A 55316-nucleotide genomic window follows, 5' to 3' on the forward strand; every position below is an offset into this window, starting at 1 on the left:
AATGCTGTCACCAAATGCTGTCACCAGCATATCCTTGACGTTCGAACCTCTGCACATCTTCACCAGGAGGCTAATCCTGATGAAAGTCTCTGTCTGTATGTGCTTCAGTACCAAAGGCACCGAAGAACCGTACAAACAGTGAAGCTGACACTGCATCATCGGACCAAAGCCCTAGCAGCGCGATATGCATCGGCTGATCCATCGAAATGAACCAAACCGCCCGCATATCTCTTCAGTATTCCATCAATGTCAAAGAGCATCATCCGGAGGCCAAAACCAGACCGTTGCGCCAATCCCTCAGCGCGCCCGCCTGCAAAATCTCCAAAATGACCCAGTCTCTCCTGAGCGTCCAACCGTCTCTCCGGTCCGTCTCCCGTCCGTTTCCGCGTCGCCGCCGYCCCGTCCGGTGTGTCTCAGCTGCGCCTCAGCGCCGCCGGTGAGGGGCTTTTACGGATACCCCAGAACACCCGCAACCCAAAAAACGCAAAAAACCAAACTTTCCGCAAAGAAAAATCACAAACCAAACAATATCAACAGCTTAACCTGCAATAAAGTCAGCAGAACTGACCCGGTTCCAGCAACCGAAAACACCGCAAACCCAAACCAGAACCCTCAAATCAGCAATCCGCCCCACTTACCCACAAACCAGGCAAACATATCCACAGACTCAACAACCGGAATCGCTAAACCCACCCAAACCAGAACCCTCAAATCAGCAATCCGCCCCACTTACCCACAAACCAGGCAAACATATCCACAGACTCAACAACCGGAATCGCTAAACCCAGCCCCGGCCCGGAATCAAAATGACCGCCAATAAGCACACCCCCCTGGGCACCAGGAACAGATCCTACGGACTAAGTCCGGCTGGGCGTTCCGGGTGATGTCGGGTTTTTGGACCGCTTAAGCACTGGCAAGCGCAGGGCCAGAAAAAGAAGGGTCAGCCCGAGGTAAATAAGCGGCTCGATCTGAAACCCCTTGGACAGCATCACGAAGTGAACGCTCCCCAGCAGTGCAGCTGCATAGGTCAGCCGGTGCAGCCGCGTCCAGGTCCGGCCCAGCGCCCGCACCGACAGGTTATTCGAACTGAGCGCCAGCGGCAGCATCAAGACGAAAGCCCCCATGCCGATGGTGATGTAGGGCCGTTTGGCAATGTCCGCGATGATCTGTCCCAAGAGCTGCACGTCCAGCACCAGCCAGACCAGCAGGTGGCAAGTCACATAGAAGAAGCACAAGAGCCCGATGGCCCTGCGGAACTTCATCAGGTTCAGCCCAAGCAGGCGGCGCAGCGGCGAGACTGCCAGTGTGAGGATCATCAGTTGCAGCGCCAGTTCCCCGTATTCATGCTCCAGCGCCTTGATCGGCTCCACCCCCAGCCCGCCGGTCAGCCCCTGGTAAAAAAGCCAGGGCGCTGGCAGCGCCCCAAGCAGGTAGACCGCCCAGACAGGCAGTCGGCGCAGAAGCTGGTTCAGTGACCCCATCCGTCGACGCCCCCCTTTTAGAAGTATTCAGCCAGGTCCATGCCTGCGTACAGAGACGCGACCTCTTCCTCGTACCCGTTATACATCAGCGTCGGCTGGCGCTTGGCAAACAGCCCGCCGCCGAGGCGGCGCTCGCTGGCCTGGCTCCAGCGCGGGTGCGATACATCGGGGTTCACATTACTGTAGAAGCCGTATTCGCGCGGGTTGGCCATGTTCCAGCTGGTGGGAGGCTCCTCATCAGTCAAAGTGATCCGCACCACCGACTTGATCGACTTGAAGCCGTATTTCCAAGGCACCACCAGCCGCAGCGGCGCGCCGTTCTGGTTGGGCAGCGGCTTACCGAAGATGCCAGTCGCCATGATCGACAGCGGGTGCATCGCCTCATCCAGGCGCAGGCCTTCACGGTAGGGCCAGTCGAGCACCTTATAGGCGGTACCGGGCATCTCCGACGGGCGGTAGAGGGTTTCGAAGGCCACATATTTGGCCCCCTCCTGCACACCCGCCATATTCAAAAGGTCGGCCAGCTCAAATCCCAGCCAGGGCACCACCATCGACCAGGCCTCAACGCAGCGGAAACGGTAGATGCGCTCCTCCAGCGTCATTTCCCCTAGGATCTGCTCAAGGGAATAGTCCCCCGGCTTGTCCACCAAGCCGTCGATCCTGACGCTCCAGGGCTGTGTTGTCATCCGGCCGGCATAGGCTGAGGGGTCGCCCTTGCCGGTGCCGAATTCATAGAAGTTGCAGTAGCTGGTCACCTCTTCCCAGCTGTTGGGCTCAAGCCCCTCGTCTGCCCGCGCCCGGCTGCCCAGCGCCGCAGCCAGCCCGGATCCCGCCAGGCCTGCCATGATTTGGCGCCGGTTCCAGAACGCCGCCTCCGGGGTGCTGTCAGCAAGGGTCAGATCATTGGTCCAGCGGCGCGCCATCTGCGTCTCCTGATAATAGATGTCACCTTTCAGGTAACGGCCCCGGGCGCAAAACCCAAAACATATCCTGTAACGACTGCGCGAGAGGTCTGTAACGTATCTCTCCTGCAGCCAACCGGCCGCAATTTCCCCGCTTCACCCCGGCGGCGAAACCCTTATGCTGGCCGGAAACGGAAACCAAACCGGGCAGATCACCATGAAATCCCTTTTAGCACCGCTGATGATGCTGGCCGCCGCGGCTCTGGCAGGCTGTGCCAGCGCGCCCTCTGCCACTAGGAACAATGTTGAAGAGCTGGCGCTGGCGCTGCAGTCCATGGATCCGCAGGTGGACCCTGCAGAGGCCCGCCGCGCGGCGGAGATCGCCTACAGCTACTCCACCCAGCTGGCCGAGCAGTATGATGTGACCACGTCGCCGATCATCCACAACACACTGGTGAACAGCGGCGTCAAGGAACGCGGTGTCTGCGTGCACTATGCAGAGGATATGCAGGCACGCCTCAATCAGGAGAACTTTCGCACGCTTTCCATGCTGCGTGCCATTGCCGAGCCGAAAAGTGATTTCCGCATCGATCACTCCACCGCGGTAATCGCCGCCAAGGGCGACGGTATTTACGAGGGCATTGTGCTCGACCCCTGGCGCTATGGCGGTAAGCTTTACTGGTCGGCCACCACCGAGGACCCCCGGTATGACTGGGAGCCGCGGCTTAAAGTTCTGCGACGGAAGTATGAACGCAAGATGGCCAAGGAGGCCGCGGCTGGTTAAACAGCCCTCAGCGCGGCTTGGGCCTGCCCCTAAAGACCTGCCGCTAAGGCTGCTGCCCGGAACTGACCAGGCGTCAGCCCGTATTCCTTCTTGAAGGCGCTGATGAAATTGGATGTGCTTTCGTACCCCGCAGTCAGACCAATACTGGTAATCGCATCGTTAGTGCTTTCCAGCATCTTCTTTGCCTGATCCAACCGGCGTTGCTTGCGCCATTTTGCGGGGGACGCGCCGAAGATCCGCCGGAACTCCCGGTTGAAAGTCGGAACCGAGCGCCCGGACAGCGCCGCCAGATCCGCAGTGCGTAAATCATGATCCAGGTAAGCCCGGGCGACATGAGCAACCGAGCGATGGTGCTGTGTGCCCAAACTGCCTGCAAGCGTATTGGCCAGCTTGCTGCGGTCATACAGCAATGCAAGCAGCATGATCAGCTCAACCAGTTTCAGGCGCGCCAGGTCCGCATCCACCTGCAAGTTGTCATAGACCTCCACGATGCCGCTCATGAAGGCTGCCAGGCTTTGACTCGCTGGAACGGTTGCCAGACCTGCCTGTTCAGCTCCTTGCCCGCCACCCAATCGCGGCAGCACATCGCTGACCAGCGCCGGGGACAGAAAGATCATCATAGCCTCCAACGGGCCATCCTGGCTGCGGAAATCGGACTGCAACCGGACATTCGGCGGAATGATGACAAGTTCGCCCGCCTGGATTTCAATGCAGGTTCCGCCAGTGTCAAAAAAGCGCTCACGCCCTTTCAGCAAGTAGCAAATACAGATTTCGCTGCAGACAAACTCCAAGTCCCGCAGATCTGCGTGCAAAACCTTATGCAACAGCCGGCCATGCCTGCTCGACAGGATTTCCCTGGTAAAGGAAAAGGCCGCCAAAGCCTCAGGAATAACGATCAGCTTGTTCTGTGTGCGGGTCACGCGGCTGTTCCACAGGTTGTTCTAAGCAGGCCGCGGTAAGCAGCTTTTTTCCACATACCGCAAACTAATGAGGGTTTCTGATCCGATTGCAATATCCCTGATCGGATCGCGTTAGCGGCGGCTGGGGACCACAGGCAAAGAACGGGCCATCCAATGAGAAAAGGAGACCCCGATGAGCATTTGGGTAACGCTTGAGATGGAAGTGGCAAAGGGAAAGTTTGGTGAGCTGGAACCCTTCCTGGCAGAACGTTTACCGGCAGTGCGAGGCTTCGATGGCGCCTTGTCGGTCACTGTCTATTATGACGAGGAAACACGCAGCCTGCTGATTGCCGAAGAGTGGCTCTCCAAAGCGCATCATGCCAGCTACATCCAGGCAATTTCCGAAAACGGCGTCATGGCCCAGCTTGTCTCCTTCATGACTGCACCTCCAAAGGTGCAGTACTTCAAGAGGCTGGTAATCTGATGAAAGGAACCTGCGCCGGCATTTCGCGCCGTGATCTCATGGCCAGCACCATTGCTGCGGCTGCGACCGCGGCAGTTGGCACGCTTCCATCATTTGCTGCAGCGGCAGCCCCGGCAGAAGTGCGTTTCCGTTTCGTGAAGCTCCACAAGTCCAGCACCGCAGGGTATCTGCAGGAACTGCGCCGGAACCGGTCGTCCTTCAGTCAGCTGGTACTGGAAAGTGAGGGCTATTGCCTGGTTCTCGCCGGCGAGCGTTCCCACACCGGCGCGCGCCGCCTGGAGCTGTAACGCACCTCTTCGCAAATCAAAGGCCCGCCATCTCTGGCGGGCCTTTCTCAATCTCTACCTCTCAATGCACCACGGCATCATCGGGCTTGGGCCGGTCCGACGTCCCCAGCCGGTCGCCGATGATCAGCCCGTCGCTGCCGGCCGAGACCGGGACGGTGTCGCCGTCCTTGATCTCTCCCGCCAGCAGGGCCTCTGCCAGCGGGTTCTGCAGCGCGCGTTGGATCACCCGCTTCAACGGCCGGGCGCCGAACACCGGGTCATAGCCTTCGTCCGCCAGCCAGGTCTTGGCGGCCTCGTCCAGCTCCAGCGCGATCTTGCGACCTGCCAGGCGTTTCAGCAGACGCGCCAGCTGAATCTCGACAATGCCGTCCATGTCACCCCGTGCCAGACGGTCGAAGATGATCGTCTCGTCCAGACGGTTCAGGAACTCAGGCCGGAAGTGCGCCCGCACCGCATCCATCACGTCACGCCGCGCGTCAGACGCATCGGCGCCCTCCGGCAGCTGGCTCAGCGCCTGCGCGCCAAGGTTGGAGGTCAGCACGATCAGCGTCTGCTTGAAGTCCACGGTGCGGCCCTGACCGTCGGTCAGCACGCCGTCATCCAGCACCTGCAACAGCACGTTGAACACATCCGGATGCGCCTTTTCGACCTCATCGAACAGCACCACCTGATAGGGGCGGCGGCGCACGGCCTCGGTCAGCACCCCGCCCTCGTCATAGCCGACATAGCCCGGAGGCGCGCCGATCAGCCGGGCGACGGAATGCTTCTCCATGAATTCCGACATGTCGATGCGCACCATTGCGTGCTCGTCGTCGAACAGGAAGCCTGCAACCGCCTTGGTCAGTTCTGTCTTGCCGACGCCGGTGGGCCCAAGGAACAGGAAGGAGCCCAGCGGCCGGTTCTCGTCATTCAGACCCGCCCGCGCCCGGCGCACCGCATTGGCCACCGCAGTTACAGCCGCGTTCTGGCCGATCACCCGGCGGTGCAGCTCATCTTCCATGCGCAACAGCTTCTCGCGCTCGCCCTCCAGCATCTTAGAGGTCGGGATACCGGTCCAGCGCTCGACAACGGCGGCGATCTGCTCGGGCCGCACGGCCTCCTCGACCATCAGCCCTTGCTCTTCCTGTCTTTCGGCATCCGCCAGCTGCTTCTCCAGCCCGGGAATGACGCCATAGGACAGCTCCCCCGCCTTGGCGAGGTTGCCCTCCCGCTTGGCAATGTCCAGTTCGGCACGGGCGCGGTCCAGCTGTTCCTTCAGGTCGCGGGCGGAGGCCAGCTTGTCCCGCTCCGACTGCCACTGGGCGGTCATCTCGGCGGACTGCTCCTTCAGCTCAGCCAGTTCCTTCTGAAGCTTCTCCAACCGGTCCCTGGAGGCCGCATCGTCTTCCAGCTTCAGCGCTTCTTCCTCGATCTGCATCTGCAGGATCTGCCGGTCGAGCGCATCCAACTCCTCCGGCTTGCTGTCCACCTGCATCCGCAGGCGGGAAGCGGCCTCATCCATCAGATCGATTGCCTTGTCCGGCAGGAAGCGATCGGTGATATAGCGGTTCGACAACGTTGCCGCCGCCACCAGCGCCGCATCGGCAATGCGCACACCGTGGTGCAGCTCATACTTTTCCTTGATGCCACGCAGGATCGACACGGTGTCCTCCACCGTCGGCTCCGTCACCATCACCGGCTGGAACCGGCGGGCCAGCGCCGCGTCCTTCTCCACGTATTTGCGGTATTCATCCAGCGTGGTCGCACCGACGCAGTGCAGCTCCCCGCGCGCCAAAGCCGGCTTGATCAGGTTGGCCGCATCCATCGCACCGTCGGATTTGCCGGCACCGACCAGCGTGTGCATCTCGTCGATGAACAGGATGATCTCGCCCGCCGCCTCGGTGACTTCGGTCAGCACCGCCTTCAGGCGCTCCTCGAATTCACCGCGGTATTTCGCACCGGCAATCAGCGCGCCCATGTCCAGCGATAGCAGTTTCTTGTCGCGCAAGCTCTCCGGCACATCGCCGTTGATGATGCGCAGCGCCATGCCCTCGGCAATTGCGGTCTTACCCACGCCCGGCTCACCGATCAGGACCGGATTGTTCTTGGTCCGGCGCGACAGCACCTGCATCGAACGGCGGATTTCCTCATCCCGCCCGATAATCGGATCGATCTTTCCCTCGCGCGCCGCCTCGGTCAGGTCGCGGGCGTATTTCTTCAGCGCGTCATAGCCTTCCTCAGCCGTTGCCGAGTCGGCAGTACGCCCCTTGCGGATATCATTGATCGCTTCATTCAGCTTCTGCGCGGAAACTGCGCCAGCTTCCAAAGCATCCTTGGCCTTGGACTTCACCATGCACAGCGCCATCAGCAGACGCTCAACCGGGACAAAGCTGTCGCCCGCCTTCTCGGCAATCTTTGCAGCCTCATCCAGCACCTTGGCGGTCTGCCCGTCCAGATAGATCTGCGCCGCATCGCCGCTCACTTTGGGCTGCTTGGCGACAGCCGCTTCAACGGCCTCCACGACACGCGCAGGTACCCCGCCCGCGCGGGAAATCAGGTTGCTTGCCAGCCCCTGGTCGTCATCCATCAACGCTTTCAGAATATGCTCCGGCACCAGCCGCTGGTGCCCCTCGCGCATCGCAATGGTCTGCGCTGCCTGCACGAAACCCCGCGCACGCTCCGTGAACTTGTTCAAGTCCATCTTGCTCTCCTTTATCAAGCGCCCTGTCTTTGGCAGCGCCCGCTAGGCGGCACGCCCCGGTCCGGGCCTCAAGGTTCAATTTGGGAAGCGATCCCGCCGCTTCAACCCATGTTCGCTCAGAAAGGTGAGCAAATCCCTGACCTGCGTCAACTTTCACCGGCAGGTCTACCAACAGGCGAAACCGCGCCGCGCGCCAGCGCGGCGCCATGCCCAAAACTGTAATCTGCCCCGCAGGGGCAGCTTCAGTTGCGGGAGCGCCCCGCTGCGCCTTGCCGAACCGGCGCCCCTTGCGTATGAAACGCCAGTTTCACGCCGAACCCGCCATCAGAGGACCCCGCCATGACCCATGCCCCGCGCGCCGACGACCGCCTGATTGTTGCCATGGATGTCCCCAATGCGCTGGCCGGGCTGAAGCTGGCCGAGCAGCTGGGCGATGCGGTCTCCTTCTACAAGATCGGCCTCGGCATGCTTACCGGCGGCGGCCTCGCATTGGCCAATGAGCTGAAGCAGGAGCACGGCAAGCGCATCTTCCTCGACATGAAACTCTTCGACATCGGCGCCACGGTGGAAAACGCGGTGCGCGGCCTGGCGCAGTTCGACCTCGACTTCCTCACCGTGCACGGCGACCCCTACGTCGTGCGCGCCGCCAAGGAAGGCGCGGCCGGCAAGGACCTCAAGATTCTCGCCGTCACCATCCTGACATCGCTCGACCGCCAGGATCTGGACGGCGCGCTGATCAAGGACGGCGCGGTGCAGGACCTGGTACTGGAACGCGCCGGCAATGCCTTTGCCGCAGGCGCCGACGGCGTCATCGCGAGTCCGCAAGAGGCGGCGCTGATCCGCGCCCTGCCCGAGGCTGAGGGCAAGCTGATCGTCACCCCGGGCGTGCGCCCTACCGGTGCTGACCTGGGCGACCAGAAACGTGTCGCCACCCCGGCCAGTGCCATTGCAGATGGCGCCGATCACATCGTCGTGGGCCGTCCGATCTGGAAGGCTGACAGCCCCCGCGCCGCAGCCGAAGCCATTCTGGCAGAGCTGGCAGGCGCAAAAGCGTAGAAACGCCAAGCCGTTTCCGGCATCGGCGGTGACGGCTATATTGCCTTGCCGCAAGTTCTCCCCTTATCAAACTGCCCAATTTTTGGGCAGAAAGAAAAATGTGCGGCAGGTGCACCATTTTCTGACCAGTTCCCCCGCCGGCTGGCAATGACGTAACGTCAAGCCGCTCTTTTCGCTGACGAAACCCGCCAGCGGGGCAATTTCTGCGCCAAATCGTCCTGTGCCTCAAAAAGCACACCTGAAGAACCCGCAGCCAACGCACGGCCCCGCAAACTTTGCGAAACTGATCCATGTGGGAGATTCTCAACTTGAGACACTCCCCAGACGGGCTTTTCTTCCTGAGACCCGTCACCTTTCCCCCCGCATACCAGCGGGGGATCTTTCTTTTCAGCCCACTGTCACACAGGCCGCGCGGCAAGGTATTCGCGCAGCCGGTCCGCAAAGTGGGGCACTGCCAACGGGTGCGCGCAATAGGCCTCTGGCGCCATCAGCGCCCAGCCCTGCCCCTCGTTTCCGAACCGGACCGCGCTGACGGTTTCCGCAGGCAGATGCGCGGCAAAGAACCAGACCCGCCCGTGCGGCCGCTGGTACACACGGGACCAGATCAGCAGCTCCGGCCTCAGGACCAGCCCGACTTCTTCCCGCGTTTCCCGCAGCGCACAGGCCACCGGGCTTTCATCTGCCTCACGCCCGCCGCCCGGCAGGTCCCAATGGCCGGGATAGGGAATATCCGGCTTGTCATCGCGCTGGATGACCAGCAGGTCCTGCCCCAGAAACACTGCCAGCTTTGCGCCGGCAAAATCTTCGCCTGCTGTTGTCATGATCTGTCACTTGGTCCTCCGGCACGCTAAAGACAAGCCCTGCGCCGCAAGTTAGACTTGTCCATCCACGACCACAGCCCACCGTACCAATGCACGCCCTTTGCCGAGACTGCCTCAGCCAGATCGCCCCCGCCCGGCGCTGCCCCCATTGCGGCAGCCCGCGGATCAAGGCGCATGCGGAACTGTTCGCGCTCACCATTGCCCATATGGATTGCGACGCCTTCTATGCCAGCGTCGAGAAACGAGACAATCCTGAGCTGGCAACCAAGCCGGTGATCATCGGCGGCGGCAAGCGCGGCGTGGTTTCCACCGCCTGCTACGTCGCCCGCATCCGCGGGGTGCGGTCTGCCATGCCGATGTTCCAGGCGCTGAAGCTCTGCCCTGACGCTGTGGTGATCAAGCCGCGGATGAATGTCTACGTCGAGGTCAGCCGCGAAATCCGCAAGATGATGAATGAGCTTACCCCGGACGTGGAGCCGCTTTCGCTGGATGAGGCCTTCATGGATCTCACCGGCACCGAAAAGCTGCATGGCGCGCCGCCCGCAGTGATGCTGGCCCGGCTGGTCAAACGCATGAAAGATGAGCTGGGCGTGACCGGCTCCATCGGCCTTTCCCATAACAAGTTCCTGGCCAAGGTTGCCTCCGATCTCGACAAGCCGCGCGGATTTTCGGTAATCGGAAAGGCAGAGACGGATGATTTCCTGCACGAAAAGCCGGTGCGGCTGATCTGGGGCATCGGCCCGGCTGCGCAGGAAAGCCTGGACAAGGCCGGCATCCGAACCTTCTCTGACCTGTTGCGCTGGGACCGCGATGCGCTGCACAGCCGCTTCGGCTCCATGGGCGACCGGCTCTGGCATTTGGCCCGCGGCCAGGACCGGCGCCGGGTCTCCGCCCATGAGCCGATAAAGTCGATCTCCAACGAAACCACCTTCTTTGAGGACACCGCCAGTCTGGAGGTGCTCGACGGCCACCTGTGGCGGTTGGCAGAGAAAGTGTCGGACCGGGCCAAGGCGCGGGAACTGGCGGGCCGGGTGGTGACGCTGAAGCTGAAACGCGCCAATCACTCGGCGCTGACCCGGCGCGTCACCCTGCGCAGCCCGACCCAGATTGCAGACCGCATCTACCGCACCGCCCGCGGCCTGCTGGATCAGGTCGGCGACGAGGGCCCCTACCGGCTCCTGGGTTGCGGGATATCGGACCTGGTGCCCGAATCGCATGCCGATGACACCGGCGACCTGCTGGACCCGAATGCAGGCAAGCGGGCAGAGGCCGAACGTGCCACCGATGCCATCCGAAAGAAATTCGGCGACAGCGCCATCCTGAAAGGGCGCGCCCTGCGCTGAGCTTGCAGCTGCGGGCTATTCCGCCGCCAGCGGCAGCTCCTCCCGCCCGATGGCTGCGATTTCCGCCACCACTTGGCGCAGCAGAGTCTGCAGCGCATCAAAGTCCGCATTGGGCCGGATGTTGGCCTCATCCATGTACAGCGCCCGGTCGATCTCGATCTGCACTGCATGCTGGCGCCGCGACGGGCGGCCATAGGTCTGGGCAATATAGGCTCCGGCAAAAGGCGTGTTGCGTGCCACCCGCAGCCCGGCGGCGGCAAAAGCCGCCTCGATCCGGTCCACAACGCTGCCATCCGCAGCCGCCCCGAAGCGGTCGCCCAGCACGATCTCGGGTTTGCCCGCACCGCGCGGGACCATCGCGTCGACGGCTTCATGCGGCATCGAGTGGCAATCCACCAGAATCGCCTGCCCGAATTGCGCGTGCGCCTGATCCAGCAGCCCTTTCAGTGCCTGATGGTAGGGATGCCAGCATGTCCGGATCCGCCGCTCTGCCTCCGCCAATGGCAGCTTGCCGCTGTAGATCGCCCGGCCGTTTGCGACCACCCGCGGAATCACCCCCAGGCCGGAGGCCACCCGCGGGTTCTGGCCGCGCTTCTGCACCCCTTCAATCACCGCCGGGTCCAATTCATCCGGCGAACGGTTCAGGTCCAGATAGGCGCGCGGCTTCAGCGCCTTCAGCAGCGGCGCCCCGAACTCCGGCGCCGCCCGGAACAGCTGATCGACAAAGGCATCTTCCGAACTTCGGATCTCCCTCCGCCCCAGAATCGATTGTGCCAGAAAGGAATCGGAATACTCCGCGCCGCTGTGCGGAGAGGCAAAAACCACCGCCGAAGCCAGTTTCTGCGGGGAAATCACGGAAAACGCTGTATCAGGCATCCTTGCTCCGGTGCTTCTTGTGCAAGAAACAGCATATCGCGGAAATTTCTGCGGTCAAAAGCTCTTGCGCACCCCGGCGACTCTATTTATAGACCCCCTCACCGGCGCGGCACCCCGCGCCCCTTTCACTTCTAAGGGGCAGGAAAGCAGCGCAGGCCAGAGTGGGCGATTAGCTCAGCGGTAGAGCACTTCGTTGACATCGAAGGGGTCACAAGTTCGATCCTTGTATCGCCCACCATTCAATTCACTGCTTCGGCTCCGGCCCAAGCACCCGCTAACCCAGGCGCTGGTTCGCGCCGCAGACAAGGAGAGAGACCATGAAGGTCAAGAACTCGCTCCGTTCGCTGAAGAACCGGCACCGCGATTGCCGGGTTGTGCGCCGTAAAGGCCGCGTGTACGTGATCAACAAGACCCAGCGCAAGTTCAAAGCGCGCCAGGGCTAAGGTCCGCCACAGCGACATGCAGAAAACCGCATCATCCGATGCGGTTTTTTTGCGTTTGGGGGGGGCAGTCCGGACAAGCGCTGTAACGACAGAGCGCGTTCAGGGCCTGGCAAGGCAACAGCTGATTGCGACTTTCTGACTGTTTCAGTCGGAAATTCATTGCATCTCCCGTCAGATGCTTTAATCGACTCTTTCAGTCGGAAAACTGATCTAACCAAGAACGGGACATCCAATGCTGAAAGCCACAACCGTACTGGCCGGCGCGCTGAGCGCCGCCGTTGCCACCTCCGCTGCAGCCGAAGGCGAGCTGAACATCTACTCCTCGCGCCACTATGACACCGACGAGCAGCTGTATTCGGACTTCGAAGAGGCCACCGGCATCACCATCAACCGCATCGAGGGCAACGCCGACGAGCTGATCGCCCGGATGAATGCCGAGGGTGAAAACTCCCCAGCAGATATCCTGATCACCGTCGACACCTCGCGCCTGACCCGCGCCAAGGAGGCCGGTGTCCTGCAAAGCATCGACAGCGACGTGCTGGAGGCCCGGGTTCCGGCCTACCTGCAGGATGAGGACAACCAGTGGTTCGGCTTCAGCCAGCGTGCGCGCATCATCTTCTTCGACAAGGACGGTGTGGCCAACCCGCCGCAGACATATCTGGATCTGGCAGATCCCGCCTACAAGGGCCAGGTTTGCATCCGCTCGTCCAAGAACACCTACAATCAGACCCTGCTGGCCTCGATCGTGACCCACCACGGTGCTGAAAAGGCGCGTGAATGGGCTGAAGGCGTGGTTGCCAACATGGCCCGCGATCCGCAAGGCGGCGACACCGACCAGATTCGCGGCCTGGTCTCCGGCGAATGCGGTATCGCCGTTGCCAACAGCTATTACTTTGCCCGCTCGATCCGCAAGGAGGTCAAGGGCGTGTCGGAGAACCGCGATCAGATCGGCTGGCTGTTCCCCTCTCAGAACACCGAAGGCGCGCATATGAACCTGTCGGGCGGCGGCGTCGCCGTGCACGCTCCGAACAAGGAGAACGCGATCAAGTTCCTGGAGTACCTCTCCAGCGATTCCGCCCAGCAGTATTTCTCGGCCGGCAATGACGAATACCCGGCTGTGTCCGGCGTCGGCCTGGCCCCGTCGATCGCGGCACTTGGCCACTTCAAGCCGGATGACGTGAACCTGTCCGAGGTCGCCAAGAACCTGCCAGAGGCGCAGAAGATCTTCAACGACGTCGGCTGGAAGTAAGCCCCTTCAGGTCAAACCGATGAACAATGGCGCGGAACACTCCGCGCCATTTTTTGGCAGTAACGTGCCCCCAAAGCACCGCTGCTCCGGCGGTTCATCCGGCAATCAGCTTTCGCTAGACCTGGCGCCGCATCGCGCCTATAGCTTCCCGCGCATTGAAAAATGTCATTTTGGGAGGAATCATGCGGTTGAACGGACGTTTCGCCCTGAAGGGCCAGAGCGCATGAACAGGCTGCCGGTCACAATCATCAGCGGCTATCTGGGCGCGGGCAAAACGACGCTGATTAACCGCCTCCTGGCAGAGGATCACGGGCTGAAACTGGCGGTGATCGTCAACGACTTTGGCGCAGTCAACATTGATGACGCGCTGATCCAGGGCACGGACGGCGGCAAGATAGCCCTGACCAACGGCTGCGTCTGCTGCACGATGGGGGACGACCTTTCCCTGGCGCTGCGCGAAGTTATGGCTCGTCAGGACCGCCCGGATCATCTGGTGATCGAGGCCAGCGGCATCTCCGACCCGGTCGCCATCGCCAATTCCGTCCTGAATGAAAGCGGCCTCAGCTATGGCGGCATCGTCTCCCTGGTGGATGCGGAAAACGCCGCAACCCTATTGAACGACCCGCTGGTGGCTCCGCAGGCAGAGCAGCAGATCCGTGCCGCAGACCTGGTGATCGCGACCAAATGCGGCGAACTGAACGCAGACCTCTCAGCGCTTCTGGCCAAGGCAGGCGCCCGAACCCCTACAGTGCTGAACGGCTCGCCCGTGGCAGAACTTCTCTTTGACGTGGTGCCGCTGCCCAAGGGGCGCGCGGTTGCGGCGCACCCCGCCTACACCACCTGGCAGCACCGCAGCGGCGCCGTGCTGGACCGCCGCGCGCTGGGGGACAAGCTGGCAGAACGCCCCACGGGCCTCTACCGGATGAAAGGTTTTGTGCTGACCACTGGCGGCGCCTATGAGCTGCATGTGGTCGGCCGCCATGTGGAGGCCAAACGCTGCGAGGCAGAAGAAACACTGCTGGTCGGCCTCGGCCCCGCAGACCGGATTTCCCGCGAAGAGATCGAGGCCTGGTGGGCGGCATAAGCCGCCCCGTTGGCCCGAACCGCACCAGGAAAATTCGAATTTTCCTGGCAAGAATTTTCCAAAATTCTTGCGCCTACCGCCGCCGACCCACCTGGCGGCAGATCAGGATCACCGGCAGCAGCCCCACCGCCATGATCACCAGCGACGGCACAGCGGCGCCCTCCAGCCGCTCATCCGCCGCCAGCCTGTGCGCCTGCACCGCCAGCGTGTCGAAATTGAAGGGCCGCATGATCAGGGTTGCGGGCAGTTCCTTCATCACATCCACAAAAACAATCAGCAGCGCCGTCAGCAGGCTGGGTGTCAAGATCGGCAGATGCACCCGCCGCAGCATTCCCATCGGCCCCTGCCCCAGCGACCGGGCCGCTGCATCCATGTTGGAATGCATCGTCGCCTGACCACCCTCATAGGCGCCAAGAGCCGCCGCCATGAACCGCACGCCATAGGCGGCCACCAAAAGCCAAATCGAGCCGGTGACCAGCAGTCCGGTGCGGATCCCGAAACTCTCCCGCATCCAGGCATCCAGCGCATTGTCAAAGGCTGCGAAAGGCACGATCAGCCCCACCGCGATCACCCCACCCGGCACCGCATAGCCCAGCCGTGCAAAATAGGCCGCAGCAGCAGACACCCGGCCGGGCCGCAACCGCTGGTAAAAGCCCAGGCATACCGCCGCCGTTACGGTCAGCACTGCTGCCGCCGTGGCCAGGGTGATCGAATTGGTTGTGAAATCGATGTAACGGCGGCTGAACAGGTTCTGCTCGGAGTCAAAGCTCATCGTAAACAGCACCGCTACCGGCAGCAGAAACCCCAGCACCACCGGAACCGCACAAAAGAACACGGCCACCGCCGCCTTGATGCCGCCCAGTTCGGCCGGCGCCATTTGGTTGTGGTGCTTGCCCGCGTGGTGGTATTTCGCCCGCCCCCGCGTGGCCCGCTCCACCACCGCAAGCGTCAGTGCAAAGCCCAAAAGGCACAGCGCCAACTGCGCCGCGCCGCCGCGGTCGCCCAGCGAGAACCAGCTGGTGTAAATCCCGGTGGCAAAGGTCTGCACACCGAAATAACTGACCGTGCCAAAATCCGCGATGGTCTCCATCACTGCCAGAAGCACGCCCGAGGCAATGGCCGGCCGCGCCATCGGCAGGCTGATCAGCCAGAACGCCTGCCAGGAATTCTTGCCAAGCGCCCGCGCAGCCAGAAAGGCACCGGCGCTCTGCTGCATGAAGGCCGCCCGCGCCAGCAAATAGACATAGGGATACAGCACCAGCACCAGCATCGCCGCCGCCCCGCCAGTGGAACGGATCTCCGGGAACCAGTAATCCCGCGGGCCCCAGCCCGTGACCTCACGCAGGGTGGACTGCACGATGCCGGGATGGTCCAAGATATGGGTATAGGCATAGGCCAGCACATAGGCCGGAAAGGCCAGCGGCAGCACCAGCGCGACTTCCAGCAGCCGGGCACCGGGGAACCGGGTCATCGTCACCAGCCAGGCGGCGCCTGTGCCGATTGCAAAGGTGCCTAGCGCCACCAGCGCCACCAGCACCAGAGTGGTCAGCGAATAGCCCGGCAGCACGGTCCCGGCCAAGTGGCTGATCGTCTCCGTGCCGCCGAACGCCGCCGCCAATGCCACTGCCACCATTGGCAGCAGGCAGGACAGCGCCACGGCCCAAGCCAGCACGGCAAAGACACCTCCGCCGGTCCTGCCGCCGCGGCGGCGCCCGTGTGGCGCGTATTCTATGGGATCATTGGCAGCGGTCATTTGCGGCGGTCTTGGGTCCGGCGTAAGTCTCTCGGCACTCTATTTCGACTATTCCAGTCAGAAATTCCAGCCGGAAAGCGCGGCCCCGCTCTTTAGTCCCTCAAAACAGAAAACGGGCGCCCGCATCCGGCGCCCGTGCTTGCCTGCAATACAGACGGTTCAGTCGTAGGTCCGCTGATCCTCGATCACCAGCCCGTCCTTGGGCAGCGCATCCGGCGCCACCACTTCGACCTTGCCCTTGAGCTTCAGCACCTCGGCAACCGACCGGGCAAAAGCTGTCTCATCCCCGCCCTTGGCTTCGATCTGCACGGTCATCGCGTCCATCTCGCCATCGCGGCTGGCAATGACACGCGCCTTGACGATCTCGTCATGCTTTTCAACCAGCGCCGCAACCTGCTCCGGGCGCACAAACATTCCCTTGATCTTGGTCGTCTGATCGGCCCGGCCCATCCACCCCTTGATCCGCATGTTGGTGCGGCCACAGGGCGAGACCCCCGGCATCACTGCCGACAAATCGCCGGTGGCAAAGCGGATCAGCGGGTAATCGGGATTGAGCGTGGTCACAACAACCTCGCCCACCTCACCCGGTGCCACCGGATTGCCGGTGCCGGGGGTAACGATCTCGACGATCACATGCTCGTCGACAATCATCCCCTCCATCGCCGGGCTTTCATAGGCGATATTGCCCAGATCGGCGGTGGCATAGCACTGCAAGCAGGAAATCCCGCGGTCCAGGTACTCCTGGCGCAAGCTGGGAAACAGCGCGCCGCCCCCCACTGCGGCCTTGGAGAACATCAGCTCCACGCCCATCGCGTCCGCCTTGTCCAGGATCACCTTCAGGTAGTCCGGCGTCCCGGCATAGGCGGTAGCGCCCACGTCATGCGCCGCCGTCACCTGCAGCTCGGTCTGGCCGGTGCCGGCAGGCAGCACCGCGGCACCGACAGCCCGCGCCCCGTTTTCAAAGATCATGCCGGCAGGCGTCAGGTGATAGCCAAAGCAGTTCTGCACCACATCACCCTGGCCGATGCCTGCCGCATGCAGGAACCGCCCCATCCGCCACCAGTCGCCGTCCACCCCGCCCGGCTCGTAGATCGGGCCGGGGCTTTGGAAGATATGGGCAAAGCCGGTCGCAGGCTTGACGGTGAAGCCGCCAAAGGGCGGATTTGCCGCCTGGGCGCGGCTCAGTTCGGATTTGCGCAGCACCGGCAGCGCGGCCAGCACCTCCACCGAGGTCACGGCTGCGGGGTCCACCCCGTCCAGCATCCCGGCATATCCCGGCGCGGACTTTGCGCGGGCAATCTGCTCCGGCAGCGCCTGGGCAAGGCCGGCTGCGCGTTCGTCATCGCTGCGGGTCTCTAACGTGTCAAAAAAGCTCATCACATCATCTCCCCGCATCAGCTCAGCCACCTCTTGCGGCGGCGGTAGGACCGCACGTCGCGGAAGCTCTTGCGCCCTTCGTCCGACATGCCGAGGTAGAATTCCTTGACGTCCGGGTTCTCCCGCAGCTCTGCTGCAGGCCCGTCCATCACCACCCGGCCGGATTCCAGGATGTATCCGTAGTGCGCATAGCGCAGGGCGACATTGGTGTTCTGCTCCGCCAGCAGGAAGGTCACGCCTTCCTGTTCGTTGATCGACTTCACGATCTCGAAAATCTGCTCCACCAGCTGCGGCGCCAGCCCCATCGAGGGTTCGTCCAGCAGGATCGTCTCCGGCCGCGACATCAGCGCGCGGCCCATCGCCACCATCTGCTGCTCGCCGCCCGAGGTATAGCCTGCCTGCGATTTGCGGCGCTCCTTCAGGCGCGGGAAGTAGTGATAGACCATTTCCAGGTCTTTCTGGATGTCGGCACCGCTGTCGCGGCGGGTATAGGCGCCGGTCAGCAGGTTTTCCTCCACCGTCAGGTGCTCAAAGCAGTGGCGGCCTTCCATCACCTGGATGACGCCCTTCTTCACCAGCTCCGCCGGGTCCTGCTCATGCACATGCGCACCGCGGTATTTGATCGAGCCCTTGGTGACCTCGCCGCGTTCCGAATGCAGCAGGTTTGAGATTGCCTTCAGCGTCGTGGTCTTGCCGGCCCCGTTGCCGCCCAGCAGCGCGGTGATGCCGCCCTTGGGCACATTCAGGCTCACGCCTTTCAGAACGAGGATCACGTGATTGTAGATCACCTCGATATTGTTGACCTCCAGCAGGGTCTCGGCCTGCACATCGGCAGTGGCGGCGTCGGTGTTCGCTGCATCCAGCATCAAAGCGTGTCCTCATACCTGTCCCGGTTCTTGTCCGGGACCCTGTTTGCGCAGCGCGGCGGCTCCCCGCCGCGCGGGTTGTCCCCGGCCCCGCCAAGGCAGGGCCGGAAGGAGCCCTTATTTACAGCCGGGCTCGATGTTGTTTTCAGAGGCGTAGGCAGCCGAGTCTTCTTCGACCAGCTTGCCGATCACTTCGGTATCGGACGGTTTGAAGTCCGAAATCAGCGACCAGGTCTTGCTCTCCGCATCCCACTGGGTCACGCCCACCAGGCCGGGGCCACCGTGGTTTTCGCAGGAGACGTTGAAGCTCGGGCCGAAGTTCGGCATCCCCAGCGCAGCCATTTTCGCCTCGTCGATCACCAGCGCTTCCATTCCGTCGCGCATCATCGCCGGGGTGATGTCCGCGGTGCCGTGGATTTCCTGCGCGGTCTTGGCGGCTTCGGCGGCCAGCATCGCCGCGTACATGCCGCGGTTATAGAGCACGTTGCCAACCTGATCGCCGGCACCTGCGGCCTTGCCAGCATCCACGACATATTTCTGGATATCGTCAAACACCGGGAAATCGCGGCCCACGTTGTGGAAGGTCACCGCCTTGTAGCCGTCGGCCTTGTCGCCTGCCGGCATCACGTCATGCTCGGCACCGGACCACCACACACCGATGAAGTTTTCCATCGGGAAGCGGATGTTGGCAGCTTCCTGGATCGCCACCTGGTTCATCACGCCCCAGCCCCACATCACGACATAATCGGGACGGTCGCGGCGGATCTGCAGCCACTGAGATTTCTGCTCCTGGCCCGGGTGATCCACCGGCAGGGCCACCAGCTCAAAGCCGTGCTTCTTGGACAGCTCCTCCAGGGTGCGGATCGGCTCCTTGCCATAGGCAGAGTTGTGATAGACCAGCGCAATCTTCTTGCCGCTGATGTCGCCGCCATTGGATTCCAGCAGGTAGTTCACCACGCCCGAGGCGCCGTTCCAGTAGTTGGCCGGGTAATTGAACACATGGCTGAACACTTCGCCGTTGGCAGCCGAGGTGCGGCCGTAACCCATGGTGTGCAGCGGGATGTTGTCCGCGGTCACTTTGGGGATCAGCTGATAGGTGATGCCGGTGGACAGCGGCTGATAGATCAGCGCGCCCTGGCCCTTGGTGGACTCGTAGCATTCCACACCCTTCTCGGTGTTATAGCCGGTCTCGCATTCGATCACCTTGGCCTTGACGCCGCCGATGCCGCCGTCGCGCTCATTCAGCAGGGTGAAATAGTCATTGTAGCCGTCCGAGAACGGGATGCCGCCCGCCGCATAAGGCCCGGTCCGGTAGCTGAGGTCAGGGAACACCAGGTCCGCCATTGCCGGACCGGCCGCCATCGCGGCGCCCAGCGCCAGTGTGGTCAGTGTCTTTTTCATCGGCTTAAATCCTCCCTTTGGTCTTATCCGATGGTTTCCAAAAACGGGGGTGGTCTTGCTTTTCTCCCCGCCAGCTCTCAAGGCCGCCCCCATCAGTGCGGGAAGGGCCACAGTCTCAGTTTCTCCTTGGCGACGCGCCACAGCTGCGCCATGCCGTGCGGTTCCGCGATCAGGAAGACGATGATCAGCGCCCCCACGATCACCAGCTGGAAATGCGCCACGATGTCGGTGGGCCAGTTCAGCAGGTCAACGCCCACCACTTTCAGGATCACCGGCAGCAGCACCAGGAAGGCGGCTCCGGCAAAGGAGCCGAAGATCGACCCCAGCCCGCCCAGGATCACCATGAACAGCACCAGGAATGACTTCTGGATGCCAAAGGCTTCGCCGACCTCAACCGCTCCCAGGTACACCGCAAAGAACAGCGCGCCGGAGATGCCGATGAAGAAACCGGAGACCGCAAAGGCTGTCAGTTTCGCCTTCAGCGGGTTCACCCCAATGATCTCGGCAGCGATATCCATGTCGCGGATCGCCATCCAGGTCCGGCCCACGGTGCCGCGGGTCAGGTTGCGGGCAACCAGCGCGCAAACAGTCAGAAAGATCAGGCAGAACAGATAGGTGGCCCAGGCCGGCGCATTGGGGCCGGTGATGATGATGCCGAAGGTATCACGCTCCGGCGCGTTGATCTGGCCGGAGGCCGAGTAGTTGTAGAACCACGGCACCCGGTTGAACAGCCACACAAGGAAGAACTGCGCCGCCAGCGTTGCCACCGCCAGGTAGAAACCTTTGATGCGCAAGCTCGGCAGGCCGAACAGCACACAGACAAACGCGGTAATGCCGCCCGCCAGGATCACATGAATGAACATGCTGACCTCCGGGAAGGCGGTCATCAGCTTATAGCAGGCATAGGCCCCCACAGCCATGAACCCGCCGGTGCCAAGGCTGACCTGCCCGCAGTAACCGACCAGGATGTTCAGCCCGATGGCCGCGATCGAATAGATCAGGAACGGCAGCAGGATTGCATTGGCCCAGTAATCGTTGATCAGGAAGGGGATGAGGCCGAACGCAACCGCCAGCACCACGTAATAGCGGTAGCGGTCGAACTTGATCGGAAACGTCTGGCTGTCATCGGCATAGGAGACTTTGAAATCCCCGGCTTCACGGTAGAACATGTCTCAGATGCTCCCTTTCTGTTGCGCGTTGGCACTCTTGCCTGCGCGGATACTGTTGCTGGTTGCGGCGGCGCTCATTCGATCTGCCCCCACTGGGCCTGCGCCGCGTCGCGCTGTTCGCGCGTCATCCGGTTCGAAGGTTTGGCATAGCCGCTGCGTTCACTGCCGCGCACCAGCCGCAAATAGGCGATGATGCCGGTGATCAGCCCGGCCGAGGCCAAGAGCGCCGCAGTCACCACCTGGGTCTCGCTGTAGCTTTCCGCCGACAGCGCCAGGTAGCCAAAGGCCCAGAACCCGGCCCAGGCAATGACGTTGATGACGGCGATCAGCTTGGTCATGCCGCACCCCCGGCGTTAACCACTTTGTCAGATTTCCGGGCTTGGACACATTTTGCCCACTTCTTTGTGGAACCCTGTTGGCGGGTAGAGTGAGTGGAACCAATGACCGTGATTTTCGAGGAAATCCGGCGGCTGGAGGCCGCGCGGAAGAAGGGCGACATATCCGAGGCCGAATTTGCTAAGGCCAAGGGCCGGCTGCTGGAAACGGTGGAAGACGCAACTGTGCTGCCGCCCTTTGAGTTCGAAGCGCCGCGGCGGCAGGCTGCCAATACCGGGCCCGGCCCCTGGGGGACGGTGCTGATCGGGCTCTTAGTGGCCGCGCTGCTGACCTTTGTGGCCGGGCAGCTGATCGGCAACATCACCATTGCCTTCACCCTGGTCGCCACGGTCTGCGCCGCCATCGTTGTCGCCGCCTTCCGTCGGCTCGAGGGCTGAGCGTGCCGGGAGCAGATCATATGAGCCTCAGACCCGCTCAATGATCTTCTCCCCGAACAGGCCCTGCGGACGGAACACCAGGAACAGCAGCGCCAGCACATAGGCAAACCAGTTCTCCGTCGCACCGCCTACCAGCGGGCCGACCGCGAATTCGAACAGCTTTTCACCCACGCCGATGATCAGCCCGCCGACAATGGCGCCGGGGATCGAGGTGAAGCCGCCCAGCATCAGCACCGGCAGCGCCTTCAGCGCGATCAGCGACAGTGAGAACTGCACGCCGGACTTGGTGCCCCAGACAATGCCCGCGACCAGCGCCACGAAACCTGCGACCGACCACACCAGAACCCAGATGAAGTTCAGCGAGATACCGACAGACAGCGCCGCCTGGTGGTCATCCGCCACCGCGCGCATGGCCCGGCCCTGCTTGGTGTACTGGCTGAAGGCCACCAGACCCGCCACCAAGAGCGCCGCAATCACCGTCGCCACGATATCCAGATTGTCGATAAAGAAGCCGTAGCCGAAGATGTTGAAGGTGGTCTCGTCGATCCACAGGTTGATGCCCTGCGGCAGACCGACGTCCAGCGTCTTGATCTCGGAGCCCCACATCAGGTCGGCGACGCCTTCCAGGAAATAGGCCAAACCGATCGTGGCCATGAACAGGATGATCGGCTCCTGCCCCACCAAGTGTTTCATCACCAGCACCTGCACCAGCCACGCCAGCAGCACCATCACCGCAACCGTCAGGGCAATTGCCACGGCGCCCGGAACATTCCATCCGAAGTGGGTGATGTGGCCGCCAAAGACCGCGTTGATCAGATGCGAAAACGGCACCTGACCCTGCATGATCCCCACCAGCGTCATCGCCGCAAACAGCGCCAGAACGCCCTGGGCATAGTTGAAGATGCCGGAAGCCTTGTAGATCAGGACAAACCCCAGCGCGACCAGCGCATAGAGAACGCCCGCCATCAGGCCATTGAGCGTCACTTCCATCGCAAAGACGAGTTGTTCGGGCATTAGAGGCTCTCCTCGGAATTCTGCGCTGCGGCGGTGCACAGGGGGTGCACAGGGGGTGTACGGGTGTCACCCTGCCGGAGCTGGGTGTTGCTGCGGTGCAACTCAGTCATGGCTGACCCCCAGATAGGCGTCGATCACATCCTGGTTATTGCGCACCTCATCCGGGGTGCCGTCGCCGATTTTCTTGCCGTAATCCATCACCACGACCCGGTCGCTGAGGTCCATCACCACACCCATATCGTGCTCGATCAGGGCGATGGTGGTGCCGAACTCGTCGTTCACATCCAGGATGAAGCGGGACATGTCCTCCTTCTCCTCGACGTTCATGCCGGCCATCGGTTCGTCCAGCAGCAGCAGCTTCGGTTCCGCCGCCAGTGCACGCGCCAGCTCGACCCGTTTCTTCAGGCCATAGGGCAGCCGCGCCACTGGGGTTTTGCGGATGTGCTGGATCTCAAGGAAGTCGATAATCCGCTCCACAACCTCGCGGTTCTCGGTCTCTTCGGCTTCCGCCTTCCCTTTCCACAAGGCCTGCGAAAACAGGCCTGTTTTCATATAGTTAAGACGGCCCGTCATAACGTTGTCCAAAACGCTCATGCCCTCGAACAGCGCGATGTTCTGGAAGGTTCGGGCGATGCCCTGGCGCGCCACCTCATAGGGGCGCATCGGCGGGCGTTTCTTGCCGTGGAACAGAACTTCGCCTTCCTGCGGCACATAGAAGCCTGAGATCACGTTCAGCATCGAGGACTTGCCGGCACCGTTCGGGCCGATGATCGCGCGGATCTCGCCCTCGCGGATGTCAAAGGAGATGTCCTGGATCGCCACCACACCGCCGAAGCGCAGGGTGATGTTCTTCATCTCCATCACCACACCGCCGATGGTGCGGCCGTCGTCAGTCACATAGCTTAAGGAATTGTCAAGCATAACAACGGCCTCCATATTTCTGCCGCATAGAAATTTTAAGATTTCCATGCGATACTTGTTCAAAACGAGCAGCAAGGAGATCGACGTTATGTTCGGCGAACTTGAGCATTCCTGCCTTCTGAAGATGGCACTTGAATGCAAGCAGATGGGCCTCAGCCAATCCGAAAGCCTGGCCTCCATCATGGAGCAGACCCACGGGTTCAGCTCCCCCTTCAAGATCCAGCAGGTGGTCAACACGGCCTACAATCCCGGCCTCAACCCCGACCTGATCTGAGGGTGACCCGGCCTGCCCGGCACGGGGCGGGAATTTATCCGGTGAAACGTGCATCATTCCGCGGCCACCTTGTGAACCGCCCCGGGCTTCACGTCCGCATCGACAATGGTCAGCGTCGCCTTGATGGACCCCTTGCGGCCGTCCTCATAGGTTACTTCCGTCACTGTCGAGACCTTTTCAGAGCCGTCGTAGAGCGCGGTGATGATATCGTCGAACTTCTCTTCCACGATGCGGCGGCGCACCTTGCGGGTGCGGGTCATTTCACCGTCATCGGCATCCAGTTCTTTGTGCAGAACCACAAAGCGGTGCACCTGGCAGCCCGACAGCATCGGGTCCTCGGCCACTGACTTGTTCACAGCCGTCACATGCGAGCGGATGGTTTCCAGCACCTTCGGATGGCCTGCCAGCTCTTGATAGGAGGCATAGGCAATATTGTTGCGTTCCGCCCAGTTACCCACCGCCGTCAGGTCGATGTTGATAAAGGCTACACAGCGGTCGCGGCCATTGCCGAACAGCACCGCTTCCAGGATGTCCGGGTAGAATTTCAGCTTGTTTTCCACATACTTGGGCGCAAACATGCTGCCATCGGCCATCTTGCCCACGTCCTTGGCACGGTCGATGATCCGCAGATGGCCGGAGCCTTCTTCGAAGAAGCCCGCGTCGCCGGTTGCCACCCAGCCCTCGGCATCTTTGGTTGAGGCGGTGGATTCCGGGTTGTTGAAGTATTCGACAAAGGTGCCGGGCGAGCGGTAGTGGATCTCACCGCTGTCGTCGATCTTGATCTCGACCTCCGGCGCCGGCACCCCAACAGTATCGGCGCGGACCTCGCCATCCGGCTGCACAGTGATGAAAACCGTGGCCTCGGTCTGGCCGTACAACTGTTTCAGGTTGATGCCCAAGCTGCGGTAGAAATCGAAGATCTCCGGCCCGATCGCCTCCCCCGCGGTATACCCCACACGGATGCGGCCATAGCCCAGCGTGTCCTTGAGCGGGCCGTAAACCAGCACATTGCCCAGCGCGTATTTCAGCCGGTCCATCAGCCCCACAGGGCGGCCGTCCAGGATGTCGCCGCCAACCTTTTTGGCGTGCGCTAGGAAGTGGTGGAACATCTTGCGCTTCAGGGCACCTGCGTCCTCCATCCGGATCATTACGTTGGTCAGCTGGCCCTCGAACACCCGCGGCGGTGCAAAGAAATAGGTCGGCCCGATTTCACGCAGGTCGGTCATCATGGTGTCCTGGCTTTCCGGGCAGTTCACGCAGAAGCCGCACCAGTAGGCCTGGCCGATCGAGAAGATGAAGTCACCCACCCAGGCCATCGGCAGGTAGGACAGGATGTTTTCGCCTTGGGTCAGTTGATCGAACTCGGAAGAGTTCTTGGCACTTTGGATCACGTTGCGGTTCGACAGCACCACGCCCTTGGGCTTGCCGGTGGTGCCGGAGGTATAGAGCATCACGCAAGTGCTGTCGTAATCCAGCTTGGCCTGCCGCGACTGCAGCTCGCCGATCAGCTCGTCATGGGCGGCGCGGCCTTGATCCTGAATGTGGCTGAACTGGTGCAGCTGGGTGTGGTCGTATTTCCGCATGCCGCGCGGATCGAGGTAGATCATATGCTCGAACTGATGCAGCTGATCCTGGATCTCGATCACCTTGTCGGCCTGCTCCTGATCGCCGACGATCACAAAGCGCGCACCGCAGTGGCCCAGCACATAGGCCATCTCCTCGGCCACCGCGTCCTGATACAGCGGCACCGGCACGGCACCCACCGCCTGCGCAGCAACCATCGACCAGTAGAGGTAGGGGCGGTTGCGGCCGATGATGGCGACGAAATCGCCCTCTTTCACGCCAAGGTTGATGAGGCCCAGCGCCAGAGCCTCGATTTCCTTTGCCGTCTCGGCCCAGGTCCAGCACTGCCAGATGCCGAATTCCTTTTCCCGGTAGGCCGGCGCATTCCCGAATTGCGCCGCATTGCGTTGAAGCAGCGCCGGCAGGGATTGCATACCCTGGGCGCCCGTCTGCATCTGAGCCAACTTTCTCTCCTCCCTTTCCGGCGTTACTGCCGGACTGGCCGCTGCCCGCGGCTCTGGCCCCGATTAGGGACAGCGGCAGAGTAGCCCGTCAACTTTTTCCTGATGTTTTCCCAAATCTTACGAATTGTAACAGCCCAAATCTCCTTGTTTTAAAGACTGTTACACCGGCAGGTCACCCCCCTCTCTAGCTAAACCTTGCGCCGCAGACTAACCAACCGCACGCCTTTGCGCGGGATACGAACGAAAAGGTCTTGTTTCGAATCATCTACCAGAGAGCGTTTTCTGAAACGTTCAGGCCAGCGGGCTTGACGCCCATGAAGCTGCATTCACTCTCCGGCAACCAGAAGGAGACCACCCGCCTTGACGCAAAGGCATCTCAGCCCCCGCGGCCGAATGGCAATTTGCCCTAACACTGCCCCGGTGCTAGCCATGACCCCGGGGAGAGCCATGAACCGGACAAGCAAACAACACGCCGCAATGACCACCGCCGGGCTGAACCTGATCGCCCAGGCACTGTCGATCTATGACAACGACCTGCGGCTGTCGGTCAGCAACCGGCGCTTTCAGGAAATGTTCAACCTGCCGGATCATCTGGTGCAGCCCGGAGCCGCCTTTGCCGAGACTATCCGGTTTCTGGCTCAAGCCGGGGAATATGCTCCGGAAACGGATATCGAGGAGATCGTTCAAAGCCGGGTGGAGCAGGCGCTGGATTTCGTGCCGCATTACCTGGAGCGTGAGCGCCCCAACGGGCAGATGATCTCGATCGAAGGCTCGCCGCTGCCGCAGGGCGGCTGGGTTACGGTCTACACTGACATCACCCGCGCAAAGCGCGCCGAGCAGCTGCTGCGCGCCCGGTCCGAAGAACTTTCCGAGAAGCTGATTACCCATACTGAGGAACTGTCCGCCGCCAACAGGCAGCTGGAGGCCGCCAACACCGCACTCGAAGAGACCAAGCGCCAGCTGACGGAAATTGAGGGCCGCACCCGTTTGACAACGGAAATGATGCCCGCCCATATCGCCCATGTGGATGCCGATGGGTATTACACCTACACCAACCGCCGCCTTAGCGCCGTGTTTCCGGGCCGCCCCTCGGATATTCTGGGTACGCACATTTCGGATGCTTTGGGGGAGGCTGCGTTTGAGCGGATCGAGCCGCATCTGCTGGCGGCCTACAAGGGCGGCAGCCCGGTGTTCGAGTTTACCGAAAGCCACGGCAGCCGCCGCATCAGGGTCGCCTTCACCCCGGACCAGCAGGGCGGCGTCTATATCCTGTCGATGGATGTGACCGAGGAAACCCAGGCCCGAGTGGCGCTGCAGCAGGCACGGCGCCGCGAGATGGCCGCGCAGATGACCAGCGGCCTGGCACATGACTTCTCCAACCTTCTGACCATCATTCTGGGCATGCAGGGCAAGCTGGAGAAGATGGGGCTGGGCGGTGAAGCCAGCGATCTGGTGCAAGGCACCCTATCTGCAGCGCGGCGCGGCGGGCGGCTGTTGAACCGGATTGCCGAGATGACCAGCCAGCGCACCCTGCGCCCGCAGGCGACGGATATGCACGCGCTGCTCGATGAACTGAAAGTGCTGGCGTCGCCCTCGCTGCCGCAAGGGCTGGGGCTCAGTATTCTCGACAACCTGCCGGATCAGGCGCTGCTGCTGGACGCAGGCAAGCTGCAGGACGCGCTTTTGAACCTGATCCTGAATGCCCGCGACGCCTGCGGCACGTCCGGCCAGATCACCGTCAGCGCCCATGCGGTCGGCCAAACCTGGGTCGAAATCACCGTCACCGACACCGGGCCCGGCTTTTCACCGGAAGCCCTGGAAAAGGCGCTGAACCCGTTCTTCACAACCAAGGGCAGCGAAGGATCCGGCCTGGGCCTGCCGATGGTCTACGACATGGCAAAGCTGGCGGGCGGCGACATGCGGATCGGCAATGGCATCTCCGGCGCCGCGATCACGCTGCGCCTGCCATACCGCCCGGCGCCGGATGCGGGCGGCGGCATGGCGCTGCTGGTCGAGGACAGCGAGGAGTTGCGCGCCACCTTCCGCGACATGCTGATCGATCTTGGCTATTCGGTGATCGAAGCTGCCAGCGTGGACGAGGCCTGTGCGCTGACCGCTGACCTGCCGGACATTGCGCTGGTGCTGTCGGACATCATGCTGGAGGGTAGCGCAACTGGTGTTGACCTTGATTCGCGGTTGGACGGCTCCGGCCTGCCCTGTATCCTGATGACCTCTTTGCCTGTCAGCGATCCGCTGTTCCGCAAGGCATTGAAATGCGGCCCGGTTTTGCGCAAACCTTTCACCATCCACCAGCTGTCTGAGCTGATCCAACCGGAGCCCGCCGCATGACATCGCCAACGATGCCTCCCCTCGTCACAATCCTGGATGACGAGCCTGAAATCCGGCAGATCCTGACAGACACGCTGGAGGACGCAGGCTTCCGAACCCAGAGCTTTGCCCGCGCCCGCGAGTTCGAGGCGGCGCTGAACCGGGTCACACCGGACGTCTGCCTGGTGGACCTGTCGTTGCCTGATACCGACGGGCTGGCACTGGTGCACCGGCTTGCGCTCGAACAGGGTGCGGCGGTGATCATCATCTCCGGCCGCGCTCAGGTCCAGGACCGGGTGACCGGATTAGAGCTGGGCGCCGATGACTACATCACCAAGCCCTTTGACCCGGCAGAGGTCGTGGCCCGCGTCCGGGCCCGCCTGCGTGCCGGCCCGCGAACCGCAGCGCCTGCCAGCAACACCGCAAGGTTTGCCGGTTGGACCGCCCATTTCGACCGCTACGTGCTGGAGGATTCCGAGGGCACCGAGACCCCGTTCTCCCATGCCGAAGGTGAAGTTCTGCGGCTGTTCCTGGACAGCCCCAAACGGCTGATCTCCCGCGCACAGATGCAGGAGATGCTGGGCGGCGCCGCCGGTGACAGCTTTGACCGGGCGATGGACGTGCGCATTTCGCGCCTGCGCACCAAGCTGCGCGAAGACCCTAAGAACCCGCGGCTGATCAAGACGATTTACGGCGCAGGCTATATCTTTTTGGGCGATGTGGACTGGGCCTGACCCCGTTCCGGTAGAAATACACCCAGACCGCACTACGCTCCTTTTGATAGGCAAAGGAGCGAAAGATGACGCAGCTGCAGTATTTTACTGCCCTTTCGGGGCTCTGGGTGGCACTGGCTTGGCTGCCCTATATCCTGGACCGGATCATGGTCCGCGGGCTGATGGGGGCCATGGCCAATCCGGGCCCCAGCGATCTGCCGCAATCGCTGTGGGCGCAGCGCGCGCACCGGGCGCATATCGTGGGGGTGGAGCTGTTTGCCGCCTTTGCGCCGCTTTCTGTCCTGGCGATGCTGGTGCTGCCGCCAGAAAATCAGCCCGGCACCCTGGGCCTCACCTTTTTCCTCGGCATGGCTGCGCATTATGTCATCTACGCCATAGGTATCCCAGTCCTGCGCACGCTGGCCTTTGCAGTGGCCGCGCTGTCTTCCGCGCTTCTGGGCCTTGCCCTGCTGGGGGCCGCATAGAGATTCTTGCCCGGGCGAATCACTTGGCATAGAATCAGCCCATGGCCACCTGTCTGCTCTACCGCCAAGCCCCCTCGCGCCCGTCGCGGTTCTACCGCATTGAGCTGGCGATGAACCTGTTTTCCGAAGTCTCCGTGCTGCGGGAATGGGGTGTGGCGGGCGGCAACGGGCAAAGCGTGATCAATATCTACGCCAACCTGCGCGAGGCCTCGCTGGCCGCCGATAAGCACCGCAACCGGATGATCAAGCGCGGTTACGGCCGGGCCTGACCCGCGCCGCACCAGCGGCGCCCGGCCCGACTGTGACGGGCATTCTCCGAATGCCCGTCACAGTCGGGAGTTCACCCGGCCAAGGCCCGGGCTGCGCGGTCAAGCACCTGCAGCCCCAGCACCAGATCCGCCTCGTCTGTGTCTTCATCAAAGGCATGGCTGATGCCGCCAATCGAGGGAACAAACAGCATCCCTGCAGGCATCACTGTCGCCATGTTGGCGGCATCATGCAGCGCACCCGAGGGCATCTTCTTCCATTTTCCCGGTGCCAGCGCCTCCGCGGCGTCCGCCAGCTCCGCTTGAAACCGCGCATCCATCGCCGCCGGTTCGATACCCATCAGCGGGCCAAGCTCTGCCTTTACACCGTGACCGGCCGCAATCTCCTGCGCGGTTTCCTTAATAATATTCTCCATCCGCGCCAGCCGGTCTGCTTCCGCATCCCGCCACTGCATGGAAAACTCCACCCTCCCCGGCACCACGGAGGACGCATTGGGATGCAGCGCCACATGGCCGATGGTCCAGACCGTGGCGGGTGTCACCACATTTGCAAAACGGCTGTTTAGAGCCGCATTGAAGGCTGACAAAGCCTGAAACGCATCCCGGCGCAGGTGCATCGGCGTGGTGCCTGCGTGGTTCTGCCGCCCCTCAAAACTGATCCGCATGTCCCGGATGCCGACGATGTCCGTCACCACCCCGATCCGCAGGCCGGTTTCTTCCAGATAAGGGCCCTGCTCGATATGCATTTCAAGGAACCCGGTGAACCTGTCATGCGGCAGGAAATCCCCAACCAGATCCGCCATCCTGCCGCGCATGTCCGCAAGCGTGTTGCCCTGATCGTCGGCGAACCCTTCCGCCTCTTCCAGTGTCAGCTTGCCGCTCCAGACGTCCGAGCCGGTCAGCACCCCGAACCGCCCCTCCTCATCTTGGAAACTGACGCAGGAAATGGGCGGCCCGCCATCCTCCTTGGCGGCGCGGGCAACCTCCAGTCCGGCAATCACGCCCAGCGCGCCGTCCAGCCAGCCGCCTTCGGGCTGGCTGTCACTATGTGAACCCAGCAGCAGGCTGCGCTCTCCACCCAGACCGAATAAGTTGCCGAGAGGGTCGAAATGCGGCTCTAACCCGGCCTCTTTCATCCGTCCCGCCAGCCACTTGCGCGCAGCGATGTCGGCATCCGAGTAGGCCTGCCGCACAACCCCCTTGCCCGCGCCCGAGGCACCAAAGCTGCGCAGCTTATGCAGGTCATCAAGAAATTTCTGAGGGTCAAGGGGCATGGCAGGTCTCCAATCCGGCAGATGCACACTGCGCCATGTCATTTCCGCCTACAATGAATTTAACAAGGGCTGTTTCACGCCACCCTTTCCTCTGCCTGCAAGCTCCCCTAAGACTCGGCCCGAAACAACGGAGCCGCCCGCCCATGTCCCACATCACGCTGATCCGCCACGGCCAGGCCAACACCGAGGCCCGCGACGAGGCCAGCTATGACAGGCTCAGCGATCTGGGTCACCAGCAGGCGGTCTGGCTGGGTGATCACCTGCGGTCCAGCGGAAGCCATCATCCGCGTATCTATTGCGGCACGCTGACCCGGCATATCGAAACCGCCGCCTCGATGGGCTTTGCAGACCCTGTTCAGGACGCGCGGCTGAACGAGATGGAATATTTCACCCTCGCTGAAGCTATGCGCGATCAGCACGGGCTGCCCGTTCCCGAAGAGCGTGAGGGGTTTGTCGACCATCTGCCTAAGGTCTTTGCCGCCTGGGCCGCCGGCGACATTGCCGAACCTTACGAAAGCTGGGAACAGTTTGAGACCCGTACCCGGCAAGCTTTGGAGGAAATCGCGTCAGGCGACGGTCCGGCCCTCGTGGTGACCTCCGGGGGGCTGATCTCGATGGCATTGCGGCAAGCGATGGGGCTGAACACCGCAGGCATGGCACGGATTGCCCTGGCGGTGATGAACACCTCAATGCACCGGCTGTTCCCGATCGGCGGCCACTGGAGCCCGGTTTTGTTCAACGCGGTGCCGCATCTGGAAGCGCCGGACCGGCATTTTGCCCAGACACATCTCTGAGACACAAACGGGAGGGACGACATGCAGCTCTATTATGCCCCCAATACCATTTCGGTGGCCGTGGCCATCGCACTCGAAGAAGCCGGGGTTGAATACGAGGCGGTGAAAATCGACTTTGCCGCCAAGGAACAGACCAGCGCTGCCTATGCCCAGATCAATCCCAAGGGCCGGGTGCCCGCGTTGGCGGTCGAGGGCGGCATCCTGACCGAGACTGGCGCGCTGCTGGAATACATCGCCGACATGGCGCCGGAGGCGTCCTTGCGCCCGCAGGACCCTGTGCTGCTGGCCCGCATGCGCGAGGTGATGTTTTATCTCGCCTCCACCATGCATGTGAACCACGCGCACCGCTTGCGCGGAGCCCGCTGGGCCAAGGAGCGGACCAGCTGGAAGGACATGCAGAAGATGGTTCCGCAGACCATGGCGGCCTCCTGCGAATACATCAGCCAGTTTGGCCTGCGCGGGCCTTTTGTGCTGGGGGACGAGATCGGCCTCGCCGATTGCTACCTTTACGTGGTTTGCACATGGCTGGAAGGTGACGGGGTGAACGTGGCAGATTTCCCGAAAATCCAGAACTTCATGACGGCAATGGAACAGCGCGCATCTGTGCGCGCGGTCTATGCCAAGGGAATGCTTTGAAGGACATGACAATGACGCATCTGTGGGTACGGGCCGAACAGCGCCCCAACGAAGACCGGGTTGGCCTGACCCCCGAAGGCGCCAAGGCGCTGCTGAACGCGGGCATCAAGGTCACGGTCGAAGAAAGCTCCGTCCGGGCGATCCCGCTTCAGGGATACATTGATGCGGGCTGCGAAATCGCGCCGGAAAACTCCTGGCCCGGCGCGCCTGCGGACGCGATCATCTTCGGCCTCAAGGAACTGCCCGAGGATGGCACCCCGCTGCCGCACCGCCACATCATGTTCGGTCATGCCTTCAAGGGCCAGCATTCCGGCAAGGCGCTATTGGAGCGGTTCAAGGTCGGCGGCGGCACGCTTTATGATCTGGAATACCTGGTCGACGAGACCGGCCGCCGGGTTGCCGCCTTTGGCTATTGGGCGGGCTATGCCGGCGCCGCGGTGACGCTGAAAGCCTGGGCGGCACAGCAGCGCGGCGAGCTGTGCGGGCCGGTTGGTGTCTATCCCGGCAAGGACGCGTTGCTCTCCGATCTGGGTGCAGAGCTGGACGCGCTGAATATGGACCGCCCCACCGCCATCGTGATCGGCGCGCTTGGCCGGGTCGGCACCGGTGCGGCTGACCTCTGCGAGGCAATGGGAATCGCCGTCACCAAATGGGACATGGCCGAAACCGCAAACGGCGGCCCGTTCCCGGAGATCCTGGCCCATGACCTATTCCTGAACTGCATCTTCGCACGCCCGGGCACCCCGGTTTTTGTCCCACGTGAAGCATTGGCCGCGGACCGCAAGCTCACTGCCATTGGCGATGTCGCCTGCGACCCGGACAGCGACTACAACCCGGTGCCGGTTTACGACCGCGCCACCACCTGGGAAACCCCCGCCCTGCGCGTCGCCAAAAACCCGGTGCTCGACGTGATGGCGATCGACAATCTGCCGTCGATGCTGCCGGTGGAAAGCTCCGAGGATTACGCAGCTCAGCTGCTGTCCTCGCTGCTGACCCTCACCGATCTGGACAGCGGCGTTTGGGGGCGGGCCAAGGCCACCTTCCTGGAGCACCTGCCCGAATGACTGCAACCTACATCGGATTTCTGGCGGCCCTTCTCGGCACCATCTGCTGGCTGCCGCAGGCCTGGAAAGCCTGGGCAACCCGGGACACCGCCGGTCTGTCTCTGCCAGCCAACCTGATGTTTCTCGGAACCGTCAGCCTGTGGCTGATCTATGGGCTTCTGGTGGGTGATGCGCCCATCATCCTTGCCAATGCCTGCTCTATCGTCATCGTTCTTGCGATCATCGCGGCAATCCTGAAATACAAGAAAGGGACTGACACATGACTATTCACTGGTGCGGCACCGGCCTGTCGGCGATCCCCGGCCTGCGCCGCCTGCTGGAAGCGGGCCACGACGTGGCGGTCTGGAACCGGACCACCGACAAGGCCCGCGAGGCCGTCGGCGACCTGACCACCAACATACATGCTTTCAGTATCGCCAACCTGGGCCAGATGCTCAGCCCCAAGGATGTCATCGTCTCGATGCTGCCGGGTGACTGGCATGTGCCGCTGGCGGAACTGGCGATCGAACACGGCGCGCATTTCGTTTCGTCCTCCTACATCGCACCGGAAATGCGGGCACTGGACCAGAGGGCCAAAGATGCCGGCGTGTGCCTGATCAACGAGGTTGGCCTGGATCCGGGCATCGACCACCTGATGGCGCATGCGCTGGTGGCGGACTACAAGACCTCCGATGCCTTCGACCCGGCCAACGAGATCAGCTTCATCTCCTACTGCGGCGGTATCCCGAAGACGCCGAACCCTTTCCGTTACAAGTTCAGCTGGTCGCCCTTGGGCGTGCTGAAGGCGCTGCGTTCGCCGTCGAAATCCATCCGCGATTTCAAGGAACTGGATGTCGCCCGCCCGTGGGATGCGATTTCCTCCTACGAGGCGCCGCTGCCCGCGCCGGAGAGCTTCGAAGTCTACCCAAACCGCGACTCGATCCCATTCATCGCGCAGTATGAGTTCGGCGAGGACTGGAAGGTGAAGGAATTCGTCCGCGGCACCCTGCGCCTCAACGGCTGGGCCGATGCCTGGGCGGGTGTATTCAAGGAGGTCGAGACCCTCTCCGGCCCCGAAGGCGACGCCCGGCTCAAGGAGATGTCCGACCAGTTCTGGGCCGAGAACGCCTATGATGAGGGTGAACCGGACCGTGTGGTGCTGTGCGTGGGCCTGAAAGCCGAGAAAGACGGCGCAGAGGCCTGGCACAAGACCTATGTGATGGACGCCTGGGGCGACGAACGCGGCACTGCAATGGCGCGCCTGGTGTCCTATCCGGTGTCCTTTGCCATTGAGGCTGCCATGAACGGCAAGATCGCCGCCGGCGTCCACGCCGCGCCCAGCGACCCTGCCCTGGTCGAAAAGTGGATGGGGGAGATCGGCAAGCTGGCCCAGCATCTCGAGATCGTCGACAGCAAGGCCTGATCGCGGACCAAAAAACAACTGAGGGCGCCGGATTGCGGCGCCCTTTCGCATTGCGATCCTGACCTGCCGGTTCAGCGGCCGATCACGTCGTCCTCTACATCGTTCACATCGATCCCCAGCGCCTCCAGACCGGCCTCCAGATTGTCGGCCAGATGCGGCGTGCCCAGCAAGTAGTCCACGGTCGGCGTGGTCGCTTCTTGCCGGGCGGTATAGATCGCCTCTGCCAGCTCCTCCGGTTCGAAACTGCCGCGGCCGACCCACATGATGCCGACCAGTTCTGATTGCTGGTCCTCGCTCATCCGGTCGATGAAGGCACGCAGCTCACCCTCAGCCCGGCCCAGTTCCCGGGCCATCATCGCCACCTGTGCCACCTTGCGGACTGAGATCTCCAGCATTGCTCCATTCCTTCTGTTCGCAGCCTCAGCATATCAAACCGCAGGCAAAACGCCTAAGTCTTTGATCTGAGGCAAATGGAGCAGCGGTTACCCCGGCGCCTTGCCAAAGAGCGCGAGTCCTTTGCTGCGCCCGCGCAGAACCTCCGCCGGCAGCGCAATCCAGCCACCCCGCGCGGGCTCCGCCCCGGCTTGTTGCAGCAGATCAGCCGAGGCTATCAGCGCCATCCCCTGTGCCTTGGTCAGCTGCTCCAGCCGCGCCGCGGTGTTCACCGTATCACCAAAAACGGAGTATTCCAGCCGATCCGGTGTGCCGGTCACTCCTGAGAACACCTCGCCCCAATGCACCCCGATCCCAACTCCCAGGCCGGTGTCCCCGGCCTGCTCCCGGTTCTGGCGCCAGTTCTTCATTTGCTCCACCAGCCCTTCGGCGCAGTCCAGCGCCCGAGCCGCCGCACGGTCGCCTTCAAACAGTATCATTGCAGCGTCGCCGATATATTTGTCGATCAAACCACCGGTCCGGGCCGACACCTCTTCCACCCGCGTCCTGAATTCCGTGATCAGGCGGCTCACATCCTGCGGCTCGCGTCCTTCGCACCAGCTGGTGAAGCCGCGGATGTCGATAAACAGGATCGCCATATTTTGCTGGCGGCCCTCCTGCATCGCCGCCAGCCCGCCGCCTGCCAGGCGGTCTGCCAGCTGCGACGGCAAATAGCGGGTTAGGTTTGCCTTTTGGCGGGCTTCCTCAATAGAGCGATGCAACAGTGCGCGCATCCGCACCGCAGCCACGACCAGAACTGCACCAGCGAGAAACAGCATGACCAGGCGCATAAAATTAGGAGGCAAATCCAAGGTGAGCCTTACTCTGCCAACCAAATCCGGCGCAGCTTCAGATGGCTGCCACAAGATCATCCAGCCAAACCCAACAGCGATCAGGATCAGCATACCTGCAAGCCGCAGGGGACTGAGACGCAGCACGCCAAAAGCCAGCACAACCGGCGCCATCCACACGGCGGGCATGGCAAAGACGGCACCGCCTGGCACGCCGGTATTCACAAGCGACAGAAAAGTGTTCAGCAGAAGAAAGGCGCAGTCTGCCAAAACTGCCAGCCAGATCATCCAGGGCTTGAATCGCCCCTTTCCGATCATCCAATAAATCAGCACGCCGACCGAGAGATAGGCAAGCATGGTGACTGCCGCCAGTCCGACCTGGCGCTGCAAATGCGGTTCTTCAATTACCCGAACCGACTCAACAGCCAGCATCATTGCCAGCATCAGGCCCAGCGAAACCGCAATCCGCAAAAGCGCAACGATGCGTTCTGCTTCAACTTCCGCGGAGCGCAGCAGGGCGGCCTCTTCCTGCCTCGCCGTCCTGGCAGCCCGCAGCAGCCGCATCTATTCCTCCGCCAAAAGCGCCACCTGGCGCGGCTCGACTTCCACCTGGCCGGGGTCCTCCAGCTCAGCGCCATTGGCCACCACACCCATCGCCTCAAACCGGCGGGCCGAGGGCAGCACCCGGGCTTCCAGCGAGCCCACCGCCTTGTTGTAATTGTTGACCGAGGACGACAGCGACCGCCCCACCGAAGCCAGGTTCTTGGAGAAGGTTGCCAGCCGGTCATAGAGCTCCTTGGCGGTCTTTTGCACTTCAACCGCGTTCTCCGCCATCTTCTCCTGCTGCCAGCCGTAGGCAATTGACTTGACCAGGGCCATCAGCGTGGTCGGGGTGGCGATCAGAACCTTGTTCTCAAAGGCGTATTCGATCAGGCCCGGGTCCGCTTCTGCTGCGGCCGACACGAAAGTCTCGCCGGGGATGAACATCACCACAAAGTCCGGTGTCTCGCCCAAGGCGCTTTGATAGGATTTCGACGCCAGCTGGCGCACATGGGTTTTCACATGGTTTGCATGGCGGGCAAGGGCAGCCTGCTGCTGGTCCGGCGTTTCCGCTTCCAGCGCATCCAGATAGGCCTCCAGCGGGGTTTTTGCGTCCACCACGATGCTTTTACCTCCGGGAATGCGCACTACCGCGTCCGGGCGGCGCAGGCCCTCATCGGTGCCAACGCTCTTTTCCAGCTCGTAATCCACATGCTCGGCCATGCCGGCCATTTCGAACACCTGGCGCAGCTGCATCTCCCCCCAGCGGCCGCGGGTCTTGGGCGCGCGCAGGGCCTGTACCAGCTTGCGGGTTTCGCCGCCCAGCGCCGCCTGCCCCTCCGCCAGATGCTTCACCTGTGTCTGGATCGCGCCATAGGCCTCGTTGCGCGCCTGCTCGATTTCCTTGATCCGTTCCCCGAACTGGCCCAGCTTCTGATCCAGCGGCTTCACCAGGTTTTCGATTGCAGCATGGCGCTTGGCCAGATCCTCATCCGCCGTCTTGCTGTGGGCCTGGAACCGTTCGCTCACTAGGCTGAGGAAGCTTTCAGAATTCTGCTTCAGCACGCCTGAGGCCAGCGAGGCGAACTTGTGCTCCATCTGCTGGTTCATGTGCTTCAGCTCTTCCAGCCGTGCCGCGTGCTCGGCTTTCAGCGCCTGCACCTGTGCCTCTGCCTGATAGCGGCCGGCGCGCTCGTTTTCATGCACGCGGCGCAGGGTGGCCAGCTCGTCCGTCAGTTCCGGCAGCCGGGCCACTTCCGCCTTCAGCCCTGCAATATGACTGCGCTGATCTGCGTTCGCCTGCTCCAGTTGCCGCGCCGCGCCGCGCAGCCGCAGACCGGCCAGCGCCAGAAGTGCGGCCAGCCCAGCCAGCGCATAGATTACCCATTGGGCTTCTTCCAATGTCACTGCTCGTCCTCCCTTGAACGGGGGTTCTTGTTCATGTGCGCCCGAACAGGCGCTCGATATCTGCCAGTTTCAATTCCACATAGGTGGGGCGTCCGTGGTTGCACTGGCCGGAATGGGGCGTCGCCTCCATCTCCCGCAGCAGTGCGTTCATCTCCTCACCGCGCATCCGGCGGCCGGAACGGATTGAGCCATGGCAGGCCACCCGGCTCAGGATCGCCTCGACCTTGGCCTGCACCAGATGGCTTTCGCCCTGGTCCGACAGCTCATCCAGGATGTCCTTGATCATCGCCTCAGCATTCACTTCGCCGAGGATCGCCGGAGTTTCCCGCACCGCTATGGCATTGCCGCCGAACGCCTCGATGCCAAGGCCGAACTTCGCCAGCTCATCCGCCACCCCCAAAAGGCAGGCGCAGTCATTGTCGCTCAGCTCGATGATCTCCGGAATCAGAAGCGCCTGTGCGGCGACGCCGTTCTCCGCCATCTGCCGTTTCAGCTTCTCATAGACCAGCCGCTCGTGCGCGGCGTGCTGGTCGACAATCACCATGCCGTCGGCGGTCTGGGCGATGATGTAGTTCTCATGCACCTGGCCGCGCGCCGCACCCAGCGGCAGGGCTTCGGCCCCGGGCACGGTGGCCTCGGGCGCATCCGCAGGCTGACCCGGGGCCATCGGGACCTCCGGGGTTTCAGTCACTTGGCCGCTGTAGGCGCCAGCCAGCTCTGCAAAGCCCGGAGACGCCGGCGGCTGGTAGGCCGGGGCGGGCTTGTAGCCTTCCGACCGTTGCCCCGCAAAGGACGCCGAGCGGGCGCCCAAGGACGGCCGGTCTATCTGATAGATCCGCGGCGCGCCGCTCGCGGTGGGCTGCTCCGCCTTCATTGCACCGAGCGTGGCCCCCGCAACGGTGGTCGAGGCCCGGTGCCCGGCTTCTGCCAGCGCATGGCGCAGGGAGGAGACAATCAGCCCGCGCGCAAGGCCGGGATCACGGAACCGCACCTCGGATTTCGCCGGATGCACGTTCACGTCCACCAGCTGCGGGTCGCAGTCGATGAACAGCGCCGCCGCCGGGTGCCGGTCGCGGCTCAGGAAATCAAAATAGGCGGCGCGCAAGGCGCCCGTCAGCATCTTGTCCTTCACCGGCCTTGTGTTCACAAACAGGAACTGCGCGACTGCCGCGCCGCGGGAATAGGTCGGCAGCGCCGCATAGCCATAAAGCCGGATACCCTCGCGGGTGGCGTCTATCTTCAGCGCGTTCTCGGCAAACTCGCGCCCCAACACAGAGGCCAGCCGCCCGTGCAGCGCATCAAACAGGTCGCCTGACAGCGGATCGGCGCGGAAGGTGACCCGGCCCTCTCCGCCACCGGAGACATCGCGCAGGGTGAAGCCCACCGAAGGCTCTGCCATCGCCAGACGCTTTACCGTGTCCCCGATCGCCTGCGCCTCGGCCCGGTCGGTGCGCATGAATTTGAGCCTTGCCGGAGTCGCAAAGAACAGATCGCGCAGCTCGACAATGGTGCCTGCCCGCAAGGCGGCCGGCTTCACCGGCTCCAGCTTGCCGCCCGACACCCGGATCTGCGCCGCCTCATGGCCCTCCGCCCGGCTGGTGATGGTCAGCCGCCCAACCGCGCCCAGGCTCGGCAGAGCTTCACCCCGGAAGCCGAAGGTGTGGATGTTCAGCAGGTCAGAGCCGTCGATCTTGGAGGTGGCATGGCGGCTCAGCGCCAGCGGCAGGTCCTCCGGCGTCATGCCGCAGCCATCGTCCGTCACCCGGATCAGCGTCTTGCCGCCATCGGCGATTTCCACGGTGATCCGTGTGGCACCGGCGTCTATGGCGTTTTCCACCAGTTCCTTCACGGCGGAGGCGGGACGCTCAACCACTTCGCCCGCGGCAATCCGGTTGATGGCACTGTCGTCCAGCTGACGGATGACGGGCCGGCCGTCTGACGCTGATTTTTCGCGGATATGGGGTTCTGCACTGCTCATACCCCTAAATTTAGCATGTGTGGCCGATTCTGCCACCGGAATGCGCAGCCGCCGTACCGCAGAACCGCGAAACTGGAATCCCCTTTTTCAAGCGGCTTTCCGCGCCCTATGACGCTGCCCCCTTGAATTTTTTGTCCATTTAGTCAAAAAACATGCCCGTCTGCGGGGGCGCTCGCTTGCCAATATGCCGCACCCGTGCGATTTTCGCACGGAACTCTTCCGAGGAATTCCAATGGATAGCCAAACCGCTGAACGAAGCGCGCAGCTGCCGCAGTTGGCCGAGCCGCGCAACCCGGGCATGGAGCTGGACCTGGACTGGGTCGCTGCCGTGCAGGCCAATACGTCGGCCATTGAACGCCGCTGCACCACCCTGCCGGGCCGCCGTAGCGTCAAGAAAGACCATCAGGCCGCGTGGCTCTTGAAGGCAATCAGCATGATCGACCTCACGACCCTGGCCGGTGACGACACCGAGGGCCGGGTGCGCCGCCTGTGCGCAAAGGCGCGCCAACCGGTCAGCGCGGGCCTGCTGCGCACGCTGGGAATGGAAGGCCTGACTACAGGTGCGGTCTGCGTCTATCACGACATGATCCCGACCGCCGTCAAAGCGCTGGAAGGCACCGGTATCCCGGTCGCAGCCGTTTCCACCGGCTTCCCGGCCGGCCTGTCGCCGTTTCACCTGCGGGTCACGGAGATCGAGGAAAGCGTCAAGGACGGCGCCGAAGAGATCGACATCGTGATCACCCGCCGTCATGTGCTGCAGGGCAATTGGCAGGCGCTGTATGAGGAGATGAAAGCCTTCCGCCAAGCCTGCGGCGATGCCCATGTGAAGGCAATCCTGGCCACCGGCGAACTGGGGTCTTTGCGCAATGTGGCGCGCGCCTCACTGGTCTGCATGATGGCCGGCGCCGACTTCATCAAGACCTCCACGGGCAAGGAAAGCGTCAACGCCACCCTGCCCGTCTCGCTGGTGATGATCCGGGCGATCCGCGACTATTACGACCGCACCGGATACCGCGTCGGTTACAAACCCGCAGGCGGCATTTCCAAAGCCAAGGATGCGCTGGTGTATCTCGCGCTGATGAAGGACGAACTGGGCGACCGCTGGCTGCAGCCCGACCTGTTCCGTTTCGGCGCCTCGTCGCTGCTGAATGATATCGAACGCCAGTTGGAACACCATGTCACCGGGGCATACTCCGCCGGCTACCGCCACTCCATGGGCTGAGGGCTGAACACATGACCATCAAAGAGATTTTCGACACCATGGAATACGGTCCTGCCCCCGAAAGCGCCGCCGAGGCACTGGCCTGGCTGGTAGATCAGGGCAGCCGGTTCGGCCATTTCATCAACGGTGAATTCACCACCCCGGGCGAAGGGTTCGACAGCAAGAACCCGGCCACCGGCGAGGTGCTGGCCAGCCTGACCCAGGCCGCGCAAGCGGATGTGGACGCGGCAGTTGAAGCCGCCCGCAAGGCGCAGAGCGGCTGGGCCGGTCTTGGCGGCGCGGGCCGCGCCAGGTACCTCTATGCCATTGCACGCCTGCTGCAAAAGCATGCGCGGCTGTTTGCGGTGCTGGAAACCCTGGACAACGGCAAGCCGATCCGCGAGAGCCGCGACATCGACATCCCGCTGGCGCAGCGTCATTTCTACTACCACGCCGGCATGGCCCAGCTGATGGACAGCGAATTGCCGGACGCCGAGGCCCTGGGTGTCTGCGGCCAGATCATCCCCTGGAACTTCCCGCTGCTGATGCTGGCCTGGAAGATCGCACCGGCCATTGCCATGGGCAACACCGTGGTGCTGAAGCCCGCGGAATACACCTCGCTCACTGCACTGCTTTTCGCCGACATCTGCCGCCAGGCAGGCCTGCCCAAGGGTGTTGTCAACATCGTGACCGGCAACGGCGCCGTGGGCGAAATGATCACCGCCGCCAAAGTCGACAAGATCGCCTTTACAGGCTCCACCTCCGTTGGCCGCAGGATCCGCGAAGCCACCGCAGGCAGCGGCAAAGCGCTGACGCTGGAGCTGGGAGGCAAGTCGCCCTACATCGTCTTTGACGACGCTGACATCGACTCCGCGATCGAAGGTCTGGTGGACGCGATCTGGTTCAACCAGGGCCAGGTCTGCTGCGCGGGCTCCCGCCTGCTGGTCCAGGAAGGCATCGCGGAGCGTTTCCACACCAAGCTGAAGGCCCGCATGGACGGGCTGCGCGTTGGAAACCCCCTCGACAAATGCATCGACGTTGGCGCCGTGGTGGACCCGGTGCAGCTGGATACCATCAGCAGCATGGTTGCGGCCAACACCGTCGGCAGCATGCACCAGGCGCAGGTCGAGATGCCCGAAGGCGGCTGCTTTTATCCGCCGACCCTGATCGAAGGGCTGTCGCCCGCAGATCCGCTGATGCAAGAGGAAATCTTTGGCCCCGTTCTGGTCTCCTGCACCTTCCGCACCCCGGCGGAAGCCGTGGAGCTGGCCAACAACACCCGTTACGGCCTGGCAGCAACTGTCTGGACCGAGAACGTGAACCTTGCGCTCGACATGGCGCCGAAACTGGCGGCCGGCGTGGTCTGGGTCAACGGCACCAACATGTTCGACGCCGCTGCCGGGTTTGGCGGCGTGCGCGAAAGCGGCTTCGGCCGCGAAGGCGGCTGGGAAGGGCTGGCGGCCTATACCCGCCCGAAATCCAAGGCCAAGCAACTGGCCAAGGTTGAAGCGTTTGGTGGTAATGGCGCCCCGGCGGACCCGCTGGACCGCACCGCAAAGCTGTATGTTGGCGGCAAGCAGGTGCGCCCGGATGGCGGCTACAGCCAGGCCATCTATGGCAAGCCCGGCGCGCTTCTGGGCCACGTTGGCCTTGCCAACCGCAAGGATGTCCGCAATGCGGTTGAGGCTGCGGCGGGTGCCGGCAAGTGGTCCAAGACCACCGGTCACCTGCGGGCGCAGATCCTTTATTACATCGGCGAAAACCTTTCTGCCCGGGCGGAAGAATTTGCAGCCCGCATCGACGCGATGATCGGCAAGAAGGGCGGCGCAGCAGAGGTGGAAGCTTCGATCCAGCGCCTGTTCTCCGCCGCGGCCTGGGCCGACAAATACGACGGCCAGGTGCATGGCGTGCCGATCCGCGGCGTAGCACTGGCAATGAAGGAGCCGGTAGGCGTGATCGGCGCGCTTTGCGCCGACGAGGCACCGCTGCTGGGCCTGGTCTCGGTGATGGCACCTGCGATTGCGATGGGCAACCGGGTGGTGCTGGCAGCCTCCGAAGCATTCCCGCTGGCAGCAACCGATTTTTACCAGGTGCTGGACACCTCAGACGTGCCCGGCGGGGTGGTGAACATCCTGACTGGCAGCCACGCGGAACTGGCAAAACCGCTGGCCTCGCATCTGAACGTGGACGCGGTCTGGAGCTTTTCCTCCTCTGATCTTTCAGCAGCGATCGAGGCGGCTTCCGCATGCAACCTGAAGCGGACCTGGGTCAACAACGGCACCGCAACCGACTGGATGCAGGATCAGACCAAGCGCTTCTTGCAGGAGGCCACCGAGGTGAAGAACATCTGGGTGCCCTACGGCGAGTAGCCCCTTCCGCATCCTGCAAGACAATACGCCGCTCCAACCGGGGCGGCGTTTTTGCCTTTGCAGCACCCTCCCGTGCGCAGCACGGGCCACGCCCAAAGCCAATGGCTCCCCGGCTAAGCCGGGGAGCCAGCGGGCGCGGGAGCACTTCGCGGCTCGATGCCACTGGAAGAAAAGAAAACGCCCGCTCCTTTCGGAACGGGCGCAGAAAATCCGGATAAGCGCGGATTAGCGGCGGATGCCCAGGCGTTTGATCAGGTCCTGGTAACGGGCCTCATCCTTGCCTTTGGTGTAGTCCAGCAGCTTGCGGCGCTGAGCAACCATTTTCAGGAGGCCACGGCGGCCGTGGTTGTCCTTCTTGTGGGTTTTGAAGTGCTCAGTCAGGGTGTTGATGCGCGAGGTCAGGATTGCAACCTGGACTTCCGGGGAACCGGTGTCGCCTTCTTTGGTTGCGAATTCTTTCATCAGGCGCGCTTTTTCTTCCGCAGTGATCGACATCGGGGTCTCCTTCATAGGTTAGAGTGGATGGCACAGGCCGGGATGTCGTCCAGCACAGGCCCATGGAGTTATCTGCCGCAGAGTCGCGGCAGATGCGGGCGTATAAGATGATTCCGGCGCAAAGGCAAAGGTTATGTGCAGGTGCCCCCGCCGGGATCCCCGTACCTATTGCGGGAGTATTCCTGCCGCTGCAGCCGAAGCCGTGTCCATCAGCACGAGGTCGCCGGCCGTCAGCCCATCGGCACCGGACACGCGCAGGGCCGGCTCGCCATCCACCAGGACCAGCTGTTCCCCCTCGGCATCGGGGTTTTGCTTCACCTCCACGGATGGCTCGGCGCCGCCGTCAAAATCCCAGACCAGCACCAGCTGATCCTCAGCAGCATCGTAATCCATCAGCTGGACAGCTTCCGCCGTGCCGGTCCAGCTGCCTGCGGTGAACTGATCCGCGCCTGCACCGCCGGTCAGCACATCCGCGGCCCCGGCAATCAGCGTATCGTCACCGTCGCCGCCGTTCACAAAATCCTGTTCAACGCCATCCCCGGCACCGGACACCACATCATTACCCGTTCCGCCGAACAGCGCATCCTGACCAGCACCGCCAGTCAGGCTGTCGTCGCCGTCATTGCCGTGCATCGAATCCGCACCGCTGCCGCCCTCCAGCCAGTCGCCGTCCTGACCGCCGTGAAGCACATCATCACCGCCGCCGCCAACCAAGCTGTCTGTTCCGAAATGGCCGTAGAGGCTGTCAGCCCCGCCGCCGCCTTCCAGAACATCGGCGCCTTCCTCACCGTGCAGAAGGTCATCTCCGCCGCCGCCAAACAGGCTGTCATTGCCGCCATCGCCATGCAGGACATCGCGGCCGTCTCCGCCGTCCAGCCAGTCATCGCCGCCGTAGCCGCCGATCTGGTCGTCTCCGCCGCCGCCGCTGATGCTGTCTGATGCGCTGCTGCCTGCCAGCACATCACCACCCTCGGTGCATGTTACGGTTTCACCGTTAGACGGTTCTTCACTGCCAGGCTCGATATAACCGCCGTCCAGGCCGTCCTCCTCAGCGGCTGCAGTGTCTTCGTCATCTGCGCTGTCGGCATTGGCCAGAACCGCGCCGCCCACTGCTACCAGTCCCAACATGCTTGCCAGCCACAACATTGACACTCAACTCCTGGAGGATTTACTCACACATGAAAACACTCACACGGTGCGCGGCAAATTGCAAAACAAAACAGGAACACCGGTTAATGCTGTTCAGTGTCCAGCGTCGTCCGGCCACATTTCCGGCTGCTGGCGGTAGGCAATGTACAAGGGGTGCTTGGGGTGGCCTGCCTTACTGAGACCAAGATGATGGAGAGGTTTTGCTGTCGACCGCAGCGCCTCTTCAACCCGCGCTCCCTGGCCGAGGTGTTCGCCGTGTGTGCCCCAAGCGCAAATGACCGTATCGGCCCACTCCATCCCTTCAAGAATTGCCGCCATATTGTCCGGCCCTTCCGGCGCGTCCAGCCTGCGCATCTCCCGCGGGTCGGTGACGCGGCAGGCGAAGATGTTGGTGGCCCGGAATCCGCCAAACCCCAAAGCGCGGGCGCGGCGTTCGCAGCGCTCGATGGTGGGGTCATTTTGCACCTCGGTCGCGGTCGAGGGGTTCAGCATCACGAACATCACCCGCCGGCCTTCCGGGTCCCAGACCCGGGTCAGGCTGTATCGGTAGGTTTCGCAATCCGAATAAACGGCGGTGGAGGGCGCATCGCCCTTGGTGTGGCTGCGGATGATCATGCGGCTGGTTCTACTGCGGCGGGGGTTGCGTTCCAAGCGGTCATCGCGCAACCTGAAGCCGAAGGGCAGGCGTATTTCTGCCGCTATGATTTTGACCGGTTCAAATAGTCTGAGTGATATGGAACTTCTCATATTTCTAGCCCTTGCAGGTTCGGCCATAGCGGTTGGCTATGGCGGCACAGATGCTGCTTCCGAAGGATCATCCGAAGCGGAGGTGCCGGATGAAGCAGACCAGCCGGTTCAACCCGTGGAACTGACCGGCATTGACGGAACAGACGATATTCTTGAAGGCAGCACCGGAAATGACACGCTGACAGGGAATGCAGGCGACCGGGACCTGCTGGCAGGCGGCGGCGGTGACGACGAGCTGCACCTGAGTGTCGGCAACGCCGCCCAGGGTGGCGAGGGCGAGGACCGGTTCATACTGGGCGATGAAGGCAGCCGGGAAACGGTGATCGAGGATTTTGAACTGGCTTCCGATCAGCTCGCAATCTCTATGGACAGCGGAAACACTGAATTGTTCGAGACCGAGGATGGCACCGGCCTGCGCTTCGTCGACACGCTCAATCAGCGAACGGTTCTGACACTGCCAGGTGTCACTCTGGATGACGGCGAAGCGATTGAGGTGGAGCTTCTGGACAGCGATGGCGCGACCGCAGGCACGGTGCGGTTTGAAGATCCCGGCAGAAGCGCGCCCTTTGCCCTGGATGCGGTCAGAGGCACGTCCGGGGACGACGAACTGGATGGCACTGCAGGTGAGGATGTGATCTTTGGCGAGAACGGCGCAGACACCCTGTCCGGCGGTGCAGGCAACGACACGCTCTACAGCGGCAGTGGCTCGGTCCACTATGAAGGGTCCTACAATCACTATCCCGGCGACTTGACCAAGATCGGCGACGACGGCGATTTGCTTGATGGCGGTGCAGGGGATGACCACCTGTGGATCGGACCAGGCACCACCGCAACCGGCGGTGCGGGGGCGGACAGCTTCCGCGCGTTCACCAATGTGTTTGATCCTGGCACCCCGGCCGCAGAAATCACCGATTTCGACCCGGCGGAGGATCAGCTGCTAATCGATTTCCCTGTTGTTTCCAGCCACGGCACACTTCCGGATTTTCTCCTGGAAGACGCAATTGCCGGGCTGAGAATCGAATATGACGCGGGCCAGGACAACACCCTGATCGCCATGGACGGCACCGCCATCGCAACATTGCCCGGCAACCAGTCAGGGATCAGCATCGCCTTCCACGACGACTATTCTACGGATGAAGACCGCTGGAGGGATGCCTCGGGGAATACGATCAGCGCTGAACAAGGCGGGCAGGCATCTATCATCCTGACCGCACAGGAGTTTTACTCCGTTTTCGGAGACAACGGAACGGCCGGGCCAGCCTAGCCAGGGCTGCCTCCTCCGCAGGGTAATAGGTCAGCGCTGCTGTCCAAATGTTTCGCGCGCGAAACATCCGGTCAAAACTGCTGACCCAAAAAGTTACGCTTTATTAACCGGCGCTTGTGTCCTGGTTGAAGACCCGGCTGGGATGCAGGGTGCCGGACTTGTAGATGCCGACCGCAACTGCATGGCCATCGAGCGAGGCCCAGGCCTCGTCGCCGTATTCGACCTCGTCATTGGGCATCACCATGCCCGGGTTGCCGTTGCGCAGCCGGACAGCCCCTTCGGGGGTACACTTGACCTCGGGCAGATCAGCCAGCCCTTCCTCAAGCGGGCGCAGGAATGCGTCCAGTTCCGGCGTGCGGGCCAGGCGATCGATCTCCTCTAGGGAAATCCCGTCCTCTGCCGCATCAAAGGGGCCGGACCAGATCCGGCGCAGTTCCTTGACGTGGCCGTGGCAGCCCAGCGCCGCGCCCAGATCACGGGCGATGGAGCGCACATAACCGCCCTTGCCGCAGGTCATCTCCAGTACCACGTGATCTGCATCGGGACGATCCAGCATGATCAGCTCCTCGACCCACAGCGGACGGGCCTCAATCTCCACATCCTCCCCATCACGGGCGAGCTTGTAGGCGCGCTGGCCGTCGATCTTCACCGCCGAGAACTTCGGCGGCACCTGCATGATCTCGCCCAGGAAGGGCAGCAATGCGTCCTTGATTTGTTCGTCCGCGGGACGCTCGGCGCTTTCGGCAATCACCTCGCCTTCGGCGTCATCGGTGTTGGTTGCCTGGCCCAGCCGCACGGTGAAGGTATAGGCCTTGAGCGCGTCGGTGATATAGGGAACGGTCTTGGTCGCCTCGCCCAGCGCCACCGCCAGAACGCCGGTTGCCTCCGGGTCCAAGGTGCCCGCATGGCCGGCCTTCTTGGCCTCCAGCGCCCAGCGCACCTTGTTCACAACCGCAGTCGAGGTCAGCCCCGCGGGCTTGTCCACCACCAGCCAGCCGGAAATATCGCGCCCTTTGCGTTTGCGTGCCATGCATCGTCCCCATATGTACGTGAGGCGCGCCGGTTACCGGATCGCCGGGACAGTGTCAATTTAACAAAAGTGCTGCTGGCGGGAAAGCGGCGCCGGACAGCTTGCCCTTGCCCGGGTCCCGCAGTAGGCAAGCCTACATGGCCGTATCAAACGAATACACCCCGCCGCAGAACCCGCTGGAGATCCTGCACCACGACGCCGAACTGCTGGCGGTGAATAAGCCTGCAGGCCTGTTGTCTGTGCCGGGCCGCGGGGAGCATCTGGCCGACTGCCTGATCAGCCGCATCCAGGCTGCCTTCCCCGAGGCACTGCTGGTGCACCGGCTGGACCGCGACACCTCTGGCGTGATGGTCTTTGCCCTCACCCCCCATGCGCAGCGGCATCTGTCGATGCAGTTTGAAAAGCGCACTGCCAAAAAGGCTTATGTGGCGCGGGTGGCCGGCAAGCTAGAGCCGAGGAGCGGCACCGTTGACCTGCCGCTGATCGTCGATTGGCCGAACAGGCCCAAGCAGATGGTCTGTCATGAAACCGGGAAGCCGGCTGTCACTGACTGGCGGGTTATGAAATACGAAGAAAACGCGACCCGGGTGCGGCTGACCCCCAAGACGGGGCGCTCGCACCAGCTGCGGGTGCATATGCTGTCGCTGGGCCATGCGATCCTGGGCGATCCGCTCTATGCCACTGGCGCCGCCCTGGAACACCCGCGCTTGATGCTGCATTCGGAGGAGTTGCGGATCAAACACCCGGACAGCGGCGAGTCGCTGAAATTCCGGGTGAAGCCGGATTTCTGAAGACGCCGGTCAGGGCGCCTCCATCACCATCAGGAACATCGTGTCCGCCTGCAGCGCCTCGTAGCTGTGCGGATGGTCGCCGGGGTAGGTGTAATAATCACCGGGCTTCAAGGTCTCTTCCTGCCCCTCAGGCCCGGCCCGCATCCGGCCGGAACAGACCAGCATATGCTCCACCGTGCCGCGTGGGTGCGGCTGGGCATGGCGGACTTCGCCAGGCTGCATCACCACCCGGTAGACATCCCGGCGCACATTCGGCGGGCTGCGGGACAGCAGGACGGCAACGAAATCGGATTGCTCCGACGCCAGCACCTCCCCCTCGCTGGCGCGGATCAGCCTGGTGGCAGGCGCCTCGGTTTCAAACAGCAGGCTCAGGGGAACATCCAGCGCTGCCGCCAGTGCCCAAAGCGTCTCTACACTGGGGTTTCCGTTGCCTGCCTCCAGCTGGGACAGGGTCGATTTGGCGATCCCGGCTTTGGCGGCAAGGGCTGAGAGCGATATCCCTGCTCGGCTGCGCTCGCGCTGGATGGCCGCGGCAATCATCTGGTGGGGTGCTGATGCGTTCAATATTTCAACCAATCGTTCACCTTGACGAACGGTCCGTTCGTTCGGTATAGAAGCCTGATGTTCGGTATAGCTGAACAGAACACCTGTTTCCAGAGGAGCCTTGCGATGGCCGTTCAGGATACCACCGCCCTCCCCGCCGTCCGCGGTCAGCTGCTGACCGGATTGAGGGATATCCTGCCGCTAGCGATCGGCGTCGCTGTCTATGGGCTGGCCTTCGGGCTTCTGGCGGCGCAGGCGCAGATGGACGGGCTGCAGACGGGGGTGATGGGGACCATCGTCTTTGCCGGCTCGTCTCAGATCATCGCGGTGGAGCGGCTGGTGGCCGGGGCAAGCGCCGGTGCGGCATTGCTGGCGGGGCTCGCGCTGAACCTGCGGCTTTTGCTGATCACCGCCTCGCTGCGGGATGAACTGGCCGGGCGGCCCTGGTGGCAGATCCTCCTGGGGGTGCATCTGGCCACGGATGAGAACTGGGCGCTGATGCACGCCATGCGCGCCCGCGGCCACAGCGCGGGCTACTGGTACCTGGTGGGCGGCGGTTTGGGGCTGGTCGCGGTGTGGGTGCTGGCCACGGTTGCGGGTGCAAGTTTTGCCAGCTCGGTTCCGGAACCGAAGGCCCTGGGCATGGATTTTGCCTTCACTGCCGCCTTCATCGCCATCCTGCGGTCCTTGTGGAGCGTCAGGGCCATGCTGCTGCCGTGGATCGGGTCCTCCGCCATTGTGCTGTTCGCCGGATTGATGACCCCGATGGATCCCACCTTGACGCTGATCCTGGGCGGGCTGGGTGGTGCTGCGATTGCCGGAGTGCTGGGCGTTGACTGAAACCTGGACGCTGATTCTTGGCCTTGCCGCCGCCACCTTTGCGGTGCGGCTCTCAGGCTATCTGCTGGGCCGGCGGCTGCCGGACCACGGCCCTTGGGCGCGCGGGCTGCAGGCGCTGCCGGGTTGCCTGATCCTGTCACTTGTCACCTATCTTCTGATGCAGGGCGGGCCGCAGGAATGGATGGCGGGCGCAGCCGCGCTGGTCGTGGCGATGTTCTCTCGCAGCCTGCCGCTGACAATGGCGGCTGGTATCGCAGTAATCTGCCTGCTTAGAGCCTACATTTGAGGGTCTCTCCCTCCCGGCCTGCCGACCTGTCCTGAAACAGGCGTACAGAAGGTCAGTCTTGCTCTTCAAACGCTTCTCAACCGCCCCTTGCCCGTGCACAGCACGGGCCACACCCAAGCCTGCAGGCGGCCCGGCGCAGCCGGGGAGTTGGAAGGCGCGGGAGCATCGCCCTCCGCCCTCACTCGCAAAAAGAAAGCCGCCCCGAGGGGCGGCTCTGCAATACTTCGCAGGCTAAGGGCTTACTCGGCCGCCCAGCCGCCAACAGCTTTGACTTCCAGGAAGTCCTCAATGCCCCATTTGCCGCCCTCGCGGCCCTTGCCGGACTGCTTCATGCCGCCAAAGGGCGAGCCGGCCGAGCGGGACTTGCCATTCATCTCAACCATTCCGGAACGCAGCGCGCGGGCCATGCGGTTGGCGCGGGCGCCATCCTGGGTCTGCACATAGTTGGTCAGGCCGTAAGGCGTGTCATTAGAAATCTCGATCGCTTCCTCTTCGGTCTCGAAAGGAATGATCGACAGCACCGGACCGAAGATCTCTTCCCGCGCGATGGTCATCTGGTTGTTCACATCGGCAAAAACCGTCGGCTTCACGTAGAAGCCCTTGTTCAGCCCGTCGGGACGGCCGGTGCCGCCGGCCACCAGTTTGGCGCCTTCGTCGATGCCTTTCTGGATCAGGTCCTGGATCTTGTTCCACTGCAATTCATTGACCACCGGGCCGATGTGGCGGCCTTCCTGATCTGCCGGGCCGACCTCTACCTTGGCGGCCACTTCCGCTGCCTCGGCAACCACGCGGTCATAGATGCTGTTCTGAACCAGCATCCGGCTGGGCGCGTTGCAGCTCTGGCCGGTGTTCTGCATCATGTGCAGCACGCCGCGCTTTACAGCTTTTTCGTCGGCATCCTCAAAGATCACATTGGCGCCTTTGCCGCCCAGCTCAAGATCAACCTTCTTAAGGGTGGGCGCCGCGGCTTGGGTAATGGCGATGCCTGCTCGGGTGGAGCCAGTGAAGGAGATCATGTCCACATCCGGATGGGTGGTCAGCTGGGAACCAACACCCGGGCCGTCGCCGTTCACCAGATTGAAAACGCCTGCCGGGAAGCCGGCTTCATGCATCAGCTCGGCGAAAATCATCGCGTTGAGCGGGCTTTGCTCTGACGGCTTCAGCACCATGGTGCAGCCGGCCACAGCCGCGGCGCCGACCTTGAGCGTCACCTGGTTCATCGGCCAGTTCCAAGGCGTGATCAGGGCGCAGACGCCAACAGCCTCGTGGATGATGCGGTCGTTAGGGCTGCGGTCGTTCAACGGTGCTTCAAACGGAAACTCCTTGGCCGCAGTGATGAAGTTGCGCAGGTGCCAGCTGCCAGCCCCGACTTGTGAAGTGCGCGACATGTCGATGGGCGCTCCCATCTCCAGCGACATCGCCTGGGCGAGATCTTCTGCGCGCGCTTCGTAGACGTCGATAAGCTTCTCAACCAGCGCGATGCGCTCCTCCACCGGTGTCGCCATCCAGCCTGGCAGTGCTGCCTTGGCAGCGGCCACGGCGGCGTTGGTGTCGGCTTCGGAACCCAGCGAGATCACAGCACAGGGGTCTTCGGTCGAGGGGTTGATTACCTCGAAGTCATTGGCGGCAGAAGGGGCGACCCACTGGCCATTGATGTAAAAGTCACGTTTCTCGATCATCTGGGAACTCCCAATTCAGACGTATTTCTGGCAGTGGATTGCCGGTTTTGCGGCCACTCTGTCACTGCGTCCCGGAGGGGGCAAGGGTCTTCGATGCATAATTTGATCAAATTATTGAGGGCGCTGTCAATGACCGTGTTTCGCGACGTCCTGCACTGGGCAAAGTGATAATTTGCGGTTTCCTTGCACGGCGGCTTTATCCTTGCGTTAGAGTACTTAAGTAGCAGTCAAGACGACTCGATACTTAACTGACAAGGAGATACCGCCATGGGTTTGCGCATTAACGACACGGTCCCTGATTTTACCGCGGAAACGGACCAGGGCAGCATCAGCTTCCATGATTGGATCGGCGACAGCTGGGCGATTCTGTTCTCTCACCCCAAGGATTTCACCCCTGTCTGCACCACCGAGTTCTCGGCGGTAGCGCAGTTGGGTGACGAATGGGCCAAGCGCAACACCAAAGTGATCGGTGTGTCGGTCGATGGCGTTGAAGACCACAAGAAGTGGAAGAAAGACATCGAGGAATACGGCAAGGCCACACCGGGCTTCCCGATCATTGCCGACGACGGTCTGGCGGTATCCAAGGCGTTCGACATGCTGCCTGCCGAAGCTTACCTGCCCGACGGCCGCACCCCGGCCGACAGCGCCACCGTGCGCTCAGTGTTCATCATCGGCCCCGACAAACAGCTGAAGCTCTCGATGACCTACCCGATGACAGTTGGCCGTAACTTCGCTGAAATTCTGCGGGCACTGGACGGGCTGCAGATGTCGATCGGCAAGGGTGTTGCCACCCCGGCAAACTGGGTCCCCGGCGAAGACGTAATTATCCCGCCCACCGTCTCAAACGAGGACGCCAAGGCGAAGTTCGGCGAGTTCGAAACCATCTTCCCCTACCTGCGCAAGGTGAAGGCACCGGAGTAAGCTACGGCAATTCGCGGGCAGCTGCAGCTTGGCGCGCAGCTGTCCGCAAATCTTCTGAACAGGCAGTGGAGCAAGCGGGGCTTTTCCAGCTCCGGATCTATCGCAAGCAGGTCTCAGAATCCCTTTTGGCTTCTAATGTCTCTGACTTCTTGCAGAATGATTGCACCATCCTCCCCCTCCAAGGTCTCTGCGAGCTGCAGCGCGATGTCAGAGTTGTCCTTGTTAATTTTCGCAAGCGACTTTTTGAAAAAACAAAACCCGTGTTTTTCCATCAGAAACCCAGGAAGCACGTAGCTGATGCCAATGCGTGCTGAAGTTGCCATGATGAAACGGGTCAGGCTTTCGCGCTGCTCCCGAGACTTCGTTGCATCCAGCAAAGGCAGGACATCATCCACAATATCCTTTGTCGGATAGTCATCCAGAAAGTTGACGTTTCTGGCATACTTGTTGATTTCCTCATCCGTGCATTTCGCAAGCATTTCCGGCAGAGTTCGGATGTCGTAGGTGGCACCGTGGGTGAAACCATTTTTGAGAACGAAACGCGTCATGCCAATTTCGCCCCGCCGGACCACTTTGTTCTTCTCTGCTGTCAGAGCATACCGTTTCCAATACTTAAGAAACCGCTTGGACGTCAGCAGGCTCGGTCCAATCGAAACGGCATAAGAACCATAGTGAAAATTGCGAAGCGACGTATCGTAGTCCCATTTAATTGCTTCAAACTGCTCTGGATAAACTCTGGAAATCCCAAAACTGGTCGCCGCCGCGGCGTAGTCGACCCCCAAAGCTTCAGCCTCAACCAGCCAGTTTTTGGAACCCGGCGCTGGAAACCAGCTGGAGTCATTCACCAATACCAACCGGTCAAGCGAAGCCAAGTCTTCACGCAGGGACAGGAAGGCATCGCGATAGCCTCCAAAATCGTAGCCAACGTTCGGCCGCTCCATATACCGCCAGCTGTTTTCTTTCAGGTATAGCTCATCCTCAGGCGTGAAAGGCAAATTGGACACCACGAGCGGCGAGTATCCGTTCTCAATAAGATATTCGAGGGAGCGCTTGTGACTCGGCAACAGGCCATTTCTCGGGAAAACGAGGAAGATCGCGACCTTTGGTGTCTGCGGAAGCCGGCCATCTGAACACTTGATTTTGTTCCGGCAGGACCAGTCATACCATGGCGTCGAAAAAAAGCGTTCATAGAAAGTCAAAGGCAATGATTTGAACTGCCGGCCTAGGCGCTTTAGCTCCCGTTTGACTTTCCAAAATGGCGTCTTTGTTTGGGAGATCATTTCTTCCGGGGAGAGGAAATTCTTGTTCGGTTTGCGCACCCCTTCCAGAAACCCCAAGTGTTTGGCTCGTTTACGACTGGAGAACAAGTTGTGCGGCAAAATCAACTGCCAGACCGCTTGCACCAGCAAGCGCTGCTTGGGGAACGGGATACCGTATTTTCGGAATACGTAAACTTTGGATTTTCCCAAGTGGTAGGCTTTGAACCTTGTGATCAAGTTGCCTCTCCCGGAAGAGTGGCCCGATTGATGGTTGATTAGTGCCGAAGGCAAAAAGACAAGCCTTCCACCAGCAGCGCGCACTATAAGAGACCAGTCATCATCCTCATGATACATAAAGATTGAGGGATCAAATCCATGGGACAAAAAGAAGTCCCGACGAACAAAGATCGCGGCCCCTGAAACCACCGGGACCTCGCACTCCTCTTCCGGCCAGCCCCGCGGCATCCATTCGCTGCGTGGCAGCAGCACTGAACGGCGCTTGAAATTCGGGCTGCCGTCACTGTTCGCGATCTTGGGTGTAAAGGCCGTTTGCGGCCCGTAACGGCCGGCAGCTTCCAGAAAGGCCTCTATGGACCCTGGCTCAACGGCAGCATCCGGATTCAAAAAAAGCAGAAACTCGGTGCTGGCTTCCCGCGCGCCGAGGTTGC

The 55316-nt window shown here is 62.2% G+C and carries 53 protein-coding genes and 1 tRNA gene (1 of these 54 running past the window's edge); 27 read left to right on the forward strand and 27 right to left on the reverse strand.

Features of this window, described 5'->3' with window-relative positions; all coding sequences use genetic code 11:
* Positions 1-857: 857 nt before the first annotated feature.
* Together msrQ and msrP are read right to left on the reverse strand one after the other, a co-directional pair.
* On the reverse strand, positions 858-1481 hold the full coding sequence (gene msrQ, locus A9D60_RS15875; RefSeq protein ID WP_065268497.1) for a protein-methionine-sulfoxide reductase heme-binding subunit MsrQ: 624 nt from the start codon (positions 1479-1481) through the stop codon (positions 858-860).
* A 17-nt stretch (positions 1482-1498) separates the two neighbouring features.
* A complete protein-coding gene (gene msrP / locus A9D60_RS15880) occupies positions 1499-2404 on the reverse strand; it encodes a protein-methionine-sulfoxide reductase catalytic subunit MsrP (protein WP_065268498.1) in 906 nt (301 codons plus the stop codon).
* 196 nt (positions 2405-2600) lie between these two features.
* Between msrP and A9D60_RS15885 the strand changes: the two genes are divergently transcribed.
* A complete protein-coding gene (locus tag A9D60_RS15885; RefSeq protein ID WP_065268673.1) occupies positions 2601-3167 on the forward strand; it encodes a hypothetical protein in 567 nt (188 codons plus the stop codon).
* 29 nt (positions 3168-3196) lie between these two features.
* Here the strand turns inward: A9D60_RS15885 and A9D60_RS15890 are convergent, their stop codons facing one another.
* Positions 3197-4045: an AraC family transcriptional regulator gene (locus A9D60_RS15890; protein ID WP_141117943.1), complete on the reverse strand. Its 849-nt coding sequence runs from the start codon at positions 4043-4045 to the stop codon at positions 3197-3199.
* A gap of 214 nt (positions 4046-4259) precedes the next feature.
* Here A9D60_RS15890 and A9D60_RS15895 point away from each other — a divergent pair, with 214 nt between their 5' ends.
* A complete protein-coding gene (locus A9D60_RS15895) occupies positions 4260-4550 on the forward strand; it encodes an antibiotic biosynthesis monooxygenase (RefSeq protein ID WP_065268500.1) in 291 nt (96 codons plus the stop codon).
* 38 nt (positions 4551-4588) lie between these two features.
* Positions 4589-4837, forward strand: a complete 249-nt coding sequence (locus A9D60_RS15900) for a hypothetical protein (RefSeq protein WP_217492066.1) — start codon at positions 4589-4591, stop codon at positions 4835-4837.
* 61 nt (positions 4838-4898) lie between these two features.
* Here the strand turns inward: A9D60_RS15900 and clpB are convergent, their stop codons facing one another.
* Positions 4899-7517: an ATP-dependent chaperone ClpB gene (clpB, locus tag A9D60_RS15905; RefSeq protein ID WP_065268502.1), complete on the reverse strand. Its 2619-nt coding sequence runs from the start codon at positions 7515-7517 to the stop codon at positions 4899-4901.
* A gap of 339 nt (positions 7518-7856) precedes the next feature.
* Between clpB and pyrF the strand changes: the two genes are divergently transcribed.
* Positions 7857-8573 carry an orotidine-5'-phosphate decarboxylase gene (pyrF, locus tag A9D60_RS15910; protein WP_065268503.1) on the forward strand — a complete coding sequence of 239 codons (717 nt, stop codon included), beginning with the start codon at positions 7857-7859 and terminating at the stop codon, positions 8571-8573.
* Between the two features lie 398 nt (positions 8574-8971).
* On the opposite strand, the gene A9D60_RS15915 is transcribed toward pyrF, so the two are convergent.
* Positions 8972-9394: an NUDIX hydrolase gene (locus A9D60_RS15915; protein WP_065268504.1), complete on the reverse strand. Its 423-nt coding sequence runs from the start codon at positions 9392-9394 to the stop codon at positions 8972-8974.
* Positions 9395-9483: 89 nt separating this feature from the next.
* On the opposite strand from A9D60_RS15915, the gene A9D60_RS15920 reads away from it, so the two are divergent.
* Positions 9484-10737, forward strand: coding sequence for a DNA polymerase IV (locus A9D60_RS15920; RefSeq protein ID WP_083194232.1), 1254 nt, complete (start codon positions 9484-9486; stop codon positions 10735-10737).
* A 15-nt stretch (positions 10738-10752) separates the two neighbouring features.
* Here A9D60_RS15920 and A9D60_RS15925 read toward each other — a convergent pair whose 3' ends face one another.
* Positions 10753-11613 (reverse strand): N-formylglutamate amidohydrolase, encoded by an 861-nt coding sequence (locus tag A9D60_RS15925; protein WP_065268505.1) that lies wholly within the window; start codon positions 11611-11613, stop codon positions 10753-10755.
* 163 nt (positions 11614-11776) lie between these two features.
* Between A9D60_RS15925 and A9D60_RS15930 the strand changes: the two genes are divergently transcribed.
* The 4 genes from A9D60_RS15930 to A9D60_RS15945 all read left to right on the forward strand — a co-directional run bounded on the left by A9D60_RS15930 (position 11777) and on the right by A9D60_RS15945 (position 14389).
* Positions 11777-11851, forward strand: a tRNA-Val gene (locus A9D60_RS15930).
* A 79-nt stretch (positions 11852-11930) separates the two neighbouring features.
* Entirely contained in the window at positions 11931-12056 is a 126-nt protein-coding gene (gene ykgO, locus A9D60_RS15935; RefSeq protein ID WP_005648635.1) for a type B 50S ribosomal protein L36, read from the forward strand.
* A 232-nt stretch (positions 12057-12288) separates the two neighbouring features.
* The gene (locus A9D60_RS15940) at positions 12289-13305 is read left to right on the forward strand and encodes a Fe(3+) ABC transporter substrate-binding protein (protein ID WP_065268506.1); all 1017 of its coding nucleotides are present in this window, start codon (positions 12289-12291) and stop codon (positions 13303-13305) included.
* A 223-nt stretch (positions 13306-13528) separates the two neighbouring features.
* Positions 13529-14389 (forward strand): CobW family GTP-binding protein, encoded by an 861-nt coding sequence (locus tag A9D60_RS15945; RefSeq protein WP_065268507.1) that lies wholly within the window; start codon positions 13529-13531, stop codon positions 14387-14389.
* Positions 14390-14462: 73 nt separating this feature from the next.
* On the opposite strand, the gene A9D60_RS15950 is transcribed toward A9D60_RS15945, so the two are convergent.
* The 6 genes from A9D60_RS15950 to A9D60_RS15975 all read right to left on the reverse strand — a co-directional run bounded on the left by A9D60_RS15950 (position 14463) and on the right by A9D60_RS15975 (position 21293).
* Positions 14463-16142, reverse strand: coding sequence for an ABC transporter permease (locus tag A9D60_RS15950; RefSeq protein ID WP_065268508.1), 1680 nt, complete (start codon positions 16140-16142; stop codon positions 14463-14465).
* A 159-nt stretch (positions 16143-16301) separates the two neighbouring features.
* The gene (locus A9D60_RS15955; RefSeq protein ID WP_065268675.1) at positions 16302-17519 is read right to left on the reverse strand and encodes a phenylacetate--CoA ligase family protein; all 1218 of its coding nucleotides are present in this window, start codon (positions 17517-17519) and stop codon (positions 16302-16304) included.
* Positions 17520-17536: 17 nt separating this feature from the next.
* A complete protein-coding gene (locus A9D60_RS15960) occupies positions 17537-18385 on the reverse strand; it encodes an ABC transporter ATP-binding protein (RefSeq protein ID WP_065268509.1) in 849 nt (282 codons plus the stop codon).
* A gap of 117 nt (positions 18386-18502) precedes the next feature.
* On the reverse strand, positions 18503-19786 hold the full coding sequence (locus tag A9D60_RS15965) for an ABC transporter substrate-binding protein (RefSeq protein ID WP_065268510.1): 1284 nt from the start codon (positions 19784-19786) through the stop codon (positions 18503-18505).
* A gap of 92 nt (positions 19787-19878) precedes the next feature.
* The gene (locus tag A9D60_RS15970) at positions 19879-20955 is read right to left on the reverse strand and encodes a branched-chain amino acid ABC transporter permease (protein WP_065268511.1); all 1077 of its coding nucleotides are present in this window, start codon (positions 20953-20955) and stop codon (positions 19879-19881) included.
* Positions 20956-21029: 74 nt separating this feature from the next.
* Entirely contained in the window at positions 21030-21293 is a 264-nt protein-coding gene (locus A9D60_RS15975) for a hypothetical protein (protein WP_065268512.1), read from the reverse strand.
* Positions 21294-21395: 102 nt separating this feature from the next.
* Here A9D60_RS15975 and A9D60_RS15980 point away from each other — a divergent pair, with 102 nt between their 5' ends.
* On the forward strand, positions 21396-21728 hold the full coding sequence (locus A9D60_RS15980) for an SHOCT domain-containing protein (RefSeq protein WP_065268513.1): 333 nt from the start codon (positions 21396-21398) through the stop codon (positions 21726-21728).
* A gap of 27 nt (positions 21729-21755) precedes the next feature.
* Here A9D60_RS15980 and A9D60_RS15985 read toward each other — a convergent pair whose 3' ends face one another.
* Positions 21756-22742 carry a branched-chain amino acid ABC transporter permease gene (locus A9D60_RS15985; protein ID WP_065268514.1) on the reverse strand — a complete coding sequence of 329 codons (987 nt, stop codon included), beginning with the start codon at positions 22740-22742 and terminating at the stop codon, positions 21756-21758.
* 102 nt (positions 22743-22844) lie between these two features.
* Positions 22845-23663, reverse strand: a complete 819-nt coding sequence (locus tag A9D60_RS15990; RefSeq protein WP_029204703.1) for an ABC transporter ATP-binding protein — start codon at positions 23661-23663, stop codon at positions 22845-22847.
* 88 nt (positions 23664-23751) lie between these two features.
* Between A9D60_RS15990 and A9D60_RS15995 the strand changes: the two genes are divergently transcribed.
* Positions 23752-23937 carry a hypothetical protein gene (locus A9D60_RS15995; protein WP_019295098.1) on the forward strand — a complete coding sequence of 62 codons (186 nt, stop codon included), beginning with the start codon at positions 23752-23754 and terminating at the stop codon, positions 23935-23937.
* Positions 23938-23990: 53 nt separating this feature from the next.
* Here the strand turns inward: A9D60_RS15995 and A9D60_RS16000 are convergent, their stop codons facing one another.
* A complete protein-coding gene (locus tag A9D60_RS16000) occupies positions 23991-25955 on the reverse strand; it encodes an AMP-binding protein (protein WP_065268515.1) in 1965 nt (654 codons plus the stop codon).
* A 456-nt stretch (positions 25956-26411) separates the two neighbouring features.
* Here A9D60_RS16000 and A9D60_RS16005 point away from each other — a divergent pair, with 456 nt between their 5' ends.
* The 4 genes from A9D60_RS16005 (at position 26412) to A9D60_RS16020 (ending at position 29759) form a co-directional block, all read left to right on the forward strand.
* Positions 26412-28313, forward strand: a complete 1902-nt coding sequence (locus tag A9D60_RS16005; protein WP_065268516.1) for a hybrid sensor histidine kinase/response regulator — start codon at positions 26412-26414, stop codon at positions 28311-28313.
* Positions 28310-29026 carry a response regulator transcription factor gene (locus tag A9D60_RS16010; protein WP_065268517.1) on the forward strand — a complete coding sequence of 239 codons (717 nt, stop codon included), beginning with the start codon at positions 28310-28312 and terminating at the stop codon, positions 29024-29026. The genes A9D60_RS16005 and A9D60_RS16010 overlap by 4 nt, the downstream gene beginning before the upstream one ends.
* A gap of 65 nt (positions 29027-29091) precedes the next feature.
* Positions 29092-29490 carry an MAPEG family protein gene (locus A9D60_RS16015; protein ID WP_065268518.1) on the forward strand — a complete coding sequence of 133 codons (399 nt, stop codon included), beginning with the start codon at positions 29092-29094 and terminating at the stop codon, positions 29488-29490.
* Positions 29491-29531: 41 nt separating this feature from the next.
* Positions 29532-29759, forward strand: a complete 228-nt coding sequence (locus tag A9D60_RS16020; RefSeq protein WP_065268519.1) for a WGR domain-containing protein — start codon at positions 29532-29534, stop codon at positions 29757-29759.
* A gap of 71 nt (positions 29760-29830) precedes the next feature.
* Here A9D60_RS16020 and A9D60_RS16025 read toward each other — a convergent pair whose 3' ends face one another.
* The gene (locus A9D60_RS16025) at positions 29831-31030 is read right to left on the reverse strand and encodes a hydantoinase/carbamoylase family amidase (protein ID WP_065268520.1); all 1200 of its coding nucleotides are present in this window, start codon (positions 31028-31030) and stop codon (positions 29831-29833) included.
* Positions 31031-31173: 143 nt separating this feature from the next.
* Between A9D60_RS16025 and A9D60_RS16030 the strand changes: the two genes are divergently transcribed.
* From A9D60_RS16030 to A9D60_RS16050, 5 genes are read left to right on the forward strand one after another with little or no spacing between them, the layout of a single operon-like run.
* Complete coding sequence (locus A9D60_RS16030) at positions 31174-31824, forward strand: histidine phosphatase family protein (protein WP_065268521.1); 651 nt, start codon at positions 31174-31176, stop codon at positions 31822-31824.
* 21 nt (positions 31825-31845) lie between these two features.
* Positions 31846-32460, forward strand: a complete 615-nt coding sequence (locus A9D60_RS16035) for a glutathione S-transferase family protein (RefSeq protein WP_065268522.1) — start codon at positions 31846-31848, stop codon at positions 32458-32460.
* A gap of 11 nt (positions 32461-32471) precedes the next feature.
* On the forward strand, positions 32472-33524 hold the full coding sequence (locus A9D60_RS16040; RefSeq protein ID WP_065268523.1) for a saccharopine dehydrogenase: 1053 nt from the start codon (positions 32472-32474) through the stop codon (positions 33522-33524).
* On the forward strand, positions 33521-33787 hold the full coding sequence (locus A9D60_RS16045) for a SemiSWEET family sugar transporter (protein ID WP_065268524.1): 267 nt from the start codon (positions 33521-33523) through the stop codon (positions 33785-33787). The genes A9D60_RS16040 and A9D60_RS16045 overlap by 4 nt, the downstream gene beginning before the upstream one ends.
* Positions 33784-34926: a saccharopine dehydrogenase family protein gene (locus A9D60_RS16050; protein ID WP_065268525.1), complete on the forward strand. Its 1143-nt coding sequence runs from the start codon at positions 33784-33786 to the stop codon at positions 34924-34926. Before A9D60_RS16045 ends, A9D60_RS16050 begins: the two co-directional genes overlap by 4 nt.
* 71 nt (positions 34927-34997) lie before the next feature.
* Here the strand turns inward: A9D60_RS16050 and A9D60_RS16055 are convergent, their stop codons facing one another.
* The 4 genes from A9D60_RS16055 to mutL all read right to left on the reverse strand — a co-directional run bounded on the left by A9D60_RS16055 (position 34998) and on the right by mutL (position 40074).
* Positions 34998-35321, reverse strand: coding sequence for a DUF3775 domain-containing protein (locus A9D60_RS16055; RefSeq protein WP_039193284.1), 324 nt, complete (start codon positions 35319-35321; stop codon positions 34998-35000).
* Between the two features lie 87 nt (positions 35322-35408).
* Positions 35409-36713 (reverse strand): adenylate/guanylate cyclase domain-containing protein, encoded by a 1305-nt coding sequence (locus A9D60_RS16060; RefSeq protein WP_065268526.1) that lies wholly within the window; start codon positions 36711-36713, stop codon positions 35409-35411.
* Positions 36714-38096 carry a DNA recombination protein RmuC gene (gene rmuC, locus A9D60_RS16065; RefSeq protein ID WP_065268527.1) on the reverse strand — a complete coding sequence of 461 codons (1383 nt, stop codon included), beginning with the start codon at positions 38094-38096 and terminating at the stop codon, positions 36714-36716.
* Positions 38097-38127: 31 nt separating this feature from the next.
* Positions 38128-40074: a DNA mismatch repair endonuclease MutL gene (gene mutL, locus A9D60_RS16070; RefSeq protein ID WP_065268528.1), complete on the reverse strand. Its 1947-nt coding sequence runs from the start codon at positions 40072-40074 to the stop codon at positions 38128-38130.
* 232 nt (positions 40075-40306) lie between these two features.
* Between mutL and deoC the strand changes: the two genes are divergently transcribed.
* Together deoC and A9D60_RS16080 are read left to right on the forward strand one after the other, a co-directional pair.
* On the forward strand, positions 40307-41296 hold the full coding sequence (gene deoC, locus A9D60_RS16075; protein ID WP_065268529.1) for a deoxyribose-phosphate aldolase: 990 nt from the start codon (positions 40307-40309) through the stop codon (positions 41294-41296).
* Positions 41297-41307: 11 nt separating this feature from the next.
* On the forward strand, positions 41308-43644 hold the full coding sequence (locus tag A9D60_RS16080; RefSeq protein ID WP_065268530.1) for an aldehyde dehydrogenase family protein: 2337 nt from the start codon (positions 41308-41310) through the stop codon (positions 43642-43644).
* A gap of 225 nt (positions 43645-43869) precedes the next feature.
* Here the strand turns inward: A9D60_RS16080 and rpsO are convergent, their stop codons facing one another.
* From rpsO to A9D60_RS16095, 3 genes are all read right to left on the reverse strand, one after another.
* Entirely contained in the window at positions 43870-44139 is a 270-nt protein-coding gene (rpsO, locus tag A9D60_RS16085) for a 30S ribosomal protein S15 (RefSeq protein WP_019295116.1), read from the reverse strand.
* Between the two features lie 165 nt (positions 44140-44304).
* A complete protein-coding gene (locus A9D60_RS16090) occupies positions 44305-45267 on the reverse strand; it encodes a calcium-binding protein (RefSeq protein WP_368072349.1) in 963 nt (320 codons plus the stop codon).
* Between the two features lie 114 nt (positions 45268-45381).
* Entirely contained in the window at positions 45382-45903 is a 522-nt protein-coding gene (locus A9D60_RS16095; protein WP_065268532.1) for a DUF1643 domain-containing protein, read from the reverse strand.
* Positions 45904-46021: 118 nt separating this feature from the next.
* Here A9D60_RS16095 and A9D60_RS16100 point away from each other — a divergent pair, with 118 nt between their 5' ends.
* A complete protein-coding gene (locus tag A9D60_RS16100; RefSeq protein ID WP_065268533.1) occupies positions 46022-47299 on the forward strand; it encodes a hypothetical protein in 1278 nt (425 codons plus the stop codon).
* Between the two features lie 103 nt (positions 47300-47402).
* On the opposite strand, the gene truB is transcribed toward A9D60_RS16100, so the two are convergent.
* Positions 47403-48329: a tRNA pseudouridine(55) synthase TruB gene (truB, locus tag A9D60_RS16105; RefSeq protein ID WP_065268534.1), complete on the reverse strand. Its 927-nt coding sequence runs from the start codon at positions 48327-48329 to the stop codon at positions 47403-47405.
* A gap of 137 nt (positions 48330-48466) precedes the next feature.
* Here truB and A9D60_RS16110 point away from each other — a divergent pair, with 137 nt between their 5' ends.
* The gene (locus A9D60_RS16110) at positions 48467-49120 is read left to right on the forward strand and encodes an RluA family pseudouridine synthase (protein WP_065268535.1); all 654 of its coding nucleotides are present in this window, start codon (positions 48467-48469) and stop codon (positions 49118-49120) included.
* 9 nt (positions 49121-49129) lie between these two features.
* On the opposite strand, the gene A9D60_RS16115 is transcribed toward A9D60_RS16110, so the two are convergent.
* Positions 49130-49660 (reverse strand): helix-turn-helix domain-containing protein, encoded by a 531-nt coding sequence (locus A9D60_RS16115; protein ID WP_065268536.1) that lies wholly within the window; start codon positions 49658-49660, stop codon positions 49130-49132.
* A gap of 129 nt (positions 49661-49789) precedes the next feature.
* On the opposite strand from A9D60_RS16115, the gene A9D60_RS16120 reads away from it, so the two are divergent.
* Both A9D60_RS16120 and A9D60_RS16125 read left to right on the forward strand, forming a co-directional pair.
* Complete coding sequence (locus A9D60_RS16120; protein ID WP_065268537.1) at positions 49790-50503, forward strand: AzlC family ABC transporter permease; 714 nt, start codon at positions 49790-49792, stop codon at positions 50501-50503.
* Positions 50496-50789 carry an AzlD family protein gene (locus tag A9D60_RS16125; protein ID WP_065268538.1) on the forward strand — a complete coding sequence of 98 codons (294 nt, stop codon included), beginning with the start codon at positions 50496-50498 and terminating at the stop codon, positions 50787-50789. The genes A9D60_RS16120 and A9D60_RS16125 overlap by 8 nt, the downstream gene beginning before the upstream one ends.
* Positions 50790-51028: 239 nt before the next feature.
* On the opposite strand, the gene A9D60_RS16130 is transcribed toward A9D60_RS16125, so the two are convergent.
* Positions 51029-52468 carry an aldehyde dehydrogenase family protein gene (locus A9D60_RS16130; RefSeq protein ID WP_065268539.1) on the reverse strand — a complete coding sequence of 480 codons (1440 nt, stop codon included), beginning with the start codon at positions 52466-52468 and terminating at the stop codon, positions 51029-51031.
* Between the two features lie 267 nt (positions 52469-52735).
* On the opposite strand from A9D60_RS16130, the gene A9D60_RS16135 reads away from it, so the two are divergent.
* On the forward strand, positions 52736-53389 hold the full coding sequence (locus A9D60_RS16135) for a peroxiredoxin (protein WP_065268540.1): 654 nt from the start codon (positions 52736-52738) through the stop codon (positions 53387-53389).
* A 113-nt stretch (positions 53390-53502) separates the two neighbouring features.
* Here A9D60_RS16135 and A9D60_RS16140 read toward each other — a convergent pair whose 3' ends face one another.
* Positions 53503-55316, reverse strand: the 3' portion of a protein-coding gene (locus A9D60_RS16140) for a glycosyltransferase (protein WP_083194234.1). 217 nt of this gene lie beyond the right edge of the window; the window shows 1814 of its 2031 coding nt (coding positions 218-2031); its start codon lies off the right edge, out of view; the stop codon is at positions 53503-53505.

Source organism: Leisingera sp. JC1 (genome assembly GCF_001679925.1).
Lineage (GTDB): Bacteria > Pseudomonadota > Alphaproteobacteria > Rhodobacterales > Rhodobacteraceae > Leisingera.

What these genes read in the sequence shown, in the direction of transcription:
- msrQ (WP_065268497.1), bottom strand. Translation starts at nt 1,481, where the DNA reads ATGGGGTCACTGAACCAGCTTCTGCGCCGACTGCCTGTCTGGGCGGTC.
- msrP (WP_065268498.1), bottom strand. Translation starts at nt 2,404, where the DNA reads ATGGCGCGCCGCTGGACCAATGATCTGACCCTTGCTGACAGCACCCCG.
- A9D60_RS15885 (WP_065268673.1), top strand. Translation starts at nt 2,601, where the DNA reads ATGAAATCCCTTTTAGCACCGCTGATGATGCTGGCCGCCGCGGCTCTG.
- A9D60_RS15895 (WP_065268500.1), top strand. Translation starts at nt 4,260, where the DNA reads ATGAGCATTTGGGTAACGCTTGAGATGGAAGTGGCAAAGGGAAAGTTT.
- A9D60_RS15900 (WP_217492066.1), top strand. Translation starts at nt 4,589, where the DNA reads ATGGCCAGCACCATTGCTGCGGCTGCGACCGCGGCAGTTGGCACGCTT.
- clpB (WP_065268502.1), bottom strand. Translation starts at nt 7,517, where the DNA reads ATGGACTTGAACAAGTTCACGGAGCGTGCGCGGGGTTTCGTGCAGGCA.
- pyrF (WP_065268503.1), top strand. Translation starts at nt 7,857, where the DNA reads ATGACCCATGCCCCGCGCGCCGACGACCGCCTGATTGTTGCCATGGAT.
- A9D60_RS15915 (WP_065268504.1), bottom strand. Translation starts at nt 9,394, where the DNA reads ATGACAACAGCAGGCGAAGATTTTGCCGGCGCAAAGCTGGCAGTGTTT.
- A9D60_RS15920 (WP_083194232.1), top strand. Translation starts at nt 9,484, where the DNA reads ATGCACGCCCTTTGCCGAGACTGCCTCAGCCAGATCGCCCCCGCCCGG.
- A9D60_RS15925 (WP_065268505.1), bottom strand. Translation starts at nt 11,613, where the DNA reads ATGCCTGATACAGCGTTTTCCGTGATTTCCCCGCAGAAACTGGCTTCG.
- ykgO (WP_005648635.1), top strand. Translation starts at nt 11,931, where the DNA reads ATGAAGGTCAAGAACTCGCTCCGTTCGCTGAAGAACCGGCACCGCGAT.
- A9D60_RS15940 (WP_065268506.1), top strand. Translation starts at nt 12,289, where the DNA reads ATGCTGAAAGCCACAACCGTACTGGCCGGCGCGCTGAGCGCCGCCGTT.
- A9D60_RS15945 (WP_065268507.1), top strand. Translation starts at nt 13,529, where the DNA reads ATGAACAGGCTGCCGGTCACAATCATCAGCGGCTATCTGGGCGCGGGC.
- A9D60_RS15950 (WP_065268508.1), bottom strand. Translation starts at nt 16,142, where the DNA reads ATGACCGCTGCCAATGATCCCATAGAATACGCGCCACACGGGCGCCGC.
- A9D60_RS15955 (WP_065268675.1), bottom strand. Translation starts at nt 17,519, where the DNA reads ATGAGCTTTTTTGACACGTTAGAGACCCGCAGCGATGACGAACGCGCA.
- A9D60_RS15960 (WP_065268509.1), bottom strand. Translation starts at nt 18,385, where the DNA reads ATGCTGGATGCAGCGAACACCGACGCCGCCACTGCCGATGTGCAGGCC.
- A9D60_RS15965 (WP_065268510.1), bottom strand. Translation starts at nt 19,786, where the DNA reads ATGAAAAAGACACTGACCACACTGGCGCTGGGCGCCGCGATGGCGGCC.
- A9D60_RS15970 (WP_065268511.1), bottom strand. Translation starts at nt 20,955, where the DNA reads ATGTTCTACCGTGAAGCCGGGGATTTCAAAGTCTCCTATGCCGATGAC.
- A9D60_RS15975 (WP_065268512.1), bottom strand. Translation starts at nt 21,293, where the DNA reads ATGACCAAGCTGATCGCCGTCATCAACGTCATTGCCTGGGCCGGGTTC.
- A9D60_RS15980 (WP_065268513.1), top strand. Translation starts at nt 21,396, where the DNA reads ATGACCGTGATTTTCGAGGAAATCCGGCGGCTGGAGGCCGCGCGGAAG.
- A9D60_RS15985 (WP_065268514.1), bottom strand. Translation starts at nt 22,742, where the DNA reads ATGCCCGAACAACTCGTCTTTGCGATGGAAGTGACGCTCAATGGCCTG.
- A9D60_RS15990 (WP_029204703.1), bottom strand. Translation starts at nt 23,663, where the DNA reads ATGCTTGACAATTCCTTAAGCTATGTGACTGACGACGGCCGCACCATC.
- A9D60_RS15995 (WP_019295098.1), top strand. Translation starts at nt 23,752, where the DNA reads ATGTTCGGCGAACTTGAGCATTCCTGCCTTCTGAAGATGGCACTTGAA.
- A9D60_RS16000 (WP_065268515.1), bottom strand. Translation starts at nt 25,955, where the DNA reads ATGCAGACGGGCGCCCAGGGTATGCAATCCCTGCCGGCGCTGCTTCAA.
- A9D60_RS16005 (WP_065268516.1), top strand. Translation starts at nt 26,412, where the DNA reads ATGAACCGGACAAGCAAACAACACGCCGCAATGACCACCGCCGGGCTG.
- A9D60_RS16010 (WP_065268517.1), top strand. Translation starts at nt 28,310, where the DNA reads ATGACATCGCCAACGATGCCTCCCCTCGTCACAATCCTGGATGACGAG.
- A9D60_RS16015 (WP_065268518.1), top strand. Translation starts at nt 29,092, where the DNA reads ATGACGCAGCTGCAGTATTTTACTGCCCTTTCGGGGCTCTGGGTGGCA.
- A9D60_RS16020 (WP_065268519.1), top strand. Translation starts at nt 29,532, where the DNA reads ATGGCCACCTGTCTGCTCTACCGCCAAGCCCCCTCGCGCCCGTCGCGG.
- A9D60_RS16025 (WP_065268520.1), bottom strand. Translation starts at nt 31,030, where the DNA reads ATGCCCCTTGACCCTCAGAAATTTCTTGATGACCTGCATAAGCTGCGC.
- A9D60_RS16030 (WP_065268521.1), top strand. Translation starts at nt 31,174, where the DNA reads ATGTCCCACATCACGCTGATCCGCCACGGCCAGGCCAACACCGAGGCC.
- A9D60_RS16035 (WP_065268522.1), top strand. Translation starts at nt 31,846, where the DNA reads ATGCAGCTCTATTATGCCCCCAATACCATTTCGGTGGCCGTGGCCATC.
- A9D60_RS16040 (WP_065268523.1), top strand. Translation starts at nt 32,472, where the DNA reads ATGACGCATCTGTGGGTACGGGCCGAACAGCGCCCCAACGAAGACCGG.
- A9D60_RS16045 (WP_065268524.1), top strand. Translation starts at nt 33,521, where the DNA reads ATGACTGCAACCTACATCGGATTTCTGGCGGCCCTTCTCGGCACCATC.
- A9D60_RS16050 (WP_065268525.1), top strand. Translation starts at nt 33,784, where the DNA reads ATGACTATTCACTGGTGCGGCACCGGCCTGTCGGCGATCCCCGGCCTG.
- A9D60_RS16055 (WP_039193284.1), bottom strand. Translation starts at nt 35,321, where the DNA reads ATGCTGGAGATCTCAGTCCGCAAGGTGGCACAGGTGGCGATGATGGCC.
- A9D60_RS16060 (WP_065268526.1), bottom strand. Translation starts at nt 36,713, where the DNA reads ATGCGGCTGCTGCGGGCTGCCAGGACGGCGAGGCAGGAAGAGGCCGCC.
- mutL (WP_065268528.1), bottom strand. Translation starts at nt 40,074, where the DNA reads ATGAGCAGTGCAGAACCCCATATCCGCGAAAAATCAGCGTCAGACGGC.
- deoC (WP_065268529.1), top strand. Translation starts at nt 40,307, where the DNA reads ATGGATAGCCAAACCGCTGAACGAAGCGCGCAGCTGCCGCAGTTGGCC.
- A9D60_RS16080 (WP_065268530.1), top strand. Translation starts at nt 41,308, where the DNA reads ATGACCATCAAAGAGATTTTCGACACCATGGAATACGGTCCTGCCCCC.
- rpsO (WP_019295116.1), bottom strand. Translation starts at nt 44,139, where the DNA reads ATGTCGATCACTGCGGAAGAAAAAGCGCGCCTGATGAAAGAATTCGCA.
- A9D60_RS16090 (WP_368072349.1), bottom strand. Translation starts at nt 45,267, where the DNA reads ATGTTGGGACTGGTAGCAGTGGGCGGCGCGGTTCTGGCCAATGCCGAC.
- A9D60_RS16095 (WP_065268532.1), bottom strand. Translation starts at nt 45,903, where the DNA reads ATGATCATCCGCAGCCACACCAAGGGCGATGCGCCCTCCACCGCCGTT.
- A9D60_RS16100 (WP_065268533.1), top strand. Translation starts at nt 46,022, where the DNA reads ATGGAACTTCTCATATTTCTAGCCCTTGCAGGTTCGGCCATAGCGGTT.
- truB (WP_065268534.1), bottom strand. Translation starts at nt 48,329, where the DNA reads ATGGCACGCAAACGCAAAGGGCGCGATATTTCCGGCTGGCTGGTGGTG.
- A9D60_RS16110 (WP_065268535.1), top strand. Translation starts at nt 48,467, where the DNA reads ATGGCCGTATCAAACGAATACACCCCGCCGCAGAACCCGCTGGAGATC.
- A9D60_RS16115 (WP_065268536.1), bottom strand. Translation starts at nt 49,660, where the DNA reads ATGATTGCCGCGGCCATCCAGCGCGAGCGCAGCCGAGCAGGGATATCG.
- A9D60_RS16120 (WP_065268537.1), top strand. Translation starts at nt 49,790, where the DNA reads ATGGCCGTTCAGGATACCACCGCCCTCCCCGCCGTCCGCGGTCAGCTG.
- A9D60_RS16130 (WP_065268539.1), bottom strand. Translation starts at nt 52,468, where the DNA reads ATGATCGAGAAACGTGACTTTTACATCAATGGCCAGTGGGTCGCCCCT.
- A9D60_RS16135 (WP_065268540.1), top strand. Translation starts at nt 52,736, where the DNA reads ATGGGTTTGCGCATTAACGACACGGTCCCTGATTTTACCGCGGAAACG.